The 57,671-nt window shown below is 41.4% G+C and carries 39 protein-coding genes (1 of these 39 only partly in view); 11 read left to right on the top strand and 28 right to left on the bottom strand.

The features are described from left to right. Positions 1-67: 67 nt before the first annotated feature. Complete coding sequence (locus SYJ56_RS02425; RefSeq protein WP_323832038.1) at positions 68-3,238, bottom strand: TonB-dependent receptor; 3,171 nt, start codon at positions 3,236-3,238, stop codon at positions 68-70. A gap of 362 nt (positions 3,239-3,600) precedes the next feature. Here SYJ56_RS02425 and SYJ56_RS02430 point away from each other — a divergent pair, with 362 nt between their 5' ends. Together SYJ56_RS02430 and SYJ56_RS02435 are read left to right on the top strand one after the other, a co-directional pair. Further along, positions 3,601-5,178, top strand: coding sequence for a M61 family metallopeptidase (locus tag SYJ56_RS02430; protein WP_323832039.1), 1,578 nt, complete (start codon positions 3,601-3,603; stop codon positions 5,176-5,178). Between the two features lie 627 nt (positions 5,179-5,805). Further along, positions 5,806-9,132: a ligand-binding sensor domain-containing protein gene (locus tag SYJ56_RS02435; RefSeq protein WP_323832040.1), complete on the top strand. Its 3,327-nt coding sequence runs from the start codon at positions 5,806-5,808 to the stop codon at positions 9,130-9,132. Positions 9,133-9,671: 539 nt separating this feature from the next. Here the strand turns inward: SYJ56_RS02435 and SYJ56_RS02440 are convergent. From SYJ56_RS02440 to SYJ56_RS02450, 3 genes are all read right to left on the bottom strand, one after another. Beyond that, complete coding sequence (locus SYJ56_RS02440; protein ID WP_323832041.1) at positions 9,672-10,181, bottom strand: DUF2911 domain-containing protein; 510 nt, start codon at positions 10,179-10,181, stop codon at positions 9,672-9,674. A 160-nt stretch (positions 10,182-10,341) separates the two neighbouring features. Further along, the gene (locus SYJ56_RS02445) at positions 10,342-11,490 is read right to left on the bottom strand and encodes a Gfo/Idh/MocA family protein (RefSeq protein ID WP_323832042.1); all 1,149 of its coding nucleotides are present in this window, start codon (positions 11,488-11,490) and stop codon (positions 10,342-10,344) included. Between the two features lie 146 nt (positions 11,491-11,636). Continuing rightward, positions 11,637-12,773: an MBL fold metallo-hydrolase gene (locus SYJ56_RS02450; protein ID WP_323832043.1), complete on the bottom strand. Its 1,137-nt coding sequence runs from the start codon at positions 12,771-12,773 to the stop codon at positions 11,637-11,639. A gap of 436 nt (positions 12,774-13,209) precedes the next feature. Between SYJ56_RS02450 and SYJ56_RS02455 the strand changes: the two genes are divergently transcribed. Continuing rightward, on the top strand, positions 13,210-13,668 hold the full coding sequence (locus SYJ56_RS02455) for a (2Fe-2S)-binding protein (protein WP_323832044.1): 459 nt from the start codon (positions 13,210-13,212) through the stop codon (positions 13,666-13,668). Between the two features lie 2 nt (positions 13,669-13,670). Then, positions 13,671-15,836, top strand: coding sequence for a xanthine dehydrogenase family protein molybdopterin-binding subunit (locus SYJ56_RS02460; protein WP_323832045.1), 2,166 nt, complete (start codon positions 13,671-13,673; stop codon positions 15,834-15,836). A 235-nt stretch (positions 15,837-16,071) separates the two neighbouring features. Here SYJ56_RS02460 and SYJ56_RS02465 read toward each other — a convergent pair whose 3' ends face one another. Further along, on the bottom strand, positions 16,072-16,416 hold the full coding sequence (locus tag SYJ56_RS02465; protein ID WP_323832046.1) for a hypothetical protein: 345 nt from the start codon (positions 16,414-16,416) through the stop codon (positions 16,072-16,074). 290 nt (positions 16,417-16,706) lie between these two features. On the opposite strand from SYJ56_RS02465, the gene SYJ56_RS02470 reads away from it, so the two are divergent. Continuing rightward, positions 16,707-17,852: a cysteine desulfurase family protein gene (locus SYJ56_RS02470; RefSeq protein WP_323832047.1), complete on the top strand. Its 1,146-nt coding sequence runs from the start codon at positions 16,707-16,709 to the stop codon at positions 17,850-17,852. Positions 17,853-18,234: 382 nt separating this feature from the next. Here SYJ56_RS02470 and SYJ56_RS02475 read toward each other — a convergent pair whose 3' ends face one another. The 5 genes from SYJ56_RS02475 to SYJ56_RS02495 all read right to left on the bottom strand — a co-directional run bounded on the left by SYJ56_RS02475 (position 18,235) and on the right by SYJ56_RS02495 (position 24,451). Next, positions 18,235-19,701: an SLC13 family permease gene (locus SYJ56_RS02475; protein ID WP_323832048.1), complete on the bottom strand. Its 1,467-nt coding sequence runs from the start codon at positions 19,699-19,701 to the stop codon at positions 18,235-18,237. 120 nt (positions 19,702-19,821) lie between these two features. Next, entirely contained in the window at positions 19,822-20,886 is a 1,065-nt protein-coding gene (locus tag SYJ56_RS02480) for a nucleotidyltransferase domain-containing protein (RefSeq protein ID WP_323832049.1), read from the bottom strand. Continuing rightward, a complete protein-coding gene (locus SYJ56_RS02485; RefSeq protein ID WP_323832050.1) occupies positions 20,883-21,644 on the bottom strand; it encodes a nucleotidyltransferase domain-containing protein in 762 nt (253 codons plus the stop codon). The genes SYJ56_RS02480 and SYJ56_RS02485 overlap by 4 nt, the downstream gene beginning before the upstream one ends. Then, a complete protein-coding gene (locus SYJ56_RS02490) occupies positions 21,637-23,526 on the bottom strand; it encodes a hypothetical protein (RefSeq protein ID WP_323832051.1) in 1,890 nt (629 codons plus the stop codon). Before SYJ56_RS02490 ends, SYJ56_RS02485 begins: the two co-directional genes overlap by 8 nt. Before the next feature lie 406 nt (positions 23,527-23,932). Next, on the bottom strand, positions 23,933-24,451 hold the full coding sequence (locus SYJ56_RS02495) for a hypothetical protein (RefSeq protein WP_323832052.1): 519 nt from the start codon (positions 24,449-24,451) through the stop codon (positions 23,933-23,935). A gap of 500 nt (positions 24,452-24,951) precedes the next feature. On the opposite strand from SYJ56_RS02495, the gene SYJ56_RS02500 reads away from it, so the two are divergent. Then, positions 24,952-26,787 (top strand): alpha/beta hydrolase-fold protein, encoded by a 1,836-nt coding sequence (locus tag SYJ56_RS02500; RefSeq protein ID WP_323832053.1) that lies wholly within the window; start codon positions 24,952-24,954, stop codon positions 26,785-26,787. Positions 26,788-27,220: 433 nt separating this feature from the next. Here SYJ56_RS02500 and SYJ56_RS02505 read toward each other — a convergent pair whose 3' ends face one another. Both SYJ56_RS02505 and SYJ56_RS02510 read right to left on the bottom strand, forming a co-directional pair. Then, complete coding sequence (locus SYJ56_RS02505; protein WP_323832054.1) at positions 27,221-28,516, bottom strand: serine hydrolase domain-containing protein; 1,296 nt, start codon at positions 28,514-28,516, stop codon at positions 27,221-27,223. A gap of 180 nt (positions 28,517-28,696) precedes the next feature. Beyond that, on the bottom strand, positions 28,697-30,457 hold the full coding sequence (locus tag SYJ56_RS02510) for a rhamnogalacturonan lyase family protein (protein WP_323832055.1): 1,761 nt from the start codon (positions 30,455-30,457) through the stop codon (positions 28,697-28,699). Between the two features lie 1,380 nt (positions 30,458-31,837). Between SYJ56_RS02510 and SYJ56_RS02515 the strand changes: the two genes are divergently transcribed. Together SYJ56_RS02515 and SYJ56_RS02520 are read left to right on the top strand one after the other, a co-directional pair. Continuing rightward, complete coding sequence (locus SYJ56_RS02515) at positions 31,838-34,822, top strand: PVC-type heme-binding CxxCH protein (protein WP_323832056.1); 2,985 nt, start codon at positions 31,838-31,840, stop codon at positions 34,820-34,822. 1 nt (position 34,823) lies between these two features. Continuing rightward, positions 34,824-35,192, top strand: coding sequence for a MoaF-related domain-containing protein (locus tag SYJ56_RS02520; protein ID WP_323832057.1), 369 nt, complete (start codon positions 34,824-34,826; stop codon positions 35,190-35,192). A gap of 243 nt (positions 35,193-35,435) precedes the next feature. Here the strand turns inward: SYJ56_RS02520 and SYJ56_RS02525 are convergent, their stop codons facing one another. The 6 genes from SYJ56_RS02525 to SYJ56_RS02550 form a co-directional block, all read right to left on the bottom strand. Next, positions 35,436-38,378 (bottom strand): M43 family zinc metalloprotease, encoded by a 2,943-nt coding sequence (locus SYJ56_RS02525; RefSeq protein WP_323832058.1) that lies wholly within the window; start codon positions 38,376-38,378, stop codon positions 35,436-35,438. Continuing rightward, positions 38,375-39,226 (bottom strand): energy transducer TonB, encoded by an 852-nt coding sequence (locus SYJ56_RS02530; protein ID WP_323832059.1) that lies wholly within the window; start codon positions 39,224-39,226, stop codon positions 38,375-38,377. Before SYJ56_RS02530 ends, SYJ56_RS02525 begins: the two co-directional genes overlap by 4 nt. Next, on the bottom strand, positions 39,216-39,776 hold the full coding sequence (locus SYJ56_RS02535) for an RNA polymerase sigma factor (protein WP_323832060.1): 561 nt from the start codon (positions 39,774-39,776) through the stop codon (positions 39,216-39,218). Before SYJ56_RS02535 ends, SYJ56_RS02530 begins: the two co-directional genes overlap by 11 nt. 74 nt (positions 39,777-39,850) lie before the next feature. Then, complete coding sequence (locus SYJ56_RS02540) at positions 39,851-40,153, bottom strand: hypothetical protein (protein ID WP_323832061.1); 303 nt, start codon at positions 40,151-40,153, stop codon at positions 39,851-39,853. Between the two features lie 508 nt (positions 40,154-40,661). Continuing rightward, positions 40,662-41,507 carry a prohibitin family protein gene (locus tag SYJ56_RS02545; RefSeq protein WP_323832062.1) on the bottom strand — a complete coding sequence of 282 codons (846 nt, stop codon included), beginning with the start codon at positions 41,505-41,507 and terminating at the stop codon, positions 40,662-40,664. A 234-nt stretch (positions 41,508-41,741) separates the two neighbouring features. Then, positions 41,742-41,963 carry a hypothetical protein gene (locus tag SYJ56_RS02550; RefSeq protein WP_323832063.1) on the bottom strand — a complete coding sequence of 74 codons (222 nt, stop codon included), beginning with the start codon at positions 41,961-41,963 and terminating at the stop codon, positions 41,742-41,744. Positions 41,964-42,356: 393 nt separating this feature from the next. On the opposite strand from SYJ56_RS02550, the gene SYJ56_RS02555 reads away from it, so the two are divergent. Continuing rightward, positions 42,357-43,931: a CHRD domain-containing protein gene (locus SYJ56_RS02555; RefSeq protein ID WP_323832064.1), complete on the top strand. Its 1,575-nt coding sequence runs from the start codon at positions 42,357-42,359 to the stop codon at positions 43,929-43,931. A 456-nt stretch (positions 43,932-44,387) separates the two neighbouring features. Next, positions 44,388-45,053, top strand: a complete 666-nt coding sequence (locus SYJ56_RS02560; RefSeq protein ID WP_323832065.1) for a M48 family metalloprotease — start codon at positions 44,388-44,390, stop codon at positions 45,051-45,053. Here the strand turns inward: SYJ56_RS02560 and SYJ56_RS02565 are convergent. The 6 genes from SYJ56_RS02565 to SYJ56_RS02590 all read right to left on the bottom strand — a co-directional run bounded on the left by SYJ56_RS02565 (position 45,043) and on the right by SYJ56_RS02590 (position 52,773). Further along, positions 45,043-46,557 (bottom strand): GH3 family acyl-acid amido synthetase, encoded by a 1,515-nt coding sequence (locus SYJ56_RS02565; RefSeq protein WP_323832066.1) that lies wholly within the window; start codon positions 46,555-46,557, stop codon positions 45,043-45,045. The two genes, SYJ56_RS02560 and SYJ56_RS02565, sit on opposite strands and share 11 nt — an antisense overlap. Positions 46,558-47,022: 465 nt before the next feature. Then, complete coding sequence (locus tag SYJ56_RS02570; RefSeq protein ID WP_323832067.1) at positions 47,023-48,024, bottom strand: Gfo/Idh/MocA family protein; 1,002 nt, start codon at positions 48,022-48,024, stop codon at positions 47,023-47,025. A gap of 61 nt (positions 48,025-48,085) precedes the next feature. Beyond that, positions 48,086-49,423, bottom strand: a complete 1,338-nt coding sequence (locus tag SYJ56_RS02575) for a Gfo/Idh/MocA family protein (protein WP_323832068.1) — start codon at positions 49,421-49,423, stop codon at positions 48,086-48,088. A 37-nt stretch (positions 49,424-49,460) separates the two neighbouring features. Then, positions 49,461-50,621 carry an N-acetylglucosamine-6-phosphate deacetylase gene (locus SYJ56_RS02580; RefSeq protein ID WP_323832069.1) on the bottom strand — a complete coding sequence of 387 codons (1,161 nt, stop codon included), beginning with the start codon at positions 50,619-50,621 and terminating at the stop codon, positions 49,461-49,463. Continuing rightward, positions 50,603-51,931: a sugar MFS transporter gene (locus SYJ56_RS02585; RefSeq protein WP_323832070.1), complete on the bottom strand. Its 1,329-nt coding sequence runs from the start codon at positions 51,929-51,931 to the stop codon at positions 50,603-50,605. The genes SYJ56_RS02580 and SYJ56_RS02585 overlap by 19 nt, the downstream gene beginning before the upstream one ends. Positions 51,932-52,032: 101 nt before the next feature. Beyond that, on the bottom strand, positions 52,033-52,773 hold the full coding sequence (locus SYJ56_RS02590) for a glucosamine-6-phosphate deaminase (RefSeq protein ID WP_323832071.1): 741 nt from the start codon (positions 52,771-52,773) through the stop codon (positions 52,033-52,035). A gap of 631 nt (positions 52,774-53,404) precedes the next feature. Between SYJ56_RS02590 and SYJ56_RS02595 the strand changes: the two genes are divergently transcribed. Continuing rightward, positions 53,405-55,459, top strand: coding sequence for a glutamine--tRNA ligase/YqeY domain fusion protein (locus SYJ56_RS02595; protein ID WP_323832072.1), 2,055 nt, complete (start codon positions 53,405-53,407; stop codon positions 55,457-55,459). A 279-nt stretch (positions 55,460-55,738) separates the two neighbouring features. On the opposite strand, the gene SYJ56_RS02600 is transcribed toward SYJ56_RS02595, so the two are convergent. From SYJ56_RS02600 to SYJ56_RS02615, 4 genes are all read right to left on the bottom strand, one after another. After that, a complete protein-coding gene (locus tag SYJ56_RS02600; RefSeq protein WP_323832073.1) occupies positions 55,739-56,740 on the bottom strand; it encodes a cytochrome c in 1,002 nt (333 codons plus the stop codon). 96 nt (positions 56,741-56,836) lie between these two features. Beyond that, positions 56,837-57,238, bottom strand: a complete 402-nt coding sequence (locus SYJ56_RS02605) for a RidA family protein (protein ID WP_323832074.1) — start codon at positions 57,236-57,238, stop codon at positions 56,837-56,839. Between the two features lie 94 nt (positions 57,239-57,332). Continuing rightward, positions 57,333-57,599 (bottom strand): hypothetical protein, encoded by a 267-nt coding sequence (locus tag SYJ56_RS02610; RefSeq protein WP_323832075.1) that lies wholly within the window; start codon positions 57,597-57,599, stop codon positions 57,333-57,335. A gap of 66 nt (positions 57,600-57,665) precedes the next feature. Beyond that, positions 57,666-57,671 carry the 3' portion of a methyltransferase gene (locus tag SYJ56_RS02615; protein ID WP_323832076.1) on the bottom strand. It continues 1,035 nt past the right edge of the window, so only the last 6 of its 1,041 coding nucleotides appear in the window; its start codon lies beyond the right edge, outside the window; its stop codon occupies positions 57,666-57,668.

Consider the following 57,671-nt stretch of genomic DNA (forward strand, 5'->3'; position numbering starts at 1 on the left):
ATTTGATATAGTTAATAAAGAAGGGTGGAAAAAGTCCAGAGCTTAGCCCTGGACTGAATTGAAAGTTTTAGAAAAATATTTTCCCTGAAATCTGCATTTGATAAGGAGTTCCTCCTGGAGTAGTCACACCGACATTGGGATTGACTTCATAGATATATTCTTGGGTGGCAGCATCAAAATTTCTTATGGTAAGTAGGTTTTGATTACCCAACCTTTTAGAAGTTCCCCATTCTTTATTCAATAGGTTGGCTACATTGAAAATATCCCCACCTAACTCTATCCCAGTTTTTTTGGCTGCTCCGAAGTAGAATTTCTTGGCTACTCTGATGTCCCAGTTTCCGAAATATCCATTTTCACCACCATTTCTTACTGCAACTTTGCCAAGACTTGACTTGATATAGTCGACAGCAAGATTGTCTGGATTGGACAGAACTTCATTCATCCCCTCACTGATTGTTTCTGAAAGACCAGAAGTATTGGGATCAAATACAAAGGCAAGGTCATTCGAGTTTACAAAATCACCATTGACATTCCCATTGACTCTCAAGGAGTAACGGGTTCCGCCAATACCGGAATATCTTACACCGACTGTGATGCCTTTCCAGGTAGGTAAAGTACCGTAGAGCACGATCTTGGTTCTGTATTGTCCATTGGAATAGCTCATCATCGATAGATCCCGTGGATCATCTATTACCATCTGGCTTAAAGTCGCGCTATTTGCCACGTTTCCGTTGTAGGAAGTATTGTCTTTGCTGTCGTTCCAAGTATAGCTGAAGGTAATCTGCCCATCTCTGAAATATTGATAAGTTCCATCCAAAACCACCGTGTAGGTATTGTTTCTTCCTTCGCTGTTGAGTTCTAATACCCGTCCGATTTCCGTGGTTTTTCTTCCTTGAGTCCAATCTGCATTTCCATTAGAAGTACTGATCGTTTCTGCTGGCACATACACCCCACGGTTTCCTTCATTTTCCAATCTGAAATAAGGATCATCTACGATATTTCTATCTACATACATGTAGTTGTTTCGTGCCAATGAAGCCATAAAGTTGACACCAAGACGAAGTCGGTTGTTGATGATTCTGTTATACATCACATTACCCTTATACACCGTAGGTACTTTGAGGTCTTCACTATTCATATTGATGGTTGTGACTGGCATGACACCGGGAAGATTTAAAAGATCCTGTCCAGGAGCTGTAGTCGGGTCATTTCTATACGATTCAAAGTTAGGAGTAGGAACATTTTCGCCAGTAATATCCACCGCGAATATCTTGGTACCGTCAAACTGAAGATTGTTTACATCGGAGTAATTGTTAAGTGCAGAACCAAAGATTCCACCCCCGATTCTGACAATATCACGCTGTTTTTCATTGACATCCCAGGTAAACTGAACTCTTGGCTGTATCTGAAAGCCTCCAGTTTTCACGTCGGTTCTCAATCCCAATTCATCAAATACAGTCTGATTGTAACTTGGGCTATTCTTATAGCCGGTATAGTCCCCTCGAAGTCCGACGATCAGATTCATTCCACGTCCGAGAATTGCATCTGCCTGTGCATAAATACCACCACCAAAAATGGATTGCTCCACAGTCGGATCAACTGTTGCCACTTCTCTGGCATAGCGATAAGGGGTTTGATTGTCGAAATTATCCAATCCGGTGAAATAAAATCTACCGTTGAATTCACTGGTAGCCAGTGAGGTCAGGTCATTTAGCAAAAGATCCATTCCGAACGTGTAATTTATCTTTCCCTGATTGAAATAAAGGTTGTTGACCAACTGATATACATGGGATTCAAAGCGTTCCGGAAGATATCGTTGTCCTCCCAGCTGAATTGTGGTATTTACATTTCGATCATCTACTACTGACTCTACCCGCTGCACAATCGCACGAGGGATGTTATCACTTGGCAATTGATCACTTGGACGACCATCATCAAGGGTGTATAAATATTGAAGTTTAACTTCATTTGTCAGGTTGTTGCTCAAGGTAGTCCGCAAAGAAGCCATCAAGCTATTGGCTGTGGAAAGGTGAGAACCATAAACTTCATAGAGGTTAATGGAGCTGTTATCCGATACACCTTGATTGTTTAGATCTCTGGAGAAGTTATTACGGATAGTTAACAGATTGGACGGATTGATCTGATAGTCAATTCGTGCAAATGCGGTGTGAGAATACCTGAGTTTATCAAAACTACCTGTTTGTGGAGAATCAGCCACCCCGTATTTGTCACGGGAGATTTGTAGGTATCTGTCCAAACTTTCTTGGGAAAGGTTATACCTGTTTTCATCTTCAGGTGTACGGATGTCTGCGATGTAAAGGGGACGGGCATCCCGCTGACCATCATATCCAATAAAAAAGTGAAGTTTGTCCTTGATGATTGGTCCCCCCAATGTAAAACCATATTGTTGGATGGAGAACTCGTCCTCTCGTTCATTACCCCGGGTGTCATACTTGCTGGCAAGCCAGTCGGCTCTGTTAAATACAAATGCCGAACCTGAAAACGTATTGGTGCCAGCCTTGGTAACTGCACTGATAATACCTCCGCCACTTCTTCCATTGGTCACATCATATCCGTTGGTTACCACTTCAAACTCCCGGATGGCTTCCATAGAAATGGAAAAAGGTCCTCTGTTGGTTGAGCCACTTGAAAGGGGACTTCTGTTGGTCATTCCATCTATTGTATAGTTAGTAGATGAATACAACTGTCCCAATAAATTACTGCCATTGCTCACCGGAGAAAGATCTACAAGGGAGTTGAAGTTTCTTCCGTTAACCGGTAGCGTATTCATGTCTTTTGCGGTAACCGCTGTTGAGCTACCAAAGCGATCAATGCTGTTGCTTAATGAATTAGCTACCACACTAACTTCATTCAAACTTTGAGCTTCCTCTGTCAATTCGATTTCAAGCTTTATATGATCTCCTTGATTGAGTTTATAGCCACTGATCGTTTTCGCACCATATCCTAAGTAGGTAAGATTGAGTGAATAATCGTTTCCCAGTGGAAGCTGTGAGAAAATGAAATTACCTGTCAAATTGGTTACAGTGGAAACCGTGAAACCAGTCTGCTCATTTTTCAATGTTACGGCAGCACCGATTAATGCTTCGCCTCCATCATCAGTTACTACTCCTGAAATTGTGGCATTAGTAGCTTGGGAAAAGGAGGGAGGGGCATACCCCAGAATCAGGAATAGTAAGAGAATTCCTGCTAAACTTTTGGTAAAATTCGTTGAATTCATAGTTTGGAAATTGGTTTAAGAATATCCAAAACTAGATTTCAGGAAGGTGCTTGGATGTTAATATTTAACATTGAGCTCAGTGGTAACAATAATATAAAACAAGAAATATTGGGTTAACCTAACTGGGTAAGCTGACCAATACATAATACTAAGTATAAGTCCATTATTCGTAGAGGAAACATATGGGGGACTTGCACTAGTCTTACTATTTCTCTTTCTTTAAAATCGGTCCTTGCTCAATGAGCCATTATCCAGAACGAATTCGAACATTAACCCAATCGCGAATCTACCCTCTGGAGAAGCAGGATATCGGTTTTTAAACTCAAAACTTTATTTTTACAAAATCTAAAGCCCTCAATCTTATGCTCAAGTTTTTGAATTTAGAATATCCCTGTAATTGCGGTAAATATCTGTTTGCTTTTGCTCTTGTTGTTCTTTGCTATTCAGTCACTCAGGCTCAAACTGATCAACCTACCTTTGCTTATTCTGTTTCAATTACTCATCCTGAGACGCATAGCTATCATGTAGAATTGAATACCAGCGGTTGGGATATGGATACTATTCAGTTGCAGCTGCCCAACTGGATGCCCGGCTATTATCAGTTTATGAATTATTACAATGACCTCTCGGGTATGACTGCAAAGAATGACGCTGGTGAAGAGATGAATTTGGAACAAATCAACCCCTATACCTGGCAAGTGATAGGAGTGAAGAATCAGTCGTTCTCGCTGTCTTATGATATTCAAACCTCCAAACAGTTTGTGGCAAACAGTTACGTGGATGAAGCCCATGCCTATCTTATTCCTACCAATTCTTTCCTTTACGCACAGGATTATATCAATACGCCTGTGACGGTGAAAATCCTCAAAAACTCTAACTGGAAGGATATTGCCACTGGATTGGAATTGATAGATGGAGCAGCGCATGTGTATGCAGCTTCTGATTTTGATGTGTTGTTTGATTCTCCCATTCTCATTGGAAATTTGAAGGAATTGCCGGCTTTTCATGTGAAAGGCATTCCTCACCGATTTATAGGTTATAAAATGGGTTCTTTTGACGAAAAGAGTTTTATGAAAAATCTAGAGGCTGTGATTTCTTCGGCAGTGGATGTGATAGGCGATATCCCTTTTTCTGAATACACATTTATAGGAATCGGTCCGGGAAGGGGAGGGATAGAGCATTTAAACAATACAACAGTGAGCTTCGATGGCAGTCAGCTGGCTACTCCGGATGGGATGTCCCGGATGATGAGTTTTTTGGCTCATGAGTACTTTCATCATTACAATGCCAAACGCATTAGACCGGTAGAGTTGGGACCGTTTGACTATCAGAATGGAAGTAAGACAAGTCAGTTATGGATCAGCGAAGGATTGTCGGTGTATTTTGAGTATTTGATAGTGAAAAGAGCGGGAGTGGATTCAGAAGAAGTATTTTTAAGGAATTTTGAACAACACATCAACACTGTCCAAAACAACCCAGGTAGATCGTACCAATCCTTAGTTCAATCCAGCTACAATACCTGGAATGATGGTCCTTTTGGAGGAAATGAAGGCAAAACGATTTCCTATTACCAGAAAGGTCCAATTGTGGGATTGCTGCTGGATTTTGCCATTCGCAATGCCTCGCAGAATGAAAAGACATTGGATCATGTGATGCAATTCATGTACTGGGAATACTACAAAAAGAAGCAGCGTGGATTTACCGATGCAGAATTCCAGCAAGCCTGTGAAAACATAGCAGGAGTGCCTTTGTCGGAAATTTTTGAATACGTTCACACCACCAAAGAACTGGATTACCAAAAATACTTGGGTTATGGTGGTTTGGAATTGATAGAAGATAGCGGCACTGCTGAGAAGAAAGTCTTTCAGTTAAAAAAACTTTACAATACGACCCTTCTTCAAGAAACCATACTCAATTCTTGGCTAGGGGACCAGGAGTAGAATAGGCTGGAAGAGCTAATAATTGATGTAGGAATATGCTGCTTGTGGAGAAGCAGTATAGCGGGTTAATTTATGGAGGGAAACGCAGCTTCTGGAGAAGCAGCATAGCTATCTTTAGCAATCCTTCATTTTCTCACCTTCGCTCTTCTGCGGTGCTATCTAATTCTATCCATTTTAAATCACCATTCACTCATAGATAACCCATTCATTTACAAAACTTAGCGGTGTAAGAGAATTTTTTTGAAATATTTTCATTTTTTTTTACATCCAAAAATTCAATAAAATCTTGAAATTTCTTATTTACCAGTTTGACCAAAATTCCTTAGGAGGAATCTTTATTTTCAGATATATATATAAAAATGTTTTCCGTTATAGCCTTTTAGTTGATCCTGATAAAATCTCCGGAAGACAAGGTTAGGTAGAAATTGCATATTGAACTTTTTGGAGAAAATCTAGTGATTTTGAATCCGCTTTTTCGAATTATCTGTCAAGTCTAAACTCTTGGTTACAAAATATATATACTATACATTCGCTAATATAACTGGATTGTTAAGGGAAATTCTGCTTGTATTTCCCTTTAGAGATCACCCTCACAATCTACCATAAATACCCAAAACCTACTTGAAAATGGAGTTTTTCAAGATTATTCATTTCGTACCCAAAATGAACAAACTGTGCTTCTCGATATTATGCGTTTTGGTAGTATTATCACTATCTGTGACCAATGTACTAAGTCAAAGTACAGAAGGAAAGCCTGATCTCAAATTCCAACGAATCTCCGAAGGACTCCTCAACAACCGAGTCTCGGCAATCTTCCAGGATAGTCACGGTTACATGTGGATTGGAACCTACAGTGGACTTCATCAATACGATGGATTGGACTTCAAAGTCTATTCCAGTAGTGCTGACTCCAGCACCATCAATGACAACTATATAGGATCTATCTACGAGGACAGCCAAAGTCAATTATGGGTTGGTACTGGTAATGGAGTGGCACGTTATAATAGAGAAACGGATGATTTCACCAGATTTAAACTCTCCTCTGCTATTCTTGTACAAGGGGGAGAAAGCAATTTGGTCAACACCATTCTCGAAGATAATAAGGGTACAATTTGGGTGAGCAACCTAGCTTCAGGATTATTATTCTTTGATCGAAAGCAACAGCAATTTCTGCCCTACAAGGTCGATGAAGTTATGACCATAAATTCCATGGTTGCCGGTGAAGGTGATATTTTATGGCTTGCGACTTTGAATAGCGGGCTAATCAAGCTGAGTACTTCAAGCGGGCGGACGGAATATTATCAGCATGACACCACCAATCCACGATCGATCAGTTCGAATAATCTAAAAGCTGTCACCTTAGACCTTGAAGGAAATCTTTGGGCAGGAGCCAGAAGTGAAGGGCTCAACAGGATGGTCGTAGATCAGGGAAAGGTTAGTTTTGTCCGCTATCTCAATGAAGCGGGAAATCCTAATAGCCTCTTCAACAATACCATTTATAAACTATTCGTAGACCCGAAAGGCAATCTTTGGTCCTGTCATGAAAATGGTGGACTGCATCTATACAATAAGGAGAAGGATACCTTTTACCGCTACCTCCATAATCCAAAAGACCCAAATAGCCTCACCCACAATTCAATTTGGAATATTTTTCAGGACAATCAGGACAGGTACTGGATCGGCACTGCCCAATCGGGAATAAACCTGTCAGATCCATACGCTTCCAAATTCGCCCATTATTTCAAAAACCCATTAAATGCGGAAAGCCTGAATAATGATATCATCCGGGATTTTTTGGAAACTGAAAACGGGAATATTTGGGTAGCGACGGATGGTGGTGGTCTGAATCACTTTGATCGGGCAAAGGGCACATTCAAAGCATTTAAACATGATCCAAAAAAACCAAAATCTTTAGGTTCGGATGCGGTGATAAGCTTGAACGAAGATCAGGATGGGAATCTTTGGGTAGGAACTTGGGCTGGAGGCTTAAATATTTTACTGGACGAGGAGAAAGGCATATTTACCAGCTTCAATGAATGGATTAAAAATGACACCTATCCCATTAAGCATGTATTTGATATGCATTTTGACGAAAATTATATCTGGATAGTTGCCCTGGAGGAAGGATTGTATCGCTATAATCAAAAGACAGCAGAGCTGAAAGTTTATAAAAACAATAAAAATGACCCTAACTCTCTTTCTTCCAATTTTCCGCTTCGGATATTCGAGGACAGCCAAAACAATCTCTGGGTGGGAACTCTTTCTGGGTTGAACGTGATCCTAGCAAAAGACAAGGACCAAGTCAAATTCAAAGTCTATCAGCCCTCTAAGTTGGATTCCACCAGCATTCCCAGCAACTCCATCCGGCAGATCGTAGAAGACAAGAATCAAAATATCTGGATTGCAACGGATAGGGGGCTCTCCCGTTATATGACGGAAGGGGACAATTTCATCACCTACACTCAAAAAGATGGATTACCCGTAAATGAAATCAATTCCATAGTTGAGGATGATAGAGGTTTTTTATGGATTGGTACCATCAAGGGGATATCCAAATTTGATCCGGTCAATCAAGTCTTTACCAATTTTGAAAAACATGACGGATTGCAGGGAAATGAATTTTCACGGTATTCCGTGCTCAAGACGCGGAAAGGAGAATTGCTTTTTGGGGGAATGAATGGATTTAACCTGTTCCATCCCGATCATCTAAATTCCAATCCATATGCTCCACAGGTTTACCTGACGGGTTTTAAATTATTTAACCAACCTGTGGATTTCAAAGCATCCGATTCGCCTTTGCAAAAGCATATAGGAGCTACGGACACGCTTACACTTTCCCATAGGGAAAATGTACTCACATTTGATTTTATAGCCCTGAATTACACCCACCCAGATCGAAACCAATACGCTTATATTTTGGAGGGATTTGAAAAAGAATGGAATTACGTGGGCTTGCAGCGAAATGCCACTTACACCAATCTCAATCCTGGCACATACATATTCCGGGTCAAAGCTGCCAACAGTGATGGACTATGGAATGAAGCTGGTACGTCCTTAGTTCTGATCGTTACACCTCCATTTTGGAAGACAACTTGGTTTGTCACTCTCTCAACTCTCTTGGCTATAGGTCTTTTAATCCTTGCATATAAACTGAGAGTACGTAGCATCCATGACCGAAACAGACAGCTTGAAAATACAGTGGAAGAGCGGACGACCATGCTCAAACACGCCAACGGTGAATTGAAAAAACATATCAATGAAAAGGATAAGCTTCTCTCTATTATTGGCCATGATCTGAGAAATCCCTTTTTCTCAATTATTGGGTATATGGAACTTTTAGAGGAAGAATTTGAAAACACCAAGAATTCAGAGCACTTGGGAAATATCCAATTGCTGTTGAATGTTTCTCGAAACACCCATAATCTCTTGGAAAATCTTTTACAATGGGCAATCAAGGATACGAAGTTATTTGAGGTAAAACCCAAAGTGATCCATATGAGTAAATTGGTGGAGACTGCAGTAGGGATGGTTTCTTCCCAGGCTAATTATAAAAACATCAGGCTTGAACAGTCATGTTCAGAAAATGCGTTTATCCACGCTGATCAGAATATGATTTTGACTGTCCTGAGAAACTTGATATCCAATGCCATCAAGTTTTCCAATCAAAATTCCAGAATCGAAATCATAGTTCAAGTAAAATCAGGAAATATCATCACTTCTGTGCGAGACCATGGAAAAGGAATGGATGAAACTGTGATCAGCAAGCTGTTTTCAAGATCAGGCGAACAACAATCAGGCACTATGGGAGAGATGGGAACCGGATTAGGATTGGTACTCTGTCAGGAGATTATCCAAAAGCACAGAGGTGAAATTTGGGCCGAAAGCAGCTCCGGTAATGGCAGTACGTTCAACTTTTCCCTTATGAGTTACGAACATGCTGAAGTAGCAGTGTAGTCGGATAGAAGTGAAAATTAAATCCAGCTTCTGGAAGATGCAGGATAAAAATCAACGGCAAAGCCATTCGTGTGACACGAACGGGGACGATGCTAGATGAAAATCACATTCCACGAATTTAGACTTACCATTTCGTCCTCTGAGTGGTAAATAGAATTAGGACTTCAAAAACGGGGATAGAAGAGCAAGTTAAATCCTCCAGCTTCTGGAGAAGCAGGATAACAATCAACCGAAAAGCCATTCGTGTGACACGAACGGCGGCGATGCTAGGTGAAAATCACATTCCACTAATTTAGACTTACCACTTCGTCCTCTCAGTAGTAAATAAAATTAGGACTTCAAAAACGGGGATAGAAGAGCAAGTTAAATCCTCCAGCTTCTGGAGAAGCAGGACAACGAGGAACAGAAAAATAAATGTGGGATATCACTAAACTGTGTTCTCCGTGTATCCCTCCGTGGTCTTCTTGGTTAAAAATAGACTTACATAAAAAAACCACGAGATATATCCCGTGGTTTCAAATTCAATTAGATTGACATTCTTACGAACCTAGCTTAGCTGAAGCTTTTCCGTATTCCCATCTTACTTCAAAGCTGTCTGGCTTAACTTCGTATACCAACCGCTCTTCAAGCGTTGAGTTTTCCCCAGAAGGAACATCCACTCGTAATACGTCTTCAGCTGAATCATAGTCAAAAGCTCCCCATTGCTTGGAAACTTTGTTGAAAATGAATGTAGACTGTCCTGTTTCGCTAGGAATAATGAAGAAACCGTAAGTACCCGCAGGAAGTTTTTGTCCCTGAACTGTGATATCCTTAGTAGTAGTAAAGGTAGTTGCCTCATTGGCTCCTGCTCTCCATACTTCATCAAATGGAACCAGGTCACCCCAGATCATACGCCCTTTCACTGCCGGACTACTGTAATTGATTGTGATTTTGGCATCGCCTACCATTCCTTCTGCGGTTTTGGCTGGGCTAGCTTTCTCTTGTGCATTAGCAGCAAAGCCTACAAAAGCGAGTAGGGCAAAGGCTAAAAAGCTCTTTTTAATGTTCATTGTCATTGGTTTTAGATTTGACATCAAAATACTACTTTTTATCAAAACAGAAAGTCTTTTTAAGGAAGAATAATGTCCGATGTTTTGTGATTGCCAGGGCAAAGCAAGGTATAACACATTGGGAAAAGCTACATCGGTCACCGGACATCAAGCTTCCCTACTAGATTTTCACCCAAGCTTCGTTCGTATTACTTTCTACAATTGCATCCCCGATGATGAGCTCTCTCAAGCCGTCGGCAAAAGTTGGGAAAGTAGGAGACTCAGGCTGCTTACCTTCTCTAATCGCTGCATACACTTCTTTGAAAAGCTGCTTGGACGTATCCGGGAAACCTTCTTGGTGGCCTCCTGGAAAGCTTACCAAAGAGCGTGCTCCCTCATCTACCAAAGCAGGGTCTTTCATTAATATTGAATTGGCACTGTCTCTCTTTCCTATCCAAAGTTCGTTTGGCTTCTCAGCGTTGAATTCGAAATTGGCTTTTGAACCCGAGATCTCGATGTTCAGACGATTTTTACGCCCTGCGTTCACTTGGCTCACTACGATAGAACCTGTACGGCCATTATCGAAGCGAAGCATAATAGTAGCATAATCTTCAGATGTTACTTTATATTCTTCGTAATCCGACGGGTCAAGTTTTTTGCCGGAGAAAGATTCAACTGCTTTCAATGGTTTCAGACGGGTAGGATGAACTATAGAGAAATCAGCCATTACAGCAGTGACTTTCAGTCCAGTCACATATTCAGTCATATCCAACAGGTGAGAACCAATATCCGCTACTACTCTTGATCCTCCTGATTGCTTAGGATCCAATCTCCAGCTGTAGTCGGTCTTGTGGATTAGCCAATCCTGCAGGTAAGAACCCATTACAGAATAAACGTCACCCAATTCACCTTTTTCACGCATCACTTTCATCTGGCGAACCATAGGATAGTAACGAAGATTGAAGTGAACGGCATTGATCAATCCGGTTTCTTTGGCCAATGAAACAAGTTCTTCAGCTTCCTCTACAGAAATTGAAAGTGGCTTTTCACATACCACATGTTTGCCTGACAATAAACAAGCTTTTGCCTGTGGAAAATGTAGGAAGTTAGGCGTACAAATGTGTACTACATCGATGCTGTCATCCTTCAGCATATTTTCAAAAGTGTAGGCATTCGGGATTCCAAGCTCTTTGGCTTTGGCATCTGCTACTTCCTGATTTACTTCTACAAGGCCGGTAACCTCGATGTTAGGGATTCTTCTAAGTGCTTCTAAATGTGCTGGGCCGATAAATCCGGTTCCCACGATAGCAGCTTTGATAGTCTGAGCCATAGGTTTTTTTAGGTTGTTTTAAATTAATTTTTAAAACCTCAAATTAGGAAAAATGCCTCAAAACATTCCCATTTATAAAAGTTGAATTCAATACAATCCATCTTCGGAAAAGGAAAAGGCGGTAATAATGCCTGAAGTTTTGATTTTTACTGTTTGGAAATCATTTGATTAGATGGCAATACTGGCTCTAGCCACCATTTACGCTCTGTCACAAGATTTTTATCCAACTCAATGAATTCTCCGATCTTAGGGACATAAATAGGCTGATCTATTTCTTTAGCTTTTGCCATCACTCTTTCTACCGGGTCAGTCCAGGAGTGCATGGCAAGTGTAAAAGCTGCCCAGTGTATAGGCATAAAAACTTTTGCATTGATATCTTTTGCTGCCTGTGCCGTTTCTTCAGGCACCATATGAATATCTGTCCAGCGTTCATTGTATTGCCCACATTCCATCATAGCAAAGTTGAATGGGCCATATTTCTCACCGATCTGCTTAAAGTGTGGGCCATAGCCACTATCTCCACTGAAGAAGATGTTGTCGCTCTTTCCTTGGATCACCCAAGAACCCCAAAGCGTGGAGAAGCGATTGTTTAAGCCACGTCCGGAAAAATGTCGGGCAGGAGTCAAAGCCAAGAGTAAACCATCAGCCTCGATCTCATCCCACCAGCCTAGTTCATGGATTTTGGAAGAATCCACTCCCCAATCTTCGAAATGCGCTCCCATCCCCAGAGGCATGTAAAAAGCCTTCGTTTTCTCCTTCAATTTCTGAATAGATCCATAATCCAGATGATCGTAGTGATCATGTGACATAATTATCATGTCGATCTGAGGAAGTTTTTCTATCTCAATCGGTAGTTCCTCGCTGTAGCGTTTTTTCCCCAACAGCGGATTTGGAGCAGGTACTTCTCCGAACATGGGATCGATAAGAATAGTCTTACCTTCAATTTGAAGTAGAAATGTAGAGTGCCCAAACCAAACCAACCGAGTAGGATGATCTTTATTCACCAACTCCAAAGAATCCCTTTGTGCTATTGGCAACTTAAAATCAGGTCTTCTTGTAGGGTCATTTTTAAAAAATTCGGGAAGCATTTTGACTGCTTTCGCAAAATCCATATCCATATTGGTAGGCATGAGATTACTGAATTTTCCATCTTCGAAATAGTCCAGTTTCTCATACTGAAGGAGCTTTTCTTTAGATGGGTTTGCACCAAATTGAGGACTAAGATTTACAAAGAGAGTAGCAATGATAGCTGTGAGAAGTATGATTGAAATGATAGTGATCATTAGATATTTAAATGTTTTGAATAAAAACTTAAGCATACAGAGCCTTAAAAGCGGGGAAATAAACTACAGGCTTTAACTCCAAAACAGATTAAAAGGTGCATGTCAAGCCATTTTTTATATTTTATTTTAACCACTGAGAACACAGAGGGTAGCACGGAGATCACAGATGTTATTCTTTTTGAAATAGTGATGGTTTTCTCTAGAGGTTGTTTTTGCATCGTTCCTATTGTAGCCAGAGACAGCTAAAAAGGCTTTGATTGCATATAAATAACTTAAAAATTGCGCCTCTGCGCCATTGCGGGAGATTAAGACTTAGCATTTGCGATTTTTTTAGAATGAATTCAAATTGACATGCAGCTATCTGAATTTTATACAGTCGGTTTCTCTACTCATCTGATTTTCTTTAACTTAATCGGATAAACTTAAATAATAACCTATGGCACTTATAAATCTCAAAATCAACGGAAAGGCTCATTCAGTTGATGTAGAAGAAGATACCCCGTTACTTTGGGTTCTTCGGGACCATCTTGGATTAGTCGGAACAAAATATTCTTGTGGCATCGCTCAATGTGGTGCCTGCACTGTTCACAAAAATGGAGAAGCAATGTTCTCCTGCGTCACCCCAGCGTCAAGTTTGACCGGCGATGAGATCACCACCATAGAAGGACTTTCGGAAGACGGTGATCATCCAGTGCAAAAAGCCTGGGCAGAAGTGGACGTAGCCCAATGTGGCTATTGCCAAGCTGGTCAGATTATGAATGCTTCAGCATTTCTCAAAAAAAATCCTGCTCCATCAATGGATGAAATAGACGAAGCTATGAACAAAAATCTTTGTAGATGTGGTACTTATCATAAGATCAGAGAAGCCGTTGCGATGGCTGCAAACTCCAAATAATCATGGCAACACTAACAAAAACTAACCGAAGAGACTTCCTGAAGATCGCCGGAACTACGGCAGGAGGCTTATTTATTGGCTTCAATTGGATGAGCTGCGACTCTCCAAAAATGGAAGTACTGAGTACTGAAGAGGTTTTGGCAAATGCCAAGAATTTCAACGCTTTTCTAAGTATTGCACCAAGTGGTGATGTTGTGATTTATTCACCGAACCCTGAGTTGGGACAAAATATCAAGACTTCATTTCCAATGGTCGTAGCCGAAGAACTGGATGCGGATTGGAGTAGAGTTCGTGTATTACAAGCGAATCTAGACACTGATAAATTTGAGCGTCAGCTTACTGGAGGCTCTGGAGCCATGCCTCATTCTTGGGAGCGGCTTCGCAAAGCCGGGGCTACGGCAAAATACCTTTTGGTAGCTGCAGCGGCAAAGAAATGGGAGGTTTCAGCTGATGAATTGAGTACATCTGAAGGTGTAATTTACCATATGGCAAGTGGTAAGAAAATCGGATATGGTGAAGTTGCCAACGATGCAGCCCTCTTAACTGCCCCTGAAGAGGTTACCTTGAAGGACAAGAAGGACTTTAAGATCATCGGCACACCAGTGAAGAATGTGGATAATGCCGCTTTATTCACAGGAGAGCCACTTTTTGGATTGGACTTTTATCGTGAAGGGATGCTGCATGCAATGATTCAGCGAGCCCCGTTTGGAATGAAAATCAAATCCATAGATGATTCTGAAGCCAGAAATGTCGCTGGAGTAAAAGATGTAATCACTTTTGAAAATAGTGTAGCCGTGGTGGGAACTTCCACCTGGCCATTAATGAAAGCCAAGAAACTTCTCAAAGTTGAATATGAAGCTGATGGAACAGTTGAAAGTTCGGCAGATCACGATCAGATTTTCAAAGACTTATTAGCCAATGGGAAAGCAGAAGTAAAGCGGGAAGATGGCAATGTGAATACAGCATTTAAAAATGCAGCACAAGTAGTGACTGCTGAATACCAATGTCCTTTTCTTTCACATTCTCCTATGGAGCCTATGAACTTCTTTGCCCATGTCAAAGAGGATTCTGTGGAATTAGTGGGGCCAACACAGACTCCTGAAAGTGCCAGAAAGATGGCTGCAGAATTGACGGGAATTGCTCCCGAAAAAATAACGGTTGAAATCACTCGGTTAGGCGGAGGTTTTGGTCGTAGGCTTCGCGCAGATTATGTGGCTGAAGCAGTTCATGTTTCCAAACTGATGAATGCACCGGTGAAATTGACCTGGAGTAGGGAAGATGATCTGACTGGTGGAGCTTATCGACCTGCTGTACGCTATAGATTTGAAGCTGCTTTGGATGCCGATGGCAATATGACCGGATACAAACTTCGGGGCGTAGGGATGAATGCCGGAAACAGCACTAGGGAGAATAACTTCCCAGCTGGTGCAGTAGATAACCTGCTGATAGAAAATGTGAATTACAATTCATCGATAACCACCAATGCATGGCGTGCACCTATCACAAATTTTCTGGCTTATGCCGAGCAGTCATTTTTGGATGAAGTGGCTTTGGCTGCCAAAAAAGATCCAGTTGAATTTAGGCTGGAATTAATGGAAAAAGCTAAAGCAAATCCTGTGGGAGGCGAGCTTCAATACAATGTAGATCGTATGATCGGTGTGACCAAAATGGCAGCCGAGAAATCCAATTGGGGTAAAAATCCAAATGTAAAGCAAGGCTTTTCAGTTTATTTCTCTCATAGAACATACGTAGCTCAAGTAGCTGATATTGAGATGGAAAACGGAAGTCCTACGTTAAAGAAAATCCATGTGATCACTGACTGTGGAATGGTAGTAAATCCAACTGGAGCCGATCATCAGGTTCGTGGTGGTGTGGTAGATGGAATGGGACATGCGATGTATGGAAACCTCACTTTCGAAGCAGGTTTACCAACCCAGACCAACTTTGACAAATACCGCCTGATACGGATGAAAGAAGTTCCTGCTGTAGATACTTATTACGTGGATAGCGGCTATGATCCTACAGGTCTTGGCGAGCCGTGTCTTCCTCCTACAGGAGGAGCTATCGCAAATGCTATCTTCAGTGCAACCGAAAGGAGATTAAGAAGTCAGCCTTTTATTGAGCAGATGGAATTTACTGATCTTAATCTAGGGATAAGGAGAGTGTGATTTTAAGTATCTAGTCTTTTTGTATCAAGACACTAGACAACAGATAAGAGAATCAAGATTTAAGAACCATGACCCTTTCCGGAAATTCGGGAAGGGTCTTTAGTATTTATGCGGTACAATCATAAAATCAAGTGGACGAGCTCTCCGAGGCCATTTCAATGTTAATTCCAGCCAGTAAATTCTTGACTCTTGGTTCTAGTCTCTATCATCTTGCTACTAGCTACTTGATACTTTATTAAATCTCATCCATCCCTCTTTCCGGCCAATAGGGGCCTTTGAGGTTCAGCTTGTTGTCTTCAATCTCAAATGTGATTTTTATATGATCACGCTTTTGCTCGTGGATAGCAAGACAGGCATTAAAGTGTACTAGATCAAATTCCAATTCGAAATTCCCTGAACTTTGATCATTAAAGTTGATCGTTGACCCTAAATCTACTTTCTCCGCAAGTGCTCCATCTTTTTTGAAATAGTAAGAAAGGTAAATTCCCAATTCCTTCTGATTGTCTGTTAAGACCTGTTGGATTTGATCTGAAATGGATTGATCGGATTTAGGCAATGATAGTATCCAGGTTTCTTGCATGCTTAAAATTAACAAATTCTAAATGTCTTTACGTGTTTATCATAATGGAGACATGTTATACCGAGTGCTGTTTTACTGTAGAGAATTCCAGCCACCCACAGGGAGGATGTCGAAGGTTTCGACTCCGCTCAACCTGACAAATCAGCTAGTCCGGCTTACTTGTGCAGGCTTCGACTTTAAAAATTAGAATTAATTACAGAGTGGTCAGTGAACAATAATTTTATTTACCAATAATAAGATTAATGACCTTGGACTATGGTCTAATTACTATTGAGTAGTTACTTTAGAACATGAATTACCCCATTTATTTAGATTATAATGCCACTACACCTTGCGCTCCAGAAGTCATTGAAACGATGATACCTTGGCTTGGAGAGCATTTTGGAAATGCTGCCAGTAAATCTCACGCTTATGGTTGGGTGGCTGAAAATGCAGTTGAGGAGGCCCGAGAGCAAATCGCCAACTTGATAGGTGCTCAAGCCAAAGAGATTATTTTCACTTCGGGAGCTACCGAGGCTCTAAATCTTGCCATTAAAGGCACTTTTGATTTGTTTAAAGGAGAGAGGCAGCATTACATTACCTGTGAAACTGAGCATAAGGCAGTGCTAGATACCATGAAATCCATAGAAGAAAATGGGGCTGAAGTGACCTATTTGCCTGTGGATGCGGAAGGAAATGTTGATGTTGAATTGCTGAAATCAAGTTTACTTACTTATACAAAAATGATTTGTCTGATGTGGGCAAATAATGAAACCGGAGTCATTCATCCCATCGAAGAAATCAAAGCGTTAGCTGAAGAGAAGAATATCATTTTCCTAAGTGATGCAGTACAGGCAGCTGGAAAGATCCCCGTATCTGTAGCTGGAATTCATCTTATGGCTATTTCAGCTCATAAACTCTATGGACCGAAGGGAATCGGTGCGCTTTATATCCGGCACAATCATTCTTTGCCCAAGCCATTGGCCCAAATCCATGGAGGAGGACATGAGAAAGGATTCCGAAGCGGAACACTTAATGTACCGGCAATTGTAGGTTTTGGGAAAGCTGCTGAACTTAGAATGAAGGAAATGAAGGCAGAATTTACTCGCCTAGGATACCTCCGTAATTTACTGGAGGACAACCTTCTTTCTTTATCGGATACAAAGTTGAACAGGGGTCAAGACAGTCTTTCGCATGTATGCAATATTTCTTTTGGTGGAGTGGAAGGAGAGGAGTTGCTTCGCAAAGTATGTCAAAAAGTAGCTGTGAGCTCAGGGTCGGCCTGTACCAGTATTTCTCCTAAACCTTCACATGTGCTAAAGGCAATGGGTTTGGATGCTGATCTGGGAAGAGCTTCGATTCGGTTTAGTCTAGGTAGGAATACTACAGAGCAAGAAGTAATGGATGCCGTAAAATGGGTGAAGAAGGTGGTAGGGGAGTTACGGGATCACAGATAACCTTTGGTTAGACAGTCTTCTTCCTGTTCGTCATTGCGAAGCTGAAGCACACAAGCTCGTTGTTAATCGTCATCGCGAGCGAAGCGCGGCGATCTCATAGTAATGAGCACTCATAAGAGATTGCCGCGTCAAAAACAATTCCCTTTGGTCATTGATTTTTCCTCGCAATGACGAACGCCGAATGATGAATATCGAATGTCGAAGTGAACCAAACCAAACATCACAGTGGTTATCCGTCATCGCGAGCAAAGCGCGGCGATCTCATAGTAATGAGTACTCATAAGAGATTGCCGCGTCAAACTCAATTCCCTTTGGTCATTGATTTTTCCTCGCAATGACGAACGCCGAATGATGAATCTCGAATGTCGAAGTGAACCAAGTGCTAAAACGGATTACTCATCAAATCAATTCCCCACATCAGCGGAAGCACAAAGTACACCATCAAAGTCACCAGAAATATCGATATAATATTCAGCCAAAAACCTGCACTCACCATATCCTTCATCTGCAGATAGCCGGAACCAAATACAATGGCATTCGGCGGAGTGGCCACAGGAAGCATAAACGCACAACTGGCCGCCAAGGTCGCTCCAATCATCAACCCAAAAGGATGCAAATCAAGTTTAAATGCTACAGAAGCAAGAATCGGGAGCAACATGGATGCTGTCGCTACATTGGAAGTAATCTCTGTGAGGAAATTGACGGAAGCCACTATGATCAATAATAGCAGGAAGAAACTGATACCTTCCAACAAGGTGAATTTCTGACCTATCCACTCTGCAAGCCCAGTGCTCTGAAAACCAGCTGCTAATGCCAATCCACCTCCAAATAGGATTAAGACTCCCCAAGGGATTTTTTCGGCGGTTTTCCAGTCCAAAATCCGCTCTGAACCAGAGGAGGAGGGGAGGACAAAAAGTAAAACTACACCTGTCAATACAATAATCGTATCGTCTATTCCCGGTAAGAATTTTTCCAGGAAAAAGCTTCTGGTAATCCAAGAAAAACAAACCAATCCAAACACAATCATCACCGTTTTCTCTTCAAAACTGATCTTACCCAAGGCTCTAAGTTGCACGGAAATAATGCTTTTACCCTCACTGAGGCTGAATTTTTTGGGCAATGGATTGGCATTACTCACTAAGTAGTACCAGCAGAAAAACAAGAGGAAAATGGACAATGGAAGGCCAAAAAGCATCCATTCATTGAAGCCTATTTTGTAATTGTACAGATCAAAGACAACAGCAGCAAGTATCGTGTTGGTGGGTGTACCGATCAAGGTGGCCACTCCGCCGATGGATGCCCCGTAGGCAATCCCCAGCATAATATTTTTACCCAGACTATGCGCAATCACTGAATTAGAAGAACCTAGTTGATCTTTGAATTGATTGACTACAGCCAAGCCGATTGGCAGCATCATCAGTGAGGTAGCTGAATTGGAGATCCACATGGAAAGAATTCCGGTCGCTAGGATAAATCCCAAAACGATACGACGCAGATCAGTCCCCAATAAATTTATTATGTTAAGTGCAATCCTGCGGTGTAGATTCCATTTCTCAATTCCTGTGGCCAGTAGGAAGCCACCCATATAGAGCATGACTGTGGGATGCATATAATTACTCGACACATCTCCAATAGGCAATATCCCGAGCATAGGCATAAATATCAGCGGGAGAAATGCCGTGGCTGCAATAGGAATGGCTTCAGATATCCACCAGATCGCCATCCAGGCAGCAAGCGCCAGCATGGCCCGGGATTCGGGAGTCAGGCCTGGAGAGTCTACGAGAAAAATAATCAGCAGAAAAGCTATAGGTCCAAGAAAAAGCCCCAGTCGGGGAAGTTGATTATTCATAAAGCTGCTGGTCGGGGTATAAGGGAATCCAGAGACTTAAGTTAAAAAATAAATGGGAAATGGAGGGGTATTGATTTTACTATTTAACATAACGTAAATTATGTAACAAATAGTAAAACTTCATCTAGGGCTAGAAGCCGCGTAAAACTCCTTTCTGATTTTAACAAGCATGTTATTCAATTCCTTTTTATCCGGTTGGTCTGGCAAATCAGATTTTTCATACACAGCATTGATAGAGGCAATCTTGGCCTCAGTTATTTCAACAAGCTCATCATATTGAAATTCACCCTTCTTTATTCTTATCAGGAAATCTCTATCTTCCCTTTTGACACTAAGCTTTCCCTCCAAACCAATCTCTTCACACATGGTTAAAAGCCTGATAGTGTGCATCATATTCTTAGCGTCATAGTTCTTTCCATGATCCAATGTGTCTTGATATCTGGCATCATTCCTCTTGTCAACCCATTCCCAATACTCCCTGTAATCTTTACAATACTTAGAATAGGCCGATTTGTTGAATGACATAACAGCAAGTGGATCAATGCCTTTAGGGATAGAACTTAATGAAACCTCATTGGCGTTTTCCTTTCTTACAATTCCTTTAAACGACGTTTCTCCGTAGTACAATCCGTACATCTCATGCATGTGTGGAATTCGTGAAAGACCGCATTTAGACTGATCAATTTTGTTGATGGCTAAAAAATCCATGACCGGAATTGAGCCTTGTTCATAAGCTATAAAACAGAAATCCAAAAAACCTTTTCGTTCTTTTTCCATCGGGTTTAGAATCTTCTTATTCAGTCCTTTGGCCTTTCTAACCTGTGTCATGGCATAGCCACCAAAACTTTCTTTACATTGTTTCGACAGAAGGTTCATGGATTTAAGTTTTTCGAATGTTGGATGAACCTTGCGTACTGAATCATCTGGTGTGTAGAGTAGTTCCAGGATGTTGGGATTGCTTTTTGAAAGTAGCTCGACAAAACGTCTTAACTCATAATAGACAATATCATTGGTTTCATTGTTGACCTGCTCTACATAATTCAAACCAAAATAGTCTTCTTCTGGCAGTATAAACACGCCTTTTATGTCAACATCAGATTCAGGAGTGGCCAACCCATAGGCGTGACTTCCGCTGAGGCAGTCAAAGACAATGATATCTTTTGAATAGAGTTCTTCTAATGTCATTGGTATTCTCCTTTTACTACTTTTCGATAGAAACTGTCCAACCGCTCAATATCTCCTTTTGCTGAAGGCAGGTCTTTGGCAACAGCTTCATTTTCCCTGATGGTTTCTGTAAGAAAATCATCAATCAAAGGCTCTTTTTTGTGCAGATAATCTTCATTTTGCTGAGATTTTATTTTGATGAGTTCTTGGATTTTATCACGCACCTCTTCCGTTACGACATCAAACATCTTTGTCAATTCGATATGTGGCATAGTCCCCATCTCTCGCACCCATTTTCCAGCGATAGCGGTTCTAAGTGCGTAGAAATACTTCTTAAGTTTAACAGGATCATTTTCCTTACAAGCTTCATAGTACTTCTTCGACATACTCAGGTAATGATGCATGACGGCAATTGGTGAAAAGTACGCTAAAGATAAGTCTTGAATATCCTGCAAGAATCTATTTTCTTCCTGATAGACGATTGGAGATTGTAACCATTCCAATAAAGGTGGATTTGATTTCCAAAGCAGCCCGAGCGCTTTCTTGATTTCCCAACCACCAATATCCAGATCATCATTAATTGGAAGATCAATGGTGTTTTTTTTATCCTGAAGCGACAAGTGCCAATCAAGATCGTGCGTATAGATGAAGCGGACATCATAATCGCTATTTGGAGATGGGAATCCCCAAGCCCGTGAGCCTGATTCGCAGGCAAAGAGGATCTTGATTGAATGTGTATTCTCTATCTCAGAAAGCTGATTCTTAATCAATTCATTCATAAGTTTTCTCCACTATGTCAAATTCGTCACTGATTGCTTTGATTGGGGCAGCTGATCCGTGGTAAATTTTGGAATGAATTTCTCCAATTACTACGCTCGCCAAATAGATAAAGTCTTCTTTGAGCTTCATAGCTCCAAATTCATCAATACTATTTGAATGAGCATATAAGTTTCTTTGTGCATATACTTGATCTAAAACAGTGTCAACCCATCGCTCTATATCCTTAATAAAGTCTTCTTTTCTTTCTGTGTGATGTTTAGCCATTTGCAGATTCTTACTTAATACTCGAGAGCCAATTTTCTCTGACATGGTTAAGAAATTCTGTTTAAAATCATTGCCAGCAATAATCTCCTGCCCAATTTCAATATGAAGAATTTCCAGTTTTATTTGGTCTGCTTCTGAAAAAGATTGATAGGATCCTTCCAAAGGATTGAATTGTCTCCCTAGTGAGTCATAAAAAAAGCCTTTTAAGTAGTTGATATAATGCCGGTCCAATCTTAGAATAAGACATTTTAACGAAAACCTCTTAATCTCGTGAACATCGTTAGGAAAAAATGATTCAAATGCCTTAATCCACAGTTCATTGAATTTGAATTTCCAAGGTTCGTTCCGATACTTCTGAAGCAATGAATTACACTCGATCACTTTTTTGTGCAATAAATCTTCCACACTGAGGCAATTCATGTAGTCCACAAAGTTATGTGCCATTTTTAGTTGAGGCATCGGTAATTCCAATTTCTCAACTTGGTTGAATGGACGATGGGGAGATTTAACCGAATAAAACTGTGATGAAAGAATAATACGGTTCCTTATATCGATGGTGCCATTATGTCGGTTACCAATGGTGTTGTACATATTCGTAATCCGGTTTAGACCCACAAGTGTTTCCTGTGCGCTTCTAAAAGCCTTGAATAGACTCCCTTGGCCAACAGTGAAACCATCCTCATACTGATATTGGAAAGGAACTAAAATATTGCAAGTAGACATTTCGTTTCCACTGTAGAACAATTCTGATTCTACCCAACTTTGATAAATCCACTCTTCAACTCCTTGTCTGTTTATTTTAGATTGAGTTTTTGGATTATATATTTCTTTACCCCAAAGTTTAATTGGTTTATCTAACTGGAAATCAATTCCATCAACCTTGAAAAGGTAATATCCATCGAGAGCCTCCCTTAGAAGAAAGGCTTGTAATCCCTTCAATCGTGTATCTAAAGTAACCTTTTGGGTATTTTCAGGGATTTTGTTTTCCTCAAAAACTTCATGAGGAAACCCTGCTTCCATGAAGAGAATAATATCAGGTACTCTTTTTATGAAATCTATGGAATATCCTATGTGGAAAAACTCAACAATTAAAGCATTAACTAAAAAATCTAAATCTTGCTCTATTCTGCTATCTAAGTCTTTCTCATTAGAGAATATTTTGACCAAATAATTAGTTATAAACCCCGTGTAATCAGAGTTTTGATCACCTAATATTAAATTCCGTATCTCCGGAATTTTATTGACCGCTTCTTTCCGTGAATATTTATCCTTATTTGATTCAAGCTCCTTTTTAATCTTGTCGAAGCTTTTTTTAATCTCTAAATTCTCTCGAATAAAAAGGTTTCCTTTTTGAAATAAGCCAGACGACAAGTACAATTTTAGAATATTGCTTATTGATCTTTTTACATGTTGATCACTTGTAGATTCTAATTCTACAAGACAATTACTAAGTAGTGATCGGTGAGAATCAAACTTGGCTGCATCTAAGTACAGTGATTTATCCCTTTTGTCAGTATGTAAAACCAATGACCAGTAATGATGAAAATACTCAAGCTTTTTATTGAGGGTTTGATCTGGAACTCCATCTTTCTGGAAAAGAATTTTTCTGAATCTCATACTTTCAATTTTACAACCTCGGATCAACAGCTTTGCTTTCTAAAGCCATCACTCCAAATATACATCCCTCTATTCTTCAAGATTTTTATGTTCTTATCCAATGATGTGACGACCATACCCTCTCCTCCTCTTTCAGCCAATTCAGTCCAACACTTAATTGCGTCTATGATTACCTGCTTTTTTATTCTCCAAAATCCTCTGGTTCCTCCAACTCCTTCTATCACTTTCTTTTAGTGCTTCAAATTGTCCTTGTGCAGCTGAATTATTGATACCGAGTTTTTTTGCCACCAAAAATTCTCCTACATGTCTACTTCCGTATCTTCAGAAACCAAGATAAGCAAATGATTTAGTTTTAACTCATTTAATGGGTTCACTAGATTTGAACCCAATTACAACAGCATATCGCTCAAATTGCTACAGTTTTATTTAGCTCGCTGAGAATTATATCCCAGTGTAGAGACTCCCCCTCAATCCCGAAAATAAAAATACATCGCATCATAACTGCCCAGATCATTAGCTGCATATGTTTCTTAAGTTTGAGGTCGTTTTCCAACGCATAAATTTCCTCAGCACTGATATCTATGTCCACATCCTTAAAGCTTTCCATAAACTCCTGATAATAGGAATCGTCGATAATAGACGTTATCGTTTGCCCAAATTCCTGTTGTATCTCACCATGACTGACTGTACCCAAGGCCAATGAGATGGTTTCCCTTTTGGAATCCTCTGGGTCTATCTTCGGCCAGGTGGCAGAAGGGTTTTGGTAAAGCCCCTCTCCCACCAAGCTCCAACTTAAATGGAACAACGTATACAGATAGAACCCAATTTTAACCATGGAACGGCATTCTTTATCACAGGCGATGGGCAGTGGTACCTTTCCTTTCAGGATTTCCTCCAGAGAATAGTCCTCCATTAATTCAGGCATGCTAAAAAAAATCCTTAAGGCACAATGGTCTTCCCTTTTGCCCTGAATACCTCAGCGGGAAAAGTGAACCTACACTAAAAGTGGCCCGTGATATAAGCCGAAAGCTGGATATTGAAGCTTCAATAGTATTTGGGGTTTAGTGAATCATAATCTTCTTTGCGAAACCTTTGTGTGCTTCGCTCCTTTTGCGGTTTAAAAAAAATCACTCAGCTATTTGCTCCCGATGAATATCGAAGATATAAAGTCGAAGATTGTTCTGCAGATCTGAAACCTTCGAGGTGTAAAAAAACCTCAAAGGTTATCCCGAACCTATATTTCAGGAATTTGTAATTCGGTTAATCATAATTATCGGATGATCTCATCAATGTGAACAAAATGAAACTCGTTTCCATTCTCCTGAAGGAAATGTCATTGCCCTGGCGAACCATAATCTAAGCAAGAGCGGTTGGACAACTTCTCACTTTGACCTATTTTTACAAAAGACCTAAACCCATTAACCTATGCAAAAAACTTTTCTACTTACCCTACTCCTATGTCTCGGATTGACTGTCACTCAGGCACAAAACGGAACCAAAGAACGAGTCAAAGTACATAGCAAAGCACTGGAGGGCAACCTTATTGGTGACCCTGCAGACCGGGATGTGACAGTCTATCTCCCTCCTTCTTATCAAACGGATCCTGACAGAAACTTCCCAGTACTCTACATGTTACATGGATTTACCGACACGGATTCCCAGTGGTTTGGATGGGAAGATCATTGGATCAACCTTCAGGATGTGATCGAGCAGTCCCTCTCGGCCGGAAGTTCCAAAGAGATGATTGTGGTAATGCCCAATGCTTACAACAGGTTTAAAGGGAGCATGTATGCAAGTTCGGCCACCATAGGCGACTGGGAAACCTTTGTCACCCAAGAGCTAGTGAGCTACATAGATTCCAACTACCGAACGCTGCCCAATAAGGCCAGTAGAGGACTTGCCGGACATTCTATGGGAGGCTATGGTACACTACGACTGGGCATGAAATATCCGGAGGTTTATGCTGCAATCTATGCCCTTAGCCCTTGCTGTATGGACGGCGGAGCAGGCGGCAATCCTGAGATGATTTCCAAGTTGGAAAACTTCACTCCTGATCAACTGCAGGATGCCTCGTTTTTCGAGATAGCGGCACTTGCTACTTCTGCTGCCTTTGCGCCAAATTCCCAAAATCCTCCATTTTATCTGGACCTCCCAGCGAAGGACGGATCACCAAGACAGGACATTATCAATAAGATCATCGCCAGCCGAACGCTCACCACTATAGATCAATATATCCCAAACCTCAAAAAGCTAAAAGCCATAGGAATGGATGCCGGCACAGAGGATAGAGGCATCAGCGAGGCTACCCAAAAGCTACATGAGGTATTGGACGCATATCAGATCGAGCATCTTTATGAAAGCTACGAAGGTGACCATCTCAACCGCATCGCTGAACGCATAGAAACCAAAGCCTTGCCTTTCTTTACTGAGAACCTTGTTTTTCAGGAAAGCACTGTCAGCGAAATCATTGAAAATGGTGGTACAGGACAATATCCTGCCGTGATGACATCGGAAACCAGCTTGCCTACGCATACCATCTTTAGGCCGCAGAATACAGATGCTTTTGGAGGAGCACACAAACTTCCAGTTATCGCTTGGGGCAATGGTGCCTGCTACGATTCTCCTTGGGAGCATGTCAACTTCCTGAATGAAATAGCTTCCCATGGTTTTCTGGTCGTCGCAATCGGTACGATGCCTAAACAGACCGATATTCGTTCCAAGTCGCAAAAACTACTGGATGCCCTAGACTGGGCCATTGCACAAAATAATGATCCCAAAAGCCCTTATTACCAAAAGATCGACACCGGTCACATTGCAGTGAGCGGTATGTCTTGCGGGGGCCTACAGACTATTGAAGTTGCCGGTGATCCCAGAATCACGACAGTTGGAGTATTCAACAGTGGAGTATTGGGCAATCCAGGTGCGGGGATGCCCGGCATGCCACAGGTCAGTAAGGAACAATTGCAAAGAATCAAAGTTCCTACCCTCTATTTGCTGGGTGGAGAATCAGACATCGCCTATGGAAATGGAATGGACGATTTCAGCCGCATCAATCATATTCCCATATTTGTGGGCAATCTGGATGTGGGACATGGGGGTACCTATGGACAGCCACATGGTGGGGAATTTGCCCGGGTAGCTCTTAACTGGTATAAGTGGCAACTTAAAGGAGATGAGGAAGCAGGAAAGCTTTTCACCAGCAATCCTCCGGCATTGGCAAAATCAGCAGGCTGGGTTGTGGAAAAGAAAAACATGGACTAAGCCAAACGGATTAATTAGCCCAAAAAACTTTAAAATCGCCTCCAAAACCTACATAACTCAGATTTTGGAGGCTTATTTTTTACTACTACGGAGCTTGCTGGGTGGTGATATAAATTGATATATTCATTCAAAGCAATAAGCAAGTGCTTAATTATTTACCACTATCGCCAGTTGTGTGGGCGCGGTGGGCGGTCGTGGCAGCGGGCCGGCGATAGGTAAGCGGGTGGAAGCTTTGCCACGACTTGACCTTTTGGTCCTTTTGGGTCAAGCCAAAAGGACAAGAAAAAAGAACTTTACTGTTGTACCCATGGCCCCACCATGGGGGCTGGATACAAAATTTCTCTCCTAAGGAGCTTTTTATTGTAGCCCTACTATAGAGCGGCTATCTCAAATACAAATTTCTAAGCCTTATGGTTAAAGAAGATGACAATCACTAGTGGTCTTCTGCCTGATAAAAAACATCTTGCAAAGCTGTTCGAATATTCAAACTATACAATTTTTGGTGGTCTCTAGACGGATAAACCCGGTTGGATAGAAATATAAAAGTGAGCTTTTTATCGGGATCGGCCCACACAAAAGTTCCCGTAAAACCAGAGTGGCCAAAACTTTTGGGGCTTGCCAAAGGGGAAGGATAAGCTTCCGCCAAGGGTAGCTCGGCATTATTCAAGAGAGGCTTGTCAAAACCCAGACCACGGCGGTTATCATTTTCGCGAAATTGCACCTCAGTAAACTCTTTCACAGTTTCGGCTGAAATAAGCTGATGGCCATCCACACTGCCATAATTTTGATAAAAGAGCATCAATTTGGCCAAGTCATCTGCCGTAGCAAACAAACCTGCATTACCCGAGACACCTCCTTTAAGAGCTGCGTTTTCGTCATGTACCCATCCTTTTACCAAGGTTTTTCTTAAGAGGGAATCCACTTCGGTGGGGACAATGTTGTTTACATAATTTTTTCTCTCAGGTAGATATCCCAAGGTATTAGCCCCTATAGGTTGATAGAAGTTCTCTTCCAAATAGGTTTGATAGTCCGTTCCTGTGAGTTGCTCGATCAAACTAGGAAAAATCAAAAAAGTGAGTCCCGAATACAGGTATTTCTTTTCATCCGAGACGTTGGACCGCTTAATGATCCGGTTCATTTTCCGTTCAAAACGATTGTTGATATAAAGCCCATCGTATACTTGCCCTTGAAATCGTTTATCGGATAAATGATGCACAAATCTTCTTTTGATCTTGCCATTTTTCCGAATCACTTTTTCCAAAAACACAATGTAGGGGACTAAACCTGCCTGATGTGCCAAAATCTCCCGGAGCGTTAGGTCTTTTTTGTCTTTTCGGTTTCTCCAAGGTTTCCAATAGGTACTGAAAGGTTTGTCCAGATTAAGCTTCCCCTCGTCCACCAACTTCATTAAAGCGGGTAAAGGCCCAGCAATTTTGGTCACCGAGGCTAAATCGTATAAGTCGTTCAATGCGACAGGTTGATTGTTGCCGTAGGTATGATAACCGTAGGCTTTGTGAAAAATAACCGTATCGTTCTTTGCTACCAAAAGTTGTGCTCCCGGAAAAGCCAAACTGTCGATTCCCATTTCCATAATAGAATCCACTTTTTGGTTGATGAAATCTTCATCAAATCCTAATGTAGAGGGCTTGGCATGGATCAGTTCCCGTTGAGCAAATCCAAGTTGCATCACTGAAGTAAGTAAGAAAAACGAAAACGCTAATTTTTTCATTTGGGATAAGTTGTATGCATAAATATGCAAAAGTCTTTCGAAAAATAACTGGCTATAGTATAAGCGGCGACCTTCGGAGCTTTTCGTTTGAAGAATAACTTTGCGAAATTCTTTGTGCCCTTCGCGCCTCCTATGCGGTAAAAAAAATAATTCTACCTCTTCCCCAAATATTCAGATCTACTAATAATGCGTATGATTTACCACTTTGTGTTTTAGATAATTAAGATTTTCTTTTTTGTCATTACTTACCTGAGGATTCTTTGTGCCAAATACGCGTAGTGTTCTCCCATCCAGCGTTATTACCTCTTCTGCCCCATCACCGGTAAAGTCAAACATATGAAAGACCGGATCGGGAAAATATAAATCCCCTTCCCCTTCATCATTGATGAAAAATTTGAACCAGAATAAGTAATCCTTTCCGTCACCCTTCCAATCTCCTTTTACGAAATCGGGATTTCCATTGATGGGTTTCCTAGGCCACTTAAAAAGCATTTCCCCTTTATTGGAAAACCAATACAGTTGGCTCCACAGATATTGCTCTCCGGCCTGTCGGTTGCCATAGGTCCGGGCACCGACCACAACCTGAGGCTCGCTCCTGTCTTTAAGAAAATATCCCGCTTCTATCTGCTGGGAATGTTCCGCGATGTTTTGCCACAGGATTTTGCCCGTTAATGCCTCATACATGAAAACACCTGTTTCGCTGTTGGCGCTAATAATTTCCCATTTGCCATCTCCGTTTATGTCCGCAAACTTGTAGTTGTCAGCATGATCATGGTTGTCATTTAGTAAGTCAAAACGGTTCCAGATTTCCTTTCCCTCCGAATCAAGTAAAAGTGACCCTACCAATACCTCGTCCAGTCCGTCATCATCCAGATCTACGGGGTACACATAATGGCCCAGGTTATCCTTTTTCCGGCTTTCGGTATGGTTCCACAAATGTGTAAGTTTGCTGTCATACGCATCCACTCTGATGGTTCCGCCCATGTCTGTGAACACCACTACTTCATTGGGATCTCCAGCAGTGAGTTTGCCTATGGCCAGGCGAAAGTTATTGTAAATATGAGGTAATGCTTTGGTAGGCCATTCCGTTTGCCTGATTACTTCACCTGTTTGACCATTAGCTATGACCAACCATTCCTGCTCACCGGACATACGCCAGTGAACCAGTTCAGCCTGTCCATCCTGATCAAAATCCCAAACTACGCCCGGAGCTTCAAATTCTGATCGCTCCCGACGGTATTCTTCAGGGGCTTCCCAAGACCAGAGTTCCTTTCCACTAGTATCAAATGCATGCGCGGAATAGTCCCTTGTAAACACAATAAAGTCTGTCAGCTTATCCCCATTGAGATCTCCAAATTTCACTGAGTTGGAGGCTGGAATTGTATATTCCTTCAGCAGCTTTACATCTTCATTAAGTTCATAGGGTCTGATATCCGCCTCTTCCAAAGTGGCAGATTCAGTGAAAGCCAACACGTCAAATGTAGCACCACTGTTTATTCTGGTTATCTTCACGACATTGCTTCCTGCCTGAAGGTCGAAACTACCCCCCTGCTTCCATGTCATCAGTGAATCATTCCCGAAAATACTTTCAGTGACTTGCTCATTGACTGCTACTTTAAAAGAGCTGTTCGATTTGCCCTTGCTTCTTACAAACAGCTTGTATTCACCAGATTCCTGCACCGTAATATGAGTCAAAAGGTTGCTCGCGGAATTCAGCACAATCGCTGTGTTGTTAAAAACCCATTCCTCTCTCAAAGCCCATGAGCTTGCTATGACATCCCCTTTTGGAAGTTCATAAAGAAAATCAGAGGCCGGTACAATGATAGTTTCTGTGTTGGGATTGTTTTGGTTTAAGAGGATTTGATCTGGTATACCCGCTTTTACTTTGAATTGATAAAGCAATAAAAAAATGGCAAGGAATAAAGGTATTAGCTTGATCATAGCGGGTCTATTAATTGGACGAAAGGGAAGTTATCAAAAATATGTAGGTCTGTGAAATACCCGCTAGACTTACTATTGATATGTAATTCCGATAACAAAGCCTCAACCTTTTCTATGATGCTATTGCAGGCTATTTGATTAATATGTGTATCCGCAAAACTGAACGTATGTCCTTTGGATCAATGCTAGAAGTTCATATTTGGTAATTCCCCCTTTCTAAAAGGGGGCAAGGGGGATTTTTCATCACTAAAACCTGACATAATTCTAAAACGTGCGCTCATGCGGATATACATATTTGATTAAATAGAATCCTTTGTCATCCTCCTGCATAGATATACGTCTCCATAAAATATTTTTCCTGGGAAAGGAATTGTTTGGTGATCTTATTACCATGGTTCCGCAAAATTCACCCATGGCCCCACCACGGGCAGGATACAACTATGTCGCTCCTCTGGAGCTGTTCAGTAGCATTCAATTAATAAGTTTGGCACCTAAAGAGACTCGGATATTTAATGTTTCATATGATTATAAGTTAAATTTTTTAGTTCTTTAAGAGAAATAGTTGTGTGAGTTTACTGGGTTATTAAATATCCTCTTGTGTGACGCTTGAGTCATGCCTGTCTGCCAGGCAGGCTCGATTTCTCTGTTCTTTTGCCTTGACGCAAAAGAACCAAAAAGTCAAGACGCCAGCAAAGCTTCATCCCGCAGTCCAGCCGCCTGGCTCGCTGCTGCGTCACCCCAGCGCGCCCTAACCACAAACAAATCTGCTGATGCGGTGGATGCTGGGATATAATCATCCCCCTATGTGTCGTCCGCCCGTCATGGGTATTTCATATGATTATAATTTGTCTTTCAAAGGCCATATGGAATCTCGCATCACAGATAATCATTCCTCTGTGTGACTCTTGAGTCATGCTCGATTTCATGTGTTTATATTTATCTTTCAAAGGTCACATGGAATCTCGCATGGTAGATAATCATCCCTCTGTGTGCCGACTTTGATATGCTCGATTTCAAATAAACATCTGCTGCACAAAAGGGTTAGATTTCAATAATTAGCTTTTATTGGCAGTCAGGAGACTGCATTATTATGGGTACAAGTCTGGAGACTTGCACCAGCCAGAGCCAGCGAGACCCTCTGTGAAATTCTCAAAGCATCACTAGTCCAATTTTCTTAATTTTCAGTACTTTAAGCAGTTAAGTTCTCTATGTGGCTTTGGGGGATGACGTATTGATTCGTGTTTCAGTTAAACTATTTTATTGTATATCTGCTTTTGTGCCAGTAAAGCGATAGAAGCATTATAGGATCCGGAAAACACTAGCGTCAAGGCCACTTGGGTCATCCGTCATCGGTCTTCCAGCCAGTAAAACAAAGGAAATATGTCTACTGGCATCAATACGGATAATCATAAACTATTTTATTGTATATCTACTCCTATGCGTTTGCATTACCTCACTTTAACTTTCCTTCTCAGTAGTGCTTTGTTTTCTTGCAACAAAGGTATGGAGACTCTTGAAAGCTTTGAAATTGCTCCAGGTTTTGAATTATCCCGGGTTGCGATTGAGCCATTGATCAAGGATCCAGTTGATCTTGAATTTGATGAACTAGGTAATGCCCTAGTCCTGGAGATGCCTGGATATCCCTTTGAGGATCAGGAAAGTAGAATCGTACTGCTAAAGGACACTGATCAGGATGGGATATATGATGATTCACAGGTGTTTGTCGAGAACCTGAAATTGGCAAGCTCATTTCTACCCTATAAAAAAGGGGTGCTGGTCGCGGCTCCCCCCTACCTTTTATTTGTAAGAGATGATGATCAAAACTATGTTCCGGATCAGGTAGATACCCTAATGGGAGGATTCTCTACCGGAAATCTCCAACACAATTACAATGGCCTGACTTATGGCCTGGATAATTGGATTTATGCTGCCAATGGCGGAAATGACGGAGCTCCCTATTGGTGGGGAGATACTACCAGCCAGATGGAGCTTCGCGGACAGGATTTCCGGTTTAATTTGGAAACCAAAACCTTGGAACGCTTAGGAGAATCATCTGGTGGGTATGGTTTGGGGGTTGATGAATGGGGGCACATTTTTGAAACTCATAATTTGATTCACATTTCCCATTTGGTCATTCCGGATCGTTATGTCAATGGAAATCAATTGTATCAGGAACATCTTTTGGAAAACATTTCAGATCATGATGACAATGGTTTGGCTAGGATTTACCCTATTGGAGAACAGGAGTCACGAGTAAATCACCCAGAGCAATCTGGCTACTTTTCTGGTTCCTGTGGAATCACCCATTATGGAGGGAGTGCTTTTGGTAAAGAATATGACCATACTATATGGGTAGCTGATGTCGTCTTAAATTTGATACATGTAGATCATATCACAGATAATGGGGCTTCTTTCACTGCCTCTAGAGATGGGGAAAAAAGAGATTTTTTAGCAAGTTCTGACCGTTCTTTCCGACCAGTTAATATGTCTGTAGTCCCAAATGGAGACATGTTTGTTGTGGATATGTATAGAAAGGTAATAGAACACCCAGAATGGATACCTGATGCTATAGAAAAGACCTTGGATCTGGAAGCAGGGAAAGATCAAGGAAGGATTTATAGGATTAGGAAAATGGGGACTTCTGAGAATTTCCAGCTTTCTCACTTTCAGGAGCAAGCAAGATTAATCGAAAGTCTTTCACATACCAACCAATGGGTGCGCATGACAGCTCATCGGTTGTTGATGGATCAACAACTTGATACCAATGCTTTAAAAAATTTAAGGAGTTTACTTTCTACTTCCAGCGAAATGGGGAAGCTTCAAGCCCTTTGGTTGTTGGATAACAAGGACGAATTAACGGATCCTGAATTGATTCAGGCTCTACAGGGTTCCTCCTTTCCGATCCGTGAAACTGCTTTAAAACTTGCGGAAGGTCGGCTTCAAAGCAATGACGAACTATTGGAAATCTGCCTTGCACTGCTTCAGGATCCCAACCTGCGGGTAGCCATGCAAGCTGCTTTATCACTATCCACCCTTCCACAAGAGTCTTTTAAGGCACATCAACAACAAATACTCAACAAACTTAAAGAATCAGCGAAAGGCATTGTAGAATCATGGACTTTGACCGCAATGGTATTGGCCAGCCAAGATGCTGCCGGGATTTTATTGGCTGAAATACTTAACAGTACACAACCGAAGGATTTTTCCTCCCAATTTTTGGCTTCCCTGGCACACACCGCTGGAAAACAACCTGGTGTAGACCAGCTGATGGAGGCGATGGTGAAATCCATCATCCCATTACCAGATAAACAACTCTTGATTCGTGGATTGACCAATCAATTGACTAAAAGTAGCCCTGGTATACTAACTTCAATCCAACTGTTGGAGCAAACTGAATATCCAGGATTAATTTCTGAGTTGGCTGTTCTGAGATATAAATTGAAACTTCCCCCTAGCGCCCAATTTCTCCAATATAGTCGTCAGGCCCTCACCAAGGTCATGGATCATAGCCTGACCGATAGCATCCGCCTTCAGCAAATGGAATTACTTGTCCTGCTACCCTTTCGCGAAAAATCGAACGCGCTGTTTTTCTGTCTTGGCCAATCAGAACCTCTAAAAATCCAAGAAAAGGCATTGCAACAACTCGCTACCATTAATGAACCAAGTATCGGAAATCAGTTAGTTGAGATATGGAGTGAATTGAGTCCTCAGACCCGTCGCTATGCCAGTGATTTATTATTGTTTAATGAGACCCACCACGATGCTTTACTTACTGGCTTAGAGGATGGAAGCATCAATATTGGCGAGATGAATTTTGATTTGGAGCGTAGACGACAGTTACTCTGGTGGACCGATAATTCCGAAACAAAGAGAAGAGCGGAAAACCTTTTTACTGATTCAGGAGTCAGCAACCGCCAGCATGCCATAGATCAGATGAAGCCAGCTCTTGGATTATCAGGTTCTGAAGTTTCTGGAAAGGCAGTTTTTGAACAAGTTTGCGCTTCTTGTCATCGCTATGGTTCTCTTGGAAATGAGGTAGGACCAGCTTTGACTGAAATCGGCCGGAAGAGTAAGGAAACCCTGATGCATGATATCTTAGATCCCAATGCTGCTGCTGACCCTCAATACATCAATCATCGTTTGGAAACGAAAGAAGGTATTATTCATATAGGAATCATAGCACAGGAGACGGATCAGGAAATTTCGATTAAAAAAATGGGGGGCGAAAATGTAAGGATTCCAAAATCGGAGGTTAAATCCTTTCGGTCACTTGGCACCTCTCTTATGATGGAAGGTTTAGAAAATAGTATGGACGCTCAGAAAATGGCTGATTTGTTAGAATTTTTACAGAAGGGAAATCTCTGATATGAAAAAGTTAAGCACACTATTCATGATGTTGGTTTTATTCACCTTTTCTTGTCAAAAACCGAGAAAAATGACTTTGGTGGGGAAAACGATTGAATATCAATATGGAGAAAGTAAATATCATGTAAGATTTGACTCGGATTCAACCTTGCATTGGGTGGCGGTGGCTGGTGATGAAACTGGAGCCAGTGAAGACGAAATTTATTTTTCAGAATGGGTTGACGCCCATCTTTTATTTATCACTTGGGGAGAAGCAAATGGAATTGGAGTGAGTCAAATTCTTGATTTTGAAAAAGGTAAAGTTTATAACCACTTGCTTTGGGGACGTGAAGTCAGTGCGGGTCAGGGTGAGATATTGTTTGTGGAATAGCACAGGATAAATGGGAAGCCAGCTGTTCAGCTGTTTGGGTTCTGAAAGCTTTCGGAATGCAACCAGCTGTTTGGGATTTGCAATCCCGAACTTCTATCTCAGGAATTTGTAATTCCGGTACTATCATGTCCGCCTGTAAATTCTATGTGCCTGATGTGAGCTATGTGGTAAAAAATTCTTTTCTAGCCCTGTATAAGAAGAGCTTCCCCCTTATCCAGCCCATGCCTACTCACATCACATTCCTCAACGAATCAAAACAAACCCACCTCTTAACTCACCGGTTTTAATAAGATTATCTTGGACATAGCTAAATTGGAGTAAGTAGGAATAACCGCCCAACAGAGATTCTACTCCGGATATTTTGCCATCCCAGCCCTCTGATCCGGCATACACCAGCTGTCCCCATCTATTCCAAACCATCAGTTTAAAGGTTATTTCACAGGTGAAAACAGGGAAATATGGACCTTCTTGAGGATTGAATCCTGTTGGCATTCTTACCTGAGGTACAGCCTGTTCTACTTCACCACTTGCAGCTATAGTACATCCATTAGAATCTGTAATCGTTACTTCGAATATTCCAGGGTCTAAGCCTGTAAGTGTTTGACTTGTGGAGCCTTCAGCCCATAGATAGGTGTACGGTGCAGTTCCTCCGGTAACTTCAGCGATCAATTCTCCATCATTTTTCCCCGGGCAACTTGGGCTTTTCTGAATAAAATTGACTTGTAAAGGTTCTGGACCGGTCATTTCCCCATCAAAAGATATCTTACAACCAGACTCATCCTGGATAGAAAGTGAAAGATCTCCTTCGGAAATCCCACTTACGGTAAGCGTTTCCCCATCCCAAACCGAAGGGTAATCAATAACCTGTAATTCCCCTACCGCTCCGCTTAATTTTAGTATCACTTCCCCGTCATTTCCTGCTGCACAAGTCGTGGGTACAAGTATAGGTTCCACAGTGATTTCTATCGGTTCAGGATCAATCAACTCAAACTCCAAGAGCTCGAAAGCACAGGTCAATGGGTCACTTACCTCTACGGTATAAGTTCCTGCAGCGAGCCCGGAGGCAGTATTTTCTAGCAACTCAGGATCATGATCCCAGGCATAATTATAGGTTCCAGAGCCTCCTTCTGCACTGATACGAATCACTCCATCCGAATTTCCCGGACAACTGGGCTGATCCAGCTCAGAGGACAAACTAAAAGGGGCAAAACTCTCAGAATTCAGCAGGTAGCTACTGTAGTTATTGTCATACCTAAGCTCAGAATATCCAGAAGGTGGGAAAATGGTATTTACACTTAGCTGGTCTTGATCTCCGGGAGGGAAAACAAGTGGTAAATCAACTGTACCGGTATCATTGAACACCATAAACAGTTCTTGGATAGATCGAATATCTCCTTCTACTACAGCTGAGAAATCTTCCTCATCAAATCCATAAACAATCTTGGGTAGCTTCCATACACCCAGAAGTTGTGCACTTGTCGATTGACTTGGATTTGCATCGTAAAATGCTACAGGCGTATTAACGTTAACCGTATCATAGCCATAGTTGTAAAGGGTGAATGCTACTTGAAAGGAATCTTCGTTTAAGCAGGTGACTTGGGAGATTTCAGGACTTCCATCTATGGTGGGATCGTCGACTTTCAGAAGGAATGTATTGCTCTCATCTAAACAATTGCCGTTTCGTGCAAGTAGAGAAATCTGATAATCTCCCGGTTCTTTAAAATAATAGGTCAAATTAGTTTCCTCAGAACGAAACGGAGGCAGGCTTGGATAATTGGAGTTAAAATTCTGATGGGTAATCGTCCACTCAAAAGAACTTCCATTGTAGGAACGATTGGTGAATGTGACCGAGTCAGTGAACAAAGCATGTGGCTGTTTGGAAGCTATCAAACGTTTATCTGGATAAAATCTGGAATCTACACCACAGCTAACATTTACATTCATCGAAAATGAGACAAAGCAAGTAGGATCATTTGCATCCAAAACCTGAAGAGTAACTCTATACAGACCTTCATTAGCAAAGGAGTAACTCAAATTAGATGATGCTGAAACCTGGTTAGATGGGTTTTCTGACCTAGACCAGTCACCACTAAGCGGAGTTACAAACCATTTATAGGTTGGGTTGGTGATATTGCCGGAAAGTTCATTGGTAAAAAATACATTTTCGCCCGGTATTGGATATTGGCGGTCCATGTAAATTTGGACGGCTGCATTGTCATCGCAAGGAGTTTCGCATAATGGATGTGACAAACCCCTAGAAAACAAAGAGGGGTACGTACTTTCAAGAGTAAAGCGCATCCGCTCTGCTTGCCCCAAAGTAAAATCAACCTTGCATGGAGAATAATCCATGAAATTTGTACTCATATCAGCTACATCAGTAAAGAAATTTCCATTACTAAAATTCGATAAAACATCCGTATCACAAGAATTGCCGCCACAGGGTTCGGCTACGCTTTTATCCGGAGGGGTATCACAAACCATATCTCCATCTACGAGGCAGTCATCATTTTTGCAATCTCTCCCAGCCCATGTATGTAACAGCCCAAAGTAATGACCAATTTCATGCGCTAAAAGACCGGCTCCAGCTGATGTGGCAACTACTCCGTCTCTAGATGCATATCCACCGACTCCTAGCCTTGTCCACCAGTTTTCTCCTTCATAATAGGCCAAGGCTTCTCCGGTTATATCCTTAACCAGCCAAACATTTATATAGCGAGTCGCATCCCATTTCGAATGATTAACCAGCTCTCTATGATCTAAATCCTTATCAGTATTCTGATAATCGCTTGGAATGTGATTGACTCCTGTAGTGGCTCCCCCATCGGGAGCTGTGGATGCAAGACAGAATTGTATTCCGGTATCAGCTCCCTGAGAAGTATTGAAACTCCCTCTATTTGCAAACGCATCATTAAGTTCACTCACTGCATTCTCAAAATATGCCAGAGATGGTAAGTCTGAGCTAATCACATGAAAGACAATAGGAACAGTCCATATCTCTAAATCATTACTGCTCAACGTATTATTTTGACTGGCACTCCATGCTCTGAATTCTTTTGCCAGTGCTATCTTTTCATCTCTAGTAGGCTCTTCAAGATACAGACAGGCATTGCCTTGATCTGATATTTGACAAGGAGCATCTAGGATTGTCGAAAGAAGTAGGGCCAGTATAAAGAAAGAACTCCTCACCGACTCTCTATTTTGAAGCCAATCGGTAAAACAAATCTTTTTGAAAATGGAATTCCATTGCGCTTGGCAGGCACCCATTTGGGCATCTGCTCGATCAGCCTAACAGCTTCCTGGTCAAAGGCTAATCCTAAGGATTGAGTTACTTTGACTGCGCTTATGGTGCTGTCTTCGGCAACTAGGAAAGAAACTTTCACAGAGCCTTCTATCCTGTCTTTCCTATGTTCTTCCGGGTAAGTAATATTTGTCTCAAACCAGGCGTATAAACTTTCAAACCCATCAATAGGATGGGCTTCTTCTAACGTGACGCTTAATTTCTTTTGAATATCCTTCGCCTCTTCCGGGACAATCAACGGTACCTTATTGGGAACTTCAATTTTCAGCGGTAATTTCTCAGGCACTTCAATGTCGATAGGATTGGTTTCCCGTTTACCAATCGTTTCTGACTCGAATTCAATATACTCGTTGTCTTCTTTTTGCTGCTGTACATTTGCAGGGATCTCCGTCTTTTCAATAAGTGCTGAGTCAGTTATTGTTGAGTCATTAATGAATTCAGTACCACTACTATTATGTTCTCCAGTCGGCTGATCAACGATATCATCACTAGGGTAATCGACGATATCAGATACAGCGCTTTCATTCTTATTAGCTTGGTTTGCATTGTTGAAAATCAATAGTCCTATTACGCTGAAGGAAACAAGAGCAAGTGAAAACCACATGACTTTTCGCCAATTAAATGGACTCGCTTTCCTGTTCTTGTAACTCTGAAGGATTGAATCAAAATCCTTCTGCTTTTCAATATCCATCGGTGTGAGATAGACATTTTCAATAATTTCAATCTTATTTTTCATGGCTCTTCTCAAGTACCTTTTTAATTTTATTTAGCAGTCTATATGTTCTCACCTTGGCCAGGTTCTCAGTTATATTGAGAATAAACCCTATTTCTTTGAACCCCTTTTTTTCAAAAAATCGAAGCTCTATCAACAAAAGTTCTTTGATGGAAAGCTCTTCAAGAGCCTTACTTAGATTGGACAGATCCGTCTCACTAGAGGACTCTTCCGGTTCTATTTCAGTGATTAATGAGGCTTGGATGTCGGCATCCATAGAGACATACCGCACTTTGCTGCTGTCTCTGAAAAACTGATTGCATTCATTTGCCGCTATGCGATATAAATAGGAGGAAAATGGGACCTCTCTATAAACATATTTTTCCAGGCCTAGTAGCGCTTTGAGGAATACCTGTTGGGTGATGTCTTTTGATATTTCTATTTCCCTAACACGCCTAATGATAAAGCGAAAAATCTCTTCAAAGTATAGATCATAAAGTTCACGAAAATGAGTCGGATCCGATTTAGCTTGCCTAATTAGAAATTCTTCACTTACCGAAATTTCACTACCCATAAAAAGTAACTCATTGTTTGACACATTTGTATAATGCAACTATTCCAAAAAGATACACCCAGATGGGAGTTTATTTAAGAATAAATCAGATTATCGGAAATGTGCTTACTAGAATTAAGAATGGTTTGGGAGTTTATTAACGGATAAATTAATATCCCAAACGACCCAGCTGTTCGGGTTCCGAAAGCTTTCGGATTGCAATCTCCTTTGGTGTGTACGTCTTTGCGAGGAAAAAGAACGACCAAAGGGAGTTCGCTAGACGAAGCAATCTGGTTTTTCCAGCTGTTCTCGCTGTTTGGGATTTGCAATCCTGAATTGGTATTCCCTACTTTCTCTTCTCTTAGGTAAAATGCGATTTGCAATTGAACCTTTTTCATTCTCTGTTCTTTTGCCTTGATGCAAAAGAACCAAAAGATCAAGACACAGCAAAGCTTCAACCGCACATGCCTGACGCTGGCCCGTCCCGAAAGCTTTCGGGATGTCCTCCCACCGCGCCTAACAAACCAGCGATTGTGCTCAATGAATAAAGTATCAGCTGTTCGGGATTTGTAATCCCGAACTTCTATTTTAGGAATTTGTAATTCCAGTATTGATCTACTTAGAGACTTGAGTCGAAAAATAAAACATTCGAGGTTTTAAAAACCTCAACTATTAGCAATTAATTTTCCAATCAATCAGAAATGATCATTAAAAAACTACCGAGTGAGAACACCCGGTAGTTTTGAAATTTTAAACTCAATAAAGCAAATTAAGCATACTACTTTTCTCCTAAGAGCGCTATCCTTAAAGTACTTGTCCTCTGTGGCGGGCACATTTCTTGAATTCCTTAACCATCCTTTGCGCATATCTTCGCGCCTCCTTTGCGGTTAATAAACTAGTTCCTTCCTAATTCTTTCCAACTTCGCCCACTCCAATAAATGGAATCGCACCGGCACCAGTCACCTCAGGCAAAATACCATTCCACTTCTCTATGGCTTTTAGGTTGGCTTCTATCTTTCTCAGCTCAATCAGGTCAGGTGAAATATTCATCTTCTGTAGTCTTAGCGCTTCAGCTTCTGCCGTGGCAGCAGCGATGGTTTGCTCCGCTTCTACTTTTATTCTGTCCAGATCTCTTTTTGCTTTCAGCGCATTTTGCTCTGCGGTTTGCTTGGCTTCTATGGCATCTGTAAAAGTCTGAGAAAAGCTAAAATCCATTATAGAAAAGGCATCCACAGCGATGTTTGACTCAAGTAATCGAGCCTTTAGTGCTTCTTTCATTTCAGCACTCACTGCGGGTCTTTTGGTGATTAACTCTTCAGCGGTATATTTTGCAGATACTGCTTTCATTACTTCTTGAATGGCAGGATCAATGATACGCTCTTTGTATTGAACTCCGATTGTTTGATAGACCAGATTTGCTTCATTTGGCATGATGTGATAGTTCAGTGCGACTGACATAGCTACATCCTGAAGGTCAGAGGATGAGGAAGCAGCGTCGGTCGTTGCTTTTTGAATTTTCACATCCATTAGAATTACCGTTTGAACTATAGGTATTTTGAAGTGAATTCCCTCACTCAAGACTTTATCCTGAACAGCTCCGAAATTCTGAACCACTCCCCTTTGCCCGGCTCCAACCTGAACCCAGGGCTTGAAGAGAAAAATCACTACCACGACAACACCTAAAATGATCAAATTTCTCATAGGACCCTTATCCCATACTCTCTTCATCTCACTCATATTTTGATCATTCATAGTTTGTTAGTTTTGTAAAAGAAAATGGGTTTTTCCATAGTTCTTTGCGTTGAATTGTATCAAACCGTTCTTTCAGCTGTATTGATGCTAGCAACTAGAATCGGCTTGGTTAATTCCAAAGTTACGATTATGATTAGGTTCCTCTGCCCAATTGATAATAGTTTCCCAGATTAGGCCAGGACTTCAAATCCCACCATGGTAAAATCATCGTCGAAAACCTTTTTCCCGCTGTAATTAAGCCCAAACCCCGCTGCAGTGTCCTCCCACCACGCCCAACAAACTAGCGATTGTGCTGAATCGGATTGCAATCTCCATCAGTTGTGCGTCTTTGCGAGGAAAAAGAACTACAAAAGGGAGTTCGCTAGACGAAGCAATCTGGTTTTCAATCTTCTTCCATCTGTTAGGTCTTTGCAATCCCGAACTTCTATCGAAGTAATTTGTAGCTTTTAGATTCATCCATTTGATAGTCAATGTTTTGAATCGTATATTTTAGCTATTAAACACCTTATTTGTTATATTAGAATACAATTGGAAAGTGATTGAGTCAGTGTACTAATGTTTAAATTTTCCTTTACTGTAGGATTATTTATTGGTACAAATAGAAGGTGTGTAAGTCCTGTTTTTAGGTAAAAAAAGACACTTATACAGCCCCAGGTTCTTCCTCTCCTATTAGTTCGCAGTTCATAGTGCACTCGAAGATCTTTAATATCTGACTTGTAATTAGGGCCATTTGTTTTAAAAGTATTCTTTAGTGCCAACAATATGCCTCACTTCGCTGTTAGGTTAGAGTCCAAAAACATTGGAGCCTTTAATCAATTTTAATTTCAACTAAACCCAATGACTATGAAAATGAATTACACAAAACATCTTCTTGGAGGATTTCTCTTTTTATTCTCCTTAGTTCTCTTCAGTTGTAAGGATATTGTCGACCCTGGGCCAATTCCTACAGGCAACATGGAGACGTTTAATCTGGCATCTGTATCGAACCCAGGTATATCCGGAACTGCTCAGTTTATCGAAAATGACGATAACACCACAAACATCATTTTAGCACTTTCCGGAGCTCCGGCTGGCGGAATGTATCCAGCTCATATCCATTTTAATACAGCTGCCGAGGGCGGTGGTATAGCCATAACCTTAGGTACTGTAATGGGTGGTACCGGCACGAGCAGCATAATAGTTAGTGAATTGGATGATGGCACTCCAATCACCTATTCCCAATTGATGGATTACGATGGGTATATTAATGTACACGCTTCCGCTTCTGATTTGGGAACTATAGTTGCGCAAGGTGATATTGGACAAAATGCACTAACTGGCGAAACAAAAATTTATGACCTAGGCACTGTGGCTGTTCCGGGAATCAGCGGTACAGCTACATTTAGTCAGCGTAAGAATGATGAAACGTTGGTTAAAATCATGCTGGAAGGAACACCTGATGGGGGGATGCATCCAAGTCATATTCATTTGAATACTGCCGCTGAAGGTGGACCAATTTCAGTTTCGTTTACTCCTATCGACGGTACTTCAGGAATGAGTGTAACGAATGTTTCAGCATTGGATAATGAAACATCAATTACCTACGATGAATTATTGGAATTTGATGGATATATCAATGTTCACCTCTCAACCTCAGAAATGGGAACGTTGGTAGCACAAGGCGATATAGGTCAAAATGAGTTGACTGGAGTGGAAAAAGTCTATGAATTGGGAGAAAAAGACGTAGATGGTATCAGTGGTACAGCGACATTCAAAGAACGTATGAACGGTGAAGCTTTGGCTATCCTAGAGCTAATGAATACTCCAGAAGATGGAATGCACCCTGCTCATATTCATTCGAATACGGCACTTCAGGGCGGTGGCATCGTAGTGACTTTTAAACCAGTAAATGGTGCCACTGGAATGAGTAAAACCAATGTATCAATGCTGGACGATGAGACTATGATCGGCTATGATGATATTTTGGATTTCGACGGATATATCAATGTTCACCTTTCCATGGAAAATCTGGCTACAATTGTAGCTCAAGGGGATATAGGTCAAAATGAGTTGACAGGAGAATCGAAGTCTTATGTTTTGGATGAAAAAGATGTGCCAGGCATCAATGGTACAGTTACTTTTAGAGAAAGAATGAATGGGACTACACTGGCTATTTTGGAAGTAGAAAATACCATTCCTGACAGTTCTCATCCTGCCCATATCCACGCAAATTCAGCTGAAGTTGGAGGAGGTATTGTAGTTACTTTCACTCCTGTAGATGGAACAACAGGGATGAGCATGACCAATGTTGAGGCTTTAGACGATATGACCGCTATCACCTACGATGATTTATTGACTTATGATGGCTATGTGAATGTGCACCTTTCCATGGCTCAGCTTGGTGTTATCGTAGCTCAGGGGAATATTGGAAGTAATGCAGATTAAAGATTTTCATTAATCGCAATGATGCCAATAGAGTTGTTATTGGCCATTAGGATAATCCGATTATAAATAAATAATAGACTAGTAATTTTAAAAGTCCAAGTTGGTTACTTGGGCTTTTTTTTGGTAAAAAAGCATTATTCATTACCAGAATTTATGGAGTCCGATTGCATAGAGATTGCCGCATTGCGCTCGCAAAGACGTCCCGCTGCTGTTCGGGATTTGCAATCCCGAACCTCTATCTCAGGAATTTGTAATTCCGGCACTGATCTACTCAGTGACAACGGGTTGAAAAATGAAACATTCGAGGTTCTAAAAACCTCAAATATTGGCGGACAATTTTCCAATCTTAAAATCTTCCAATAACCATAAAATCCCGCTTATCACTTTCTCTGCGTTCATCCCGGCCTTTACGATGAAAAACTTCCCGCTGGTATGTTCTTTGCATCTTTTTCCACAATGCAATTCAAATACAAAGTTTTTGCGGGAGCAATAATCCTCACAATTTTGGGAGTGCTTTCGTATACATTGACCAAAAATCCTTCCCCAACAACTAAATCCCCTGCCTTTTCGGAAGGAATCAATCAGAAAATCAGGAATGCTTTTCTTGAGGTTTGGCAACATTACAATTCACTGCATCCCTACGGGTTTGAAGTGGTACAAACGAACTTGAGTACCTCTACCATGCAAGCCCAGCCTGTAATCGATTTCAGCGAAGTTTTTGGTAATAAACGCGGGTATAGATTAAGTGTGGCCGAAAAAGTCTTAGACTCTGGAGATCTTAACGTAGCCGATTTGCCAGATGAAGTTTTAAGGGGATGGTTTGCTCATGAATTGGGACATATTGTAGATTATGAGAACCATACAAATGCCGGAATGATCATTTACGGAATACGCTATTCTCTTTCCGACCAATATAAGCGTGAGCGCGAACATGAAGCAGATAGTATTGCTATCAGGCATGGCTTTAAAGATGAGATTATTGTAGCCAAAAAATACTTGCTGGAGAACGACTTTATTTCCCCAGCTTATCAGAGTCAGATAAAGAAGTTTTACATGTCTGTGCGCGGAGCGGAGCTTTGCCCTGTTGAGCGCGTCCGGATTCTTCCTAAGGTCAAGCTATAATTTCCAACAAGGCTTCCATTTTTTCAGCTACCATGACTTTAGGCGTTTTAGTCTGCCCTCCTTTCTTATTGGTTTGGGCTAAATAATCGGTGTACTGATCTTTAGAGATAACTTTTACGGAAATGCCCTTGAGGGCTTGTGATCGGGCAACAGCGTAATTCTTATTTGCTGACTTGAGTAATTCGTCGAGTTTTTCAGCTAAACCTTCGGCCTTCACGTCAGAGACTAATACCCATTGATGGATATAGTCACCATTCTCATTTTTAATTGCCCCTACCATATATTCGTTGATCGTGGTATCATAGAATTCCGCCAATTCCAAAATGGCTTTATCCATCTTCTCCTCAGAAAGCTGAGACCCCACTACGTTTAGGAAGAATTTTGTACGTCCCGTAATTTTAATCTGAGGAGGATCCAGACTTTCAAACCGTATCACATCTCCAATGGTATAGCGCCAGGCACCAGCGCAGGAAGTGAGCAAGAGAACGTACTCCTTCCCTACTTCCACCTCATCTATTCCCAATACCAACGGGTCGCTTTGTAACTCTCCCGATTCAGTTATACCTCGCTCATCAAAGGGAATAAACTCGAAAAAATAACCATGGCTCAATACCAATTTCATAGCCATAGTGCCCGGCTTACTGGTATAGGCCATAAAGCCTTCTGATGCCAAATAGGTATCTAAAATCGTAATAGGCGTTTTGCAAATCGCTTCAAAATCCTGACGGTAAGTTTCGAAGGCTACCCCTCCAGTAGCAAAAACCTGAAAATTCGGCCAGATTTCGTGAATATTATTTAACTGATGGCGTTCTATAATCCGCTGAAGCATCAGAAGTACCCAAGATGGGATTCCCGCTATTGCTCCGATATTCCAATCGGGTGCCTGCTCTGCGATGGCATCAACACGCTTATCCCAATCACTAATGGCAGCAATTTCTTTTCCCGGTCTGTAGAAAATATCAAACCAATCGGGGAAATTACTCACATTGATTCCTGAGATCTCACCCTCTCGAAAGCCCTGTTCGTTTTTTTCTAAACTCGCGGAACTGCTCAGCATTAATACCTCTGATTCAAAAAGAGATTCGGGAAAGTCGAACTCATGAAGTGAATTGATCATAGACGTCCCGACTGATTTCGTGGAAGCCAAAAACTCATTTGTAATAGGAATTCGTTTACTGCTTTTACCGGTGGTACCGCTACTTCTAGCAAAGAAATCCGGTTTGCCAGGCCAGGTAATATCCTCCAAACGTTCCTGCCTGCACCACCATTGCTCATGCATTTTATCGTAATTGAAAATTGGAACCTCTTTTCTAAAAGATGAAATCAGATCAGAAGATTTTAGAATTTCTTCAAATCCATAATACTTCCCAAAAGCCGTGTTTTTGGCTTGACTTAAAAGTTCTCTAAGCTGATTTTCTTGAGCATGTTGTGGATTATCTTCTGCTGATTGGAATTTGGCAGTTATGTCCAAACCTGCTTTAACGAGCTTCCCTATAATGGCCATATATGTTTTTTTTATCAAAAAATAACAAAGGCCATGCCTCAGGGTTAATGAGAACTTAAAGTAATACCCTACCGGTTATACATGGTGCTGTCCTAGAATAGACTTCTTAGCAGTGTTGCTCTGAAGAATAGAAAATATTCGAAGTTTTGGAAACCTCAAATGTTAGCAGGTTGGAGAATTTCACTAGTCAAAAATTTGTGTATATACTTCTTTGCTTTCTTTATTATGTATATCCGCAAGGATGCACGTACTAGAATTATGTCTGGTTCTAGCCTTGAAAAAATCCCCCTTGCCCCCTTTTATAAAGGGGGAATTGCCAAATTTGAACTTCTAGCATTAATTCAAAGCACCTACGTGCAGTTAAGCGGATACACATATTCTTTATTGCTATGTGTCTAATGTGGGCTATGTGGTAAGAAATAATCCTTCTCTATTCTCCATTCTCCTTTCTCTACTCTCCCAATCTCACATTACAGAACTGATAGCCACCGCTTGTCCTCCCATTCTTTTACTTTCATCGGCAGCTTCCATAAAGGCATAGATCTCTAAAGTCTCCGCGGGTTTCACTGGTGATATGCCTGATTTAAAGAATTCAGCTATTTTTAAAGCCAAGGGTTCATAGCCCTCATATTGTCCTAAAACCAAGTTTCCTTCAGAACCGAAAGCAGTTCCCCCATATTCATGTTTTCCAGTTCTAGTCCCTCTAAAAGTCCCAATTCTTCCATCTTTCCATATCCCTGTCACTACATCGCTGTCCGTAGTATTCGTTCGGCTCACTGATTCGCATCCAGTCCCCATTACCGTAAAAAGGATTTCCACACCGTGGATTCCGTACCAAAATAAATCCGGATGTCCAGCTTCTATAATGGCTGGACTAAAAGCATCACAACCGAGAACCTTTCCAATTTTTCCCTCATGACGTACTGCTTGCGCATTGCTCATGTATCGCAGTGAGGAGGCCGAGAAAATAGGAACTTGATTTTCTGCCGCTTCTTGATAAATCAATTGGGTATCCGCAAAACTCGACGCGACAGGTTTGTCTATGAAAAAAGGCTTTTTTGCCTGAATTATTTTTCTGGCTTGAGCTAGTCTCGGTTTTCCATCATTGGTCTCCAATAGCACCACATCGACTTTTTCGAGTAAAGCTTCAATAGAATCAGTGATCTCTATTCCCATTTCTTTGACTTGCTTAATGTAATCAGGAATTCTATCCATAGAAGATTTGATGTCCCTGCTGCCATAAGGATAAGCAGCGGTCACTTTAAAACCAGCTAATTCCGGTCTTGGATTTTCCGCGTTGAAAAGCTTGGTGAATGCCGGAGAGTGGGAAGTATCCAGTCCTATAATTCCAATTTTTATTGGATCTGCAGTAGTTTTTGCGAAGAGAGAAAAGGGCAAAGTACTGAGACTTGCGGCAGCTCCTAGCACTGTTGAATTCTTAATAAATGATCTGCGGGATGATTTCATGAGTAGTGGTTAGCTAAGTTCTTTGATTCCTAGAATTTTGATTTATTGGACATTGCAATGCTTAAAGTTTAGGTTCCCAGCCCTTTTCATAATCTCTTCCCCACAGCTTCATCGCTTTTTTATCTTTTAAAATCCTTCCTGAACTCTGGTCAATCTCCAAAGCTCTTCCGGTCCGGTAGGAAATATTGCCCAAATGGCACAGCATGACACTTTTTACAATGTCCTGATACGGGGAAACCAGTTTCTCTGCCTTGGTAATGGCATTTGTGAAATTCGTAAAATGCGCAATATCCATATCAAATCCAGCGCCTTGCTGATTTACTACCGTATTGCTTGTTGGCTCAGCACTTTTTATGAGTTTGTTTGCGTTGTCATAGATTTTATAAGAATTATCAAGTAATTCCAGCGTTCCATTTTCCCCATGAAAGGAAACTCCTGAACCCATATCGTTGATTCCTCTGCGATTGCAACTTCTGCCTTCCCAAAGAATGCTTTTATTATCTTCGAAATTAAATGAAGCAATCTGAGTATCGGGTGTCTGCCAATCGTCTTTGAAATGATAACGGCCACCACTTGAATAGACTGTTTTCGCATAGTCCACGTTCAATCCCCACCGCGCCAAATCGAGAAAATGAACCCCATTATTGACGATTTCACCGGTGCCCCAATTCCAGAACCAATGCCAGTTGTAGTGGATTAGATTGTCTTTGTAAGCTGCTCTCGGAGCCGGCCCCTGCCAAAGTTCGAAGTCCAACCACTCAGGAACTGAAGTTTCTTTACCAAAACCAATCGATTGGCGCGAATTGGTGTACCAGGCACGGGCGTAATACGCATTGCCGATTACTCCGCCGTGGAGTTCGGCGATGGCTTCCTGTACTCTTGGCCAAGATCTTCGCTGATTGCCCATTTGGACAATTTTGCCATAGGCAGAAGTTGCCTTTGAGAGCAATTCCCCCTCTGCCGGATTATGACTTCCCGGTTTCTCTAAATAGACATGCTTGCCGGCTTTCAAAGCGATTATAGCCATCGGAGTATGCCAATGATCTGGCAATGCGATAGAAATAGCATCTACATTTTTATCATCCAAAGCCCTTCTGAAATCAGAAATTCCTTGTGGCTTGTTCGGTACTCCGGACTTTTCAGCAAGTGCCAAACCATTGGTGACCGCTCGGGAATCGACATCGCAGATATATGAGATTTCTGCATTGGGAACTTTAGCAAATGCCTGAACATGTTGGGAGCCTCGCCCATTCACACCCATGATTGCCACGCGAACCTTATCTTGAACGGGATATTGGGACAAAATATTGAATGAATGCGCCGAACTCATCACGCCCAGACCCAGACTTCCAGTAACTACGGTTTTGATGAAATTTCTTCGATTGACTTCCTTCTTCATAGGTGAGTGGTTTTGGGGTTGATGATTTCGCGTATGATTAGGCGGAAAATAGTTCCCTCCCATGTTTGATTGTTTTGAGTACTTCGAGCTCGCCATTTTCATGCTTTCTACACAGGATCAAATCGGCAATTGATCCTTCTTTGAACAAAATATGACCTGGATTTATTAGTTTTTCGGGGCGAAAAGAGGCCATTTCCCATGCTTCTGTGTGAGAGGCAAGCTTATTTTTGATTAGGAAAGAAACTCCGCGACGGATATTGGAAGCTGATCCGGCAAGAATTGCAGGATTGGATTTGAGATGCAGCTTGCCTTCTAAAGTCAAGGTTACTTCTCCACCAATATGAAGCTTATAATCACCTACCGGCATTCCTGACAATGAAACTGAGTCGCTAACAAGCATGAGACTTTCTTTTTTCACTTTCTGAAAAACCTGAATCACTTCTGCCGGAAGATGAAATCCATCTGCAATAATTGAAGCTCCCAGATGATCTTGAGACAATTGTGACCAGAGGTAATTGGGATGGCGGGCTATGATTGGATGCATCCCATTTCCAAGATGAGTTGACAAACTCGCTCCAGCATTGACAGCATCCAATATTTGCTGATGTGTAGCATTCGTATGACCGATAGAAACCAGAATTCCGTGTTCCACACATCGTGTGATAAAAGGAAGGGCATTATCCCATTCTGGTGAAAGAGTGATCATTTTAATCAAACCCTTGGATTCATTTTGCCATTTTTGAACCAAACTCCAGTCAGGTGGAAGGATAAATTCTTTTGGATGTGCTCCTCTTGGGCCATCGATTGGAGATATAAACGGGCCTTCAATATGCAGACCTTCGATGCTCATTCTGGACAATTCGTCGGATTTCCGAAGGGAAACAATCTGAAGAATTAATTGACTGATCTGCTCGGGATCATTGGTGATGATTGTCGGGAAATGTGTGGTTACACCTTCTTTATATAAAAGCCTAGAAATGCCGGCTAGATTCATCGGATCTGACTGAATCTCATTGTAATCGATTCCTCCATATCCATTCACCTGAATATCTGTAAAGCCAGGCCCAAGAATCAGGTTTGGATCTAATGAAGTTTGAGTTTCTGAGATGCTATCAATTATTCCTTCGGAAAAAGAAACCGTTATCGCAGATCCATCACAGTATGAGTTGCCCTGAATCATCATGTTGAAAAAGTCCATTTTCTCACTTTATGACCATAAACCGCATAATAAACCAGATAAAGATAACAAGGGAAAAGTACCCAATAAGCAAACCGGACGTCGTACAAATCAGCTAGATAACCATAGATCAACGGCATAATTGCATTGCCGCATAGCCCCATGATCATGACGGATGCTCCCAATTTGGTAAATCTGCCAAGACCATCCAGCGCCAATGGCCAGATTCCTGCCCAGACCAATGAATTCGCCAAGCCTAGCAGCACTACAAACCAGATGGAAACATCTGTAGTAATGCCAAAAACTGTAACATCGCCGGAAGTGAATAAAATCAGGAGCGTGAAAGTCGTACCTAAAAGCGTACATATTCTTAAAATATTGACTTGGGAAATTACTTTTGGAATCAGTGAAATCCCGACCAGGTAACCGATAATGGTGAATGCAAGTGTAAAGGATGGAAAGACTTTGGCTTCCATCAATCCGATTCCAAATGAGTTGGCATAGCCAATCACTGTATCGATAGCAATCACTTGGGTGCCTACATGAAGAAAGATAGCCAAAGCTCCCAAAATCAAATGAGGGAATTGTAAAATGGAGGTTTTGATGGAATTTGCTTCGGCAAGCTCCGCACTTTCATGCTCGGTATCGATTTCTGGTAGTGGTGAAAAACGTACCATAATTCCCAACCCCACCAACACGGTTCCAACGACAGCATAGGGAGTGATTACTCGTTGGATCAATTCATCCAATACAGCGTTTTTCTCCAGCTCGCCCATGGTTTCCAGTTGTTGGAAAAGTTCGGTATCCCCTACTCTTAGTACTACCGCAGCGAAGATGATAGGGGCCAGAATTCCAGCGCCTTTATTGAAAATCCCCATGATACTGATCCTCTGAACAGCTTTATCTTTTGGGCCCAAAATAGTTACGTAAGGATTAGCGGCAGTTTGAAGTACTGCGAGGCCTGTTCCCAAGGTGAAAAGTCCAAGCAAAAATACTTCGTAGGTCCTCGTCATAGCCGCTGGAATAAAGATGTAAGCTCCTACAGCCATGATGAAAAACCCAAACATCATCCCCTTTTTAAATCCGACTGCTTTGAGTAGGTAGGATGAGGGAATCGACATCACCAAATAGGAAATGTAAAAAGCAAAAGCAACTAGGTAGGAATCAAAATTACTGAGTGTGAAAGCTATTTTGAAATAGGGAATTAGGATGGCATTGATCCAGGAAACGAATCCAAAAACAAAAAAAAGAATTCCGATAATAGCTATCGAGATCCAGGTATCCTTTTGACTTAATGACTCCGATTTTACGGCCATTGTTTTTGAAGGCATAGCTTTTTTGGGCTAATTATATAGAGTGGGAATCTCAAAATGATCAATTGAGTATCACTTTAAATACAAAATTTTTCTTCAGTAATACAAGGCTTTTCCGATCAATGCCTCGAAAGTAGTGATGAGGAGCCTTCGTCTAAAAACAATTGGTAATTGGGGTGACTTTGGAGGATGGAAGCTGGGTGATCTGGGCTAATTGGACCTTCTATGCAATTTTTTATTGCCAATGCTTTTCGACTATCAGGTACTGAGCAAATAATAGCCTTGGATTTCATGATTTGCCGAATAGACATGCTGATGGCCTGCTGAGGAACTGCCTCTATAGTAGGAAACCAGCCCTCACCGAATTGCTGCATACGACATGCATGATCCAGATCTACCACAATATAGGGCTGTTCCGTCTCAAAATCAGCCGGAGGATCATTGAAGGCGAGATGACCATTTTCTCCAATACCAACAAAAGCCACATCAATCGGATGTTTGCTGATCACTTCACCTAAACGCTTACATTCCTTTGTAGAATTCACTTCACCATTGATTAAATAATAGCCTTTCAATTGAGGTAAATGATTAAAAAAACGCTCAAGTAAGTACTTTCTAAAACTTGCTGGATGAGTAATCGGCAAGCCTAAATATTCATCCAAATGGAACACTGTAACTTTGGACCAATCAATGCTTTTTGCCGCAAGAAGTTGATTTAAGGTTTTAAATTGGCTGGTTCCAGTGGCTAGGATAATATTGGCAAAGTCTTGTTTTTGGATTGCTTCTCGGATTAAAGCTGCACCCTCTTTTGAGGCTTTTTCTCCCAATTCCATTGGATGTTGGCAAATCGTTAAGTTCATAGAATTAGTCTTTTTAAAAGTGATTTTTAATAGCTCTTAAATTATCGAAATAATTTTTATGATTGTCCTACCTCAGCACTAATCTCAATCCAGTCACCTAGCTTGTTGAGGTGAACCATGGATTGTTTTGGCACTGGCATTATTGCGGATATTCATAATAAACTTTAGAAAAAGGTAGGAAAGCATCCTCTTCCTATTTTTTCTCTTGTCCTTTTGCCTTGATGCAAAAGGACCAAAAAATCAAGACACAGCAAAGCTCCCACCGCACATGCCAGACGCTGGCTCGCTGCTGTGCCTACCCACCGCGCTTACAAAACTGGCTATTGTACTAAAGAATAATTGAAATTACACAAGATTTAGTTTATATAGATGAGTGCCAAACAGCCAAATAGATCCCCAGCAAGGAAAAGTAACTCGTAAATCTAAGATCGTATATCGTAACTAAAAACAGATTGCTTCAAGCTCATGCTTAGTTTTCACAATTACGTAAATCCCAAATCTCCTTTTCCTGATTCCCCACAGAAACAATTTTTCATTCTTTAAATCTTTCAATTTTTCAATCACTCTCTAACATTAATCCCTAATTGCTTTTCAAGTCAATTGACTTAATTTTGATTTTCAATTTTGATCTATGACTGAAGAAACCGCATCACTTAATTTTATCGAACAAATCATTGCTGACGATTTGGCCGCAGGCTTTTCTCCGGACAACCTTCGTTTTCGTTTTCCTCCTGAGCCGAATGGCTATTTACATATTGGCCATGCCGCTTCCATTTGTCTGAATTTCGGCTTGGGCGAGCAATATAATGCACCGGTCAATCTTCGCTTTGATGATACAAATCCAAGCAAAGAAGAACAGGAATACGTAGATGCTATCAAAAATGACATCCAATGGCTGGGGTTCAAATGGGCTCAGGAATGTTATTCTTCCGACTATTTCCAGCAGATGTATGATTGGGCTGTTCAGCTGATCAAAGAAGGAAAAGCCTATGTAGATGAGCAATCTGCTGAAGCTATGGCCGAGCAAAAAGGAACACCGACAACTCCCGGAGTGGCCGGCCCCTATCGTGATCGATCTGTGCAAGAAAACCTGGATTTATTCGAGCGGATGAAAGAAGGAGAATTTGAGCAGGGAAGTTATGTGCTTCGTGCCAAAATCGATATGGCTTCGCCAAATATGTTGATGCGTGATCCTCTTTTGTACAGAATCGTGAGAAAGGCACACCACCGTACCGGAACTGACTGGTGTATCTACCCTATGTACGATTGGGCTCATGGTGAGTCGGATTACATCGAGCAGATTTCACATTCACTTTGTACGCTGGAGTTCAAAATGCACCGTGAATTATACGATTGGTTCCTCGATCAAATCTATGATCCAGCCAAGTTGAGACCAAAGCAGCGTGAATTTGCACGTAGAAATCTCAGCTATACGGTGATGAGTAAGCGGAAACTCCTAGAACTGGTACAGAGCAAAACTGTGACGGGCTGGGATGATCCGCGTATGCCTACCATCTCGGGTTTGAGACGAAGAGGCTATACACCGGAATCCATCCGTAAATTCTCAGATATCTCAGGGATCTCAAAGCGAGATAGTGTGACTGATGTTTCTTTATTGGAATATTGTATCCGGGAGGATTTAAATAAAACCGCCACCCGTGCGATGGCTGTTTTGGATCCGGTGAAATTGGTCATAACCAATTATCCGGCGGGAAAAACTGAATTTCTTTCCTCAGAAAACAATCCTGAAGACCCGAATTCGGGTTCACATGAGTTGCCGTTTTCTGGCGAACTTTACATAGAGCGGGAAGATTTCAAAGAAGAGGCAGGTAGCAAATTCTTCCGGTTGACTCTCGGAAATGAGGTACGTTTGAAAAGTGCATACATCATCAAAGGTGAATCTGTTGTAAAAGATGATTCTGGGAAAATTGTTGAAATCCGATGTACTGCTGATTTGGATTCCCGTTCCGGAAGCGGAACCGAGGCCAGTACACGAAAAGTCAAAGGAACCCTTCATTGGGTTTCTATACAGCACGCCATCAAAGCGGAGGTTCGCGAGTATGACCGTCTGTTTTTGGATGAAGCACCAGACAGTCACGAAGACAAAAACTTTATGGAGTTTGTCAATCCTGATTCCTTAAATGTGATCAAAGAGGCATATCTAGAACCATATTTGAAAGAAGCCAAGATAAGCGACAAGTTTCAGTTTCAACGTCTAGGTTACTTCACAGTGGATAAGGATTCCTCTGCTGATAAACTTGTATTTAATAAAACGGTAGGTTTACGAGATTCCTGGGCCAAACAACAGCCTGCTCCGGCTGCTCAGAACAATCAGCAAGCTAAGCCTACAAATCAAGGCGGAGGACAGCCTCAAGGCCAACGATCTGCCTTGAATGAAATTCAGAAAATAGCAAAAAAGTACACCAACCTTTCAGGTGATAAGCTTGCAGCTGCCAGAAATGATATCGCAAGATTGGCTGAAGAGGTAACCTACGAGGAATTAGCCCCTCTATTTCAAACGGCTGCCAAAAAGGTTGGAACCCGAATCGGTGCGATGATTACGTTGGGCGTTTTATTGAATAACGGTCAGGTGAGAAATTCTGAAATCGAAACCTTTATTACGGCTGGATTAGCTGATGAAAATGAGCTATTGGTTGAAGAAGCTAGGAGTATTGAGTCGCAGTAAGTGAACAGTTCCAGTTAACAGTCGCAGTGGTTAGTCTCCATTATTAGTGTCATCTGTCGCCTAAGTACCTGCTTATCTTTAGGTGAAAGTTGAAGGGTCTATTTACAGTAAAAAGTAATCGCCCGTTGAAATATTCAACGGGCGATTACTTTATTAGAGCAATTTCAATGTATCACTAAAGAAGTTAATGATAGTCTCATGTTTATTTTCATTTAAGATTTCAGAATTTACTCAACTTCTTTCTCCGAAAGTGTCATTTCATATACAAATGGGGATATTCTATTTCTTATACATTAATTCACCCAATTCATAGTCGGCAGGCTCCAAGCTTGTCAAATATAGATAAAGTGCTTCCAAGTCCTCATCTGACATTCTGGAAAAGGGCCCCCAATGCATAGGTGATATTTTGATCAATCTTCCCTGCCGGAATCTTGCCTTCCACTGTTCAACGGTCTTAAACTTGGAAAGGGCGCTGTTAGGATGAGGGGTAATATTGGGAGTTTTCATCCAAAGTTCAGGATCCCCACCAACTGCCAATGCATATTCCGGCCAAGGTTCAAACTCCATCCCTCCACCATATTCTGGCCCAATTGCTTCAAATGTCATCGGATCTCTGGCGGTATGGCAGCCTACACAGTTTGCTACATATCGAGCTAAGTATTCTCCACGTACTATAGATGCTTCCATCGGTGGAGAAGATGGATGAGGAGTCGGTTTTTCAATCGGCTTAAAAGAGGCGGCCAACACCCGTACGGCCTTTCCCATAAAAGTCCACTCGTTATTAGGAACTTCATTCTTGACAGGTTCCATGCTTCTCAAATAGGACACCACAGCTATCAGGTCTTCATCAGCCATATCCCAAAAGGGCATCAGCATGGATAATGTGGCCGTTCCATCGGGCTTCACTGCATGGCGCATCATTCTGAAGACCTCACTGTCAGAGTATCTTCCAATACCAGTAGTTGGGTCGGGTGTTAAATTTTTTGGATAAATTGTTCCTATTGGACCCAAAGGGAATTTTGCTCCTCCCTTTAATGGAATATTTTTTCCAGCATCAGCGGATATCATTTCCGCGACACTGCCCACATGACAATTGGAACAATGAGCAGGTCCATGAACCAGATATCTACCTCTTTCAATGACAGTGGAATCAGTGCTTACCTGAAGATCTGGGTAAGGAATGTCATAGGTTTTGTTCCATGACAATTGAACATAAATTACGAAGCTTCCAATCACTACGATAAGAAGGATTAGAATACCGAAAATGATTTTCTTTGCCATGAGGGTTGGGTTTAAAGTTTGACTGATATATATCGCGTTACTTTTTATTCCATTGCATAAGACTATCTGATGCTTTTTAAAAGGATTTGAATAAGGCTATTTCCGCCAAATGTGAACTTCTAATTCTATTTCGATTAAAAATTCGGGTAAGGCCAAGCCTTTCACTTCAAGCCAAGATCCGGTTGGAAAATGTTTGGTATAGATTGAGTTTCGGAAATCCGCATGTTCTAAAAAAGTCGGCATATCTGTGGTAAATACATTTTCTACGACCACATCGTCAAAGGTGCAGCCGTAGTGCTTCAACACTTTTTCCAGATCGGAATAGCAATTTTTCATCTGTTGGAGAAAATCACCTACCGCAGTGGGCCCACCTTCATCGTCCATGCTGACTGCACCTGAGACTTTTATACTGTTTCCAATCTTGACAGCATGGGAATATCCATAGGCTTTTTCCACTTCAGGTCTGAGACAGAAGTACTCGGGTTTTTCAGAGTTCATGATTAATTGTTTAGAAATTATATATAAAGATTTTTGGCAAGTGTAATGCTGATAAACACGCATCCCCCTAGATCCCATCACTCTTTAATTTTTATCACAATTTCACTTCTGTGGACATGGTAATCGGTTCCAGTACCGTATGACTATCTTTTATATGCTGAATTTTAGGATCGTTGATAATTGCCCCTAATTTTTCGATATCATCGGTATCGATCACTATCAAAATTGAGTTGGGATCATCAGCATCCTGGAAGGTTCGGAATCCATTAGACGCAGGTGCGAATATTCTTACTCTATCTTCATGGCCTTTTAGCCAAGTATTGATATCCCCTACTTTGTGACGAAATACATAAGTTGCCATTGTTTTTATAGTTTAAATTTTGCCTACTCTGGACGGTTTTCGGCTGGTCCGTTTCTTATGGGAAAATTATTT

The organism is Algoriphagus aurantiacus, assembly GCF_035156405.1.
In the GTDB taxonomy this organism is placed as follows: domain Bacteria; phylum Bacteroidota; class Bacteroidia; order Cytophagales; family Cyclobacteriaceae; genus Algoriphagus; species Algoriphagus aurantiacus.

Bases quoted from the DNA above. Each gene is read 5' to 3' on its own strand.
- SYJ56_RS02500 (WP_323832053.1), top strand. From the start codon at position 24,952: ATGCAAAAAACTTTTCTACTTACCCTACTCCTATGTCTCGGATTGACT.
- SYJ56_RS02550 (WP_323832063.1), bottom strand. From the start codon at position 41,963: ATGAATCTAAAAGCTACAAATTACTTCGATAGAAGTTCGGGATTGCAA.
- SYJ56_RS02495 (WP_323832052.1), bottom strand. From the start codon at position 24,451: ATGCCTGAATTAATGGAGGACTATTCTCTGGAGGAAATCCTGAAAGGA.
- SYJ56_RS02480 (WP_323832049.1), bottom strand. From the start codon at position 20,886: ATGACATTAGAAGAACTCTATTCAAAAGATATCATTGTCTTTGACTGC.
- SYJ56_RS02605 (WP_323832074.1), bottom strand. From the start codon at position 57,238: ATGAACTCTGAAAAACCCGAGTACTTCTGTCTCAGACCTGAAGTGGAA.
- SYJ56_RS02490 (WP_323832051.1), bottom strand. From the start codon at position 23,526: ATGAGATTCAGAAAAATTCTTTTCCAGAAAGATGGAGTTCCAGATCAA.
- SYJ56_RS02595 (WP_323832072.1), top strand. From the start codon at position 53,405: ATGACTGAAGAAACCGCATCACTTAATTTTATCGAACAAATCATTGCT.
- SYJ56_RS02575 (WP_323832068.1), bottom strand. From the start codon at position 49,423: ATGAAGAAGGAAGTCAATCGAAGAAATTTCATCAAAACCGTAGTTACT.
- SYJ56_RS02585 (WP_323832070.1), bottom strand. From the start codon at position 51,931: ATGCCTTCAAAAACAATGGCCGTAAAATCGGAGTCATTAAGTCAAAAG.
- SYJ56_RS02465 (WP_323832046.1), bottom strand. From the start codon at position 16,416: ATGCAAGAAACCTGGATACTATCATTGCCTAAATCCGATCAATCCATT.
- SYJ56_RS02520 (WP_323832057.1), top strand. From the start codon at position 34,824: ATGAAAAAGTTAAGCACACTATTCATGATGTTGGTTTTATTCACCTTT.
- SYJ56_RS02545 (WP_323832062.1), bottom strand. From the start codon at position 41,507: ATGAATGATCAAAATATGAGTGAGATGAAGAGAGTATGGGATAAGGGT.
- SYJ56_RS02460 (WP_323832045.1), top strand. From the start codon at position 13,671: ATGGCAACACTAACAAAAACTAACCGAAGAGACTTCCTGAAGATCGCC.
- SYJ56_RS02455 (WP_323832044.1), top strand. From the start codon at position 13,210: ATGGCACTTATAAATCTCAAAATCAACGGAAAGGCTCATTCAGTTGAT.
- SYJ56_RS02610 (WP_323832075.1), bottom strand. From the start codon at position 57,599: ATGGCAACTTATGTATTTCGTCACAAAGTAGGGGATATCAATACTTGG.
- SYJ56_RS02535 (WP_323832060.1), bottom strand. From the start codon at position 39,776: ATGGGTAGTGAAATTTCGGTAAGTGAAGAATTTCTAATTAGGCAAGCT.
- SYJ56_RS02430 (WP_323832039.1), top strand. From the start codon at position 3,601: ATGCTCAAGTTTTTGAATTTAGAATATCCCTGTAATTGCGGTAAATAT.
- SYJ56_RS02425 (WP_323832038.1), bottom strand. From the start codon at position 3,238: ATGAATTCAACGAATTTTACCAAAAGTTTAGCAGGAATTCTCTTACTA.
- SYJ56_RS02530 (WP_323832059.1), bottom strand. From the start codon at position 39,226: ATGAAAAATAAGATTGAAATTATTGAAAATGTCTATCTCACACCGATG.
- SYJ56_RS02560 (WP_323832065.1), top strand. From the start codon at position 44,388: ATGCAATTCAAATACAAAGTTTTTGCGGGAGCAATAATCCTCACAATT.
- SYJ56_RS02445 (WP_323832042.1), bottom strand. From the start codon at position 11,490: ATGGCTCAGACTATCAAAGCTGCTATCGTGGGAACCGGATTTATCGGC.
- SYJ56_RS02510 (WP_323832055.1), bottom strand. From the start codon at position 30,457: ATGATCAAGCTAATACCTTTATTCCTTGCCATTTTTTTATTGCTTTAT.
- SYJ56_RS02505 (WP_323832054.1), bottom strand. From the start codon at position 28,516: ATGAAAAAATTAGCGTTTTCGTTTTTCTTACTTACTTCAGTGATGCAA.
- SYJ56_RS02580 (WP_323832069.1), bottom strand. From the start codon at position 50,621: ATGGACTTTTTCAACATGATGATTCAGGGCAACTCATACTGTGATGGA.
- SYJ56_RS02440 (WP_323832041.1), bottom strand. From the start codon at position 10,181: ATGAACATTAAAAAGAGCTTTTTAGCCTTTGCCCTACTCGCTTTTGTA.
- SYJ56_RS02475 (WP_323832048.1), bottom strand. From the start codon at position 19,701: ATGAATAATCAACTTCCCCGACTGGGGCTTTTTCTTGGACCTATAGCT.
- SYJ56_RS02555 (WP_323832064.1), top strand. From the start codon at position 42,357: ATGAATTACACAAAACATCTTCTTGGAGGATTTCTCTTTTTATTCTCC.
- SYJ56_RS02450 (WP_323832043.1), bottom strand. From the start codon at position 12,773: ATGATCACTATCATTTCAATCATACTTCTCACAGCTATCATTGCTACT.
- SYJ56_RS02515 (WP_323832056.1), top strand. From the start codon at position 31,838: ATGTCTACTGGCATCAATACGGATAATCATAAACTATTTTATTGTATA.
- SYJ56_RS02600 (WP_323832073.1), bottom strand. From the start codon at position 56,740: ATGGCAAAGAAAATCATTTTCGGTATTCTAATCCTTCTTATCGTAGTG.
- SYJ56_RS02435 (WP_323832040.1), top strand. From the start codon at position 5,806: ATGGAGTTTTTCAAGATTATTCATTTCGTACCCAAAATGAACAAACTG.
- SYJ56_RS02485 (WP_323832050.1), bottom strand. From the start codon at position 21,644: ATGAATGAATTGATTAAGAATCAGCTTTCTGAGATAGAGAATACACAT.
- SYJ56_RS02470 (WP_323832047.1), top strand. From the start codon at position 16,707: ATGAATTACCCCATTTATTTAGATTATAATGCCACTACACCTTGCGCT.
- SYJ56_RS02590 (WP_323832071.1), bottom strand. From the start codon at position 52,773: ATGAACTTAACGATTTGCCAACATCCAATGGAATTGGGAGAAAAAGCC.
- SYJ56_RS02540 (WP_323832061.1), bottom strand. From the start codon at position 40,153: ATGAAAAAGGTTCAATTGCAAATCGCATTTTACCTAAGAGAAGAGAAA.
- SYJ56_RS02570 (WP_323832067.1), bottom strand. From the start codon at position 48,024: ATGAAATCATCCCGCAGATCATTTATTAAGAATTCAACAGTGCTAGGA.
- SYJ56_RS02565 (WP_323832066.1), bottom strand. From the start codon at position 46,557: ATGGCCATTATAGGGAAGCTCGTTAAAGCAGGTTTGGACATAACTGCC.